52 protein-coding genes and 5 tRNA genes are annotated in these 54,845 nt (G+C 73.6%); 22 read left to right on the plus strand and 35 right to left on the minus strand.

All coding sequences use genetic code 11. From position 1 onward, the window contains the following. Positions 1–199: 199 nt before the first annotated feature. Positions 200–760, plus strand: coding sequence for a CGNR zinc finger domain-containing protein (locus ACH4F6_RS18560; protein WP_397961275.1), 561 nt, complete (start codon positions 200–202; stop codon positions 758–760). 131 nt (positions 761–891) lie between these two features. On the opposite strand, the gene ACH4F6_RS18565 is transcribed toward ACH4F6_RS18560, so the two are convergent. Then, positions 892–1,044, minus strand: coding sequence for a hypothetical protein (locus ACH4F6_RS18565; protein ID WP_004002639.1), 153 nt, complete (start codon positions 1,042–1,044; stop codon positions 892–894). 170 nt (positions 1,045–1,214) lie between these two features. Further along, on the minus strand, positions 1,215–1,658 hold the full coding sequence (locus tag ACH4F6_RS18570; RefSeq protein WP_397961276.1) for a hypothetical protein: 444 nt from the start codon (positions 1,656–1,658) through the stop codon (positions 1,215–1,217). A gap of 229 nt (positions 1,659–1,887) precedes the next feature. Here ACH4F6_RS18570 and ACH4F6_RS18575 point away from each other — a divergent pair, with 229 nt between their 5' ends. After that, positions 1,888–2,418 (plus strand): DsbA family protein, encoded by a 531-nt coding sequence (locus ACH4F6_RS18575; RefSeq protein WP_397961277.1) that lies wholly within the window; start codon positions 1,888–1,890, stop codon positions 2,416–2,418. Positions 2,419–2,425: 7 nt separating this feature from the next. Here ACH4F6_RS18575 and ACH4F6_RS18580 read toward each other — a convergent pair whose 3' ends face one another. From ACH4F6_RS18580 to ACH4F6_RS18590, 3 genes are all read right to left on the minus strand, one after another. Further along, positions 2,426–3,250 (minus strand): GNAT family N-acetyltransferase, encoded by an 825-nt coding sequence (locus ACH4F6_RS18580; RefSeq protein ID WP_397961278.1) that lies wholly within the window; start codon positions 3,248–3,250, stop codon positions 2,426–2,428. Positions 3,251–3,354: 104 nt separating this feature from the next. Continuing rightward, positions 3,355–4,176 carry an aminotransferase class IV gene (locus tag ACH4F6_RS18585; protein WP_397961280.1) on the minus strand — a complete coding sequence of 274 codons (822 nt, stop codon included), beginning with the start codon at positions 4,174–4,176 and terminating at the stop codon, positions 3,355–3,357. Next, positions 4,173–5,297 (minus strand): chorismate-binding protein, encoded by a 1,125-nt coding sequence (locus ACH4F6_RS18590; RefSeq protein WP_397961281.1) that lies wholly within the window; start codon positions 5,295–5,297, stop codon positions 4,173–4,175. The genes ACH4F6_RS18585 and ACH4F6_RS18590 overlap by 4 nt, the downstream gene beginning before the upstream one ends. A gap of 177 nt (positions 5,298–5,474) precedes the next feature. On the opposite strand from ACH4F6_RS18590, the gene ACH4F6_RS18595 reads away from it, so the two are divergent. The 5 genes from ACH4F6_RS18595 (at position 5,475) to ACH4F6_RS18615 (ending at position 5,930) form a co-directional block, all read left to right on the plus strand. Then, positions 5,475–5,547, plus strand: a tRNA-Gly gene (locus tag ACH4F6_RS18595). 38 nt (positions 5,548–5,585) lie between these two features. Next, positions 5,586–5,659, plus strand: a tRNA-Cys gene (locus tag ACH4F6_RS18600). Position 5,660: 1 nt separating this feature from the next. Then, positions 5,661–5,732, plus strand: a tRNA-Val gene (locus tag ACH4F6_RS18605). Between the two features lie 20 nt (positions 5,733–5,752). Next, positions 5,753–5,824: transfer RNA gene (locus ACH4F6_RS18610), tRNA-Val, on the plus strand. Between the two features lie 34 nt (positions 5,825–5,858). Beyond that, a tRNA-Val gene (locus ACH4F6_RS18615) sits at positions 5,859–5,930 on the plus strand. 72 nt (positions 5,931–6,002) lie between these two features. On the opposite strand, the gene ACH4F6_RS18620 is transcribed toward ACH4F6_RS18615, so the two are convergent. The 3 genes from ACH4F6_RS18620 to ACH4F6_RS18630 all read right to left on the minus strand — a co-directional run bounded on the left by ACH4F6_RS18620 (position 6,003) and on the right by ACH4F6_RS18630 (position 7,733). Further along, positions 6,003–6,287, minus strand: a complete 285-nt coding sequence (locus tag ACH4F6_RS18620; RefSeq protein WP_397961282.1) for a zf-TFIIB domain-containing protein — start codon at positions 6,285–6,287, stop codon at positions 6,003–6,005. Positions 6,288–6,368: 81 nt separating this feature from the next. Further along, positions 6,369–7,307, minus strand: coding sequence for a phosphotransferase enzyme family protein (locus ACH4F6_RS18625; protein WP_397961283.1), 939 nt, complete (start codon positions 7,305–7,307; stop codon positions 6,369–6,371). A gap of 228 nt (positions 7,308–7,535) precedes the next feature. Next, positions 7,536–7,733 (minus strand): hypothetical protein, encoded by a 198-nt coding sequence (locus ACH4F6_RS18630; protein WP_397961284.1) that lies wholly within the window; start codon positions 7,731–7,733, stop codon positions 7,536–7,538. Positions 7,734–8,412: 679 nt separating this feature from the next. On the opposite strand from ACH4F6_RS18630, the gene ACH4F6_RS18635 reads away from it, so the two are divergent. Further along, positions 8,413–9,816, plus strand: coding sequence for a protein kinase (locus ACH4F6_RS18635; protein WP_397961526.1), 1,404 nt, complete (start codon positions 8,413–8,415; stop codon positions 9,814–9,816). 13 nt (positions 9,817–9,829) lie between these two features. Here ACH4F6_RS18635 and ACH4F6_RS18640 read toward each other — a convergent pair whose 3' ends face one another. The 8 genes from ACH4F6_RS18640 to ACH4F6_RS18675 form a co-directional block, all read right to left on the minus strand. Beyond that, a complete protein-coding gene (locus ACH4F6_RS18640; protein ID WP_397961285.1) occupies positions 9,830–10,648 on the minus strand; it encodes a TrmH family RNA methyltransferase in 819 nt (272 codons plus the stop codon). 64 nt (positions 10,649–10,712) lie between these two features. Then, positions 10,713–11,945 (minus strand): uroporphyrinogen-III C-methyltransferase, encoded by a 1,233-nt coding sequence (gene cobA, locus ACH4F6_RS18645; RefSeq protein WP_397961286.1) that lies wholly within the window; start codon positions 11,943–11,945, stop codon positions 10,713–10,715. Positions 11,946–12,202: 257 nt separating this feature from the next. Then, positions 12,203–16,366, minus strand: a complete 4,164-nt coding sequence (cobT, locus tag ACH4F6_RS18650) for a nicotinate-nucleotide--dimethylbenzimidazole phosphoribosyltransferase (protein WP_397961287.1) — start codon at positions 16,364–16,366, stop codon at positions 12,203–12,205. A 365-nt stretch (positions 16,367–16,731) separates the two neighbouring features. Then, on the minus strand, positions 16,732–17,949 hold the full coding sequence (gene cbiE, locus ACH4F6_RS18655) for a precorrin-6y C5,15-methyltransferase (decarboxylating) subunit CbiE (RefSeq protein WP_397961288.1): 1,218 nt from the start codon (positions 17,947–17,949) through the stop codon (positions 16,732–16,734). 94 nt (positions 17,950–18,043) lie between these two features. Beyond that, complete coding sequence (locus ACH4F6_RS18660; protein ID WP_397961289.1) at positions 18,044–18,682, minus strand: GNAT family N-acetyltransferase; 639 nt, start codon at positions 18,680–18,682, stop codon at positions 18,044–18,046. Positions 18,683–18,853: 171 nt separating this feature from the next. Then, the gene (locus ACH4F6_RS18665; RefSeq protein ID WP_397961290.1) at positions 18,854–19,681 is read right to left on the minus strand and encodes a MetQ/NlpA family ABC transporter substrate-binding protein; all 828 of its coding nucleotides are present in this window, start codon (positions 19,679–19,681) and stop codon (positions 18,854–18,856) included. A 90-nt stretch (positions 19,682–19,771) separates the two neighbouring features. Next, on the minus strand, positions 19,772–20,509 hold the full coding sequence (locus tag ACH4F6_RS18670) for a methionine ABC transporter permease (protein ID WP_397961291.1): 738 nt from the start codon (positions 20,507–20,509) through the stop codon (positions 19,772–19,774). Next, on the minus strand, positions 20,506–21,549 hold the full coding sequence (locus ACH4F6_RS18675; RefSeq protein ID WP_397961292.1) for a methionine ABC transporter ATP-binding protein: 1,044 nt from the start codon (positions 21,547–21,549) through the stop codon (positions 20,506–20,508). The genes ACH4F6_RS18670 and ACH4F6_RS18675 overlap by 4 nt, the downstream gene beginning before the upstream one ends. 574 nt (positions 21,550–22,123) lie before the next feature. On the opposite strand from ACH4F6_RS18675, the gene ACH4F6_RS18680 reads away from it, so the two are divergent. Together ACH4F6_RS18680 and ACH4F6_RS18685 are read left to right on the plus strand one after the other, a co-directional pair. Continuing rightward, the gene (locus ACH4F6_RS18680; protein ID WP_397961293.1) at positions 22,124–22,483 is read left to right on the plus strand and encodes a hypothetical protein; all 360 of its coding nucleotides are present in this window, start codon (positions 22,124–22,126) and stop codon (positions 22,481–22,483) included. Between the two features lies 1 nt (position 22,484). After that, entirely contained in the window at positions 22,485–22,901 is a 417-nt protein-coding gene (locus tag ACH4F6_RS18685) for a hypothetical protein (RefSeq protein ID WP_397961294.1), read from the plus strand. A 29-nt stretch (positions 22,902–22,930) separates the two neighbouring features. Here ACH4F6_RS18685 and ACH4F6_RS18690 read toward each other — a convergent pair whose 3' ends face one another. From ACH4F6_RS18690 to ACH4F6_RS18700, 3 genes are all read right to left on the minus strand, one after another. Then, positions 22,931–23,428 (minus strand): GNAT family N-acetyltransferase, encoded by a 498-nt coding sequence (locus ACH4F6_RS18690; RefSeq protein ID WP_397961527.1) that lies wholly within the window; start codon positions 23,426–23,428, stop codon positions 22,931–22,933. A 45-nt stretch (positions 23,429–23,473) separates the two neighbouring features. Beyond that, positions 23,474–23,980, minus strand: coding sequence for an RNA polymerase sigma factor (locus tag ACH4F6_RS18695; protein ID WP_397961295.1), 507 nt, complete (start codon positions 23,978–23,980; stop codon positions 23,474–23,476). A 68-nt stretch (positions 23,981–24,048) separates the two neighbouring features. Beyond that, entirely contained in the window at positions 24,049–25,257 is a 1,209-nt protein-coding gene (locus tag ACH4F6_RS18700; RefSeq protein ID WP_397961296.1) for a glycerophosphodiester phosphodiesterase, read from the minus strand. 450 nt (positions 25,258–25,707) lie between these two features. Here ACH4F6_RS18700 and ACH4F6_RS18705 point away from each other — a divergent pair, with 450 nt between their 5' ends. Then, positions 25,708–26,379 carry a lysophospholipid acyltransferase family protein gene (locus ACH4F6_RS18705; RefSeq protein WP_397961528.1) on the plus strand — a complete coding sequence of 224 codons (672 nt, stop codon included), beginning with the start codon at positions 25,708–25,710 and terminating at the stop codon, positions 26,377–26,379. A 228-nt stretch (positions 26,380–26,607) separates the two neighbouring features. Here the strand turns inward: ACH4F6_RS18705 and ACH4F6_RS18710 are convergent, their stop codons facing one another. The 4 genes from ACH4F6_RS18710 to argH all read right to left on the minus strand — a co-directional run bounded on the left by ACH4F6_RS18710 (position 26,608) and on the right by argH (position 31,416). After that, positions 26,608–28,131 (minus strand): MFS transporter, encoded by a 1,524-nt coding sequence (locus tag ACH4F6_RS18710; protein WP_397961297.1) that lies wholly within the window; start codon positions 28,129–28,131, stop codon positions 26,608–26,610. Then, positions 28,128–28,679: a TetR/AcrR family transcriptional regulator gene (locus tag ACH4F6_RS18715; RefSeq protein ID WP_397961298.1), complete on the minus strand. Its 552-nt coding sequence runs from the start codon at positions 28,677–28,679 to the stop codon at positions 28,128–28,130. The genes ACH4F6_RS18710 and ACH4F6_RS18715 overlap by 4 nt, the downstream gene beginning before the upstream one ends. Positions 28,680–28,831: 152 nt before the next feature. Beyond that, complete coding sequence (locus tag ACH4F6_RS18720; RefSeq protein ID WP_397961299.1) at positions 28,832–29,803, minus strand: aldo/keto reductase; 972 nt, start codon at positions 29,801–29,803, stop codon at positions 28,832–28,834. A 179-nt stretch (positions 29,804–29,982) separates the two neighbouring features. Further along, complete coding sequence (gene argH / locus ACH4F6_RS18725; protein WP_397961300.1) at positions 29,983–31,416, minus strand: argininosuccinate lyase; 1,434 nt, start codon at positions 31,414–31,416, stop codon at positions 29,983–29,985. A gap of 255 nt (positions 31,417–31,671) precedes the next feature. Here argH and ACH4F6_RS18730 point away from each other — a divergent pair, with 255 nt between their 5' ends. The 5 genes from ACH4F6_RS18730 to ACH4F6_RS18750 all read left to right on the plus strand — a co-directional run bounded on the left by ACH4F6_RS18730 (position 31,672) and on the right by ACH4F6_RS18750 (position 36,862). Continuing rightward, positions 31,672–32,532 carry a hypothetical protein gene (locus ACH4F6_RS18730; protein ID WP_397961301.1) on the plus strand — a complete coding sequence of 287 codons (861 nt, stop codon included), beginning with the start codon at positions 31,672–31,674 and terminating at the stop codon, positions 32,530–32,532. Between the two features lie 145 nt (positions 32,533–32,677). Beyond that, positions 32,678–33,259 carry a pyridoxamine 5'-phosphate oxidase family protein gene (locus ACH4F6_RS18735; RefSeq protein WP_397961302.1) on the plus strand — a complete coding sequence of 194 codons (582 nt, stop codon included), beginning with the start codon at positions 32,678–32,680 and terminating at the stop codon, positions 33,257–33,259. Positions 33,260–33,494: 235 nt separating this feature from the next. Further along, complete coding sequence (locus ACH4F6_RS18740) at positions 33,495–34,877, plus strand: ferric reductase-like transmembrane domain-containing protein (protein WP_397961303.1); 1,383 nt, start codon at positions 33,495–33,497, stop codon at positions 34,875–34,877. Between the two features lie 58 nt (positions 34,878–34,935). After that, complete coding sequence (locus ACH4F6_RS18745) at positions 34,936–36,066, plus strand: FMN-binding protein (RefSeq protein ID WP_397961305.1); 1,131 nt, start codon at positions 34,936–34,938, stop codon at positions 36,064–36,066. A gap of 55 nt (positions 36,067–36,121) precedes the next feature. Beyond that, the gene (locus ACH4F6_RS18750; protein ID WP_397961529.1) at positions 36,122–36,862 is read left to right on the plus strand and encodes an FAD:protein FMN transferase; all 741 of its coding nucleotides are present in this window, start codon (positions 36,122–36,124) and stop codon (positions 36,860–36,862) included. Positions 36,863–37,061: 199 nt separating this feature from the next. On the opposite strand, the gene ACH4F6_RS18755 is transcribed toward ACH4F6_RS18750, so the two are convergent. The 5 genes from ACH4F6_RS18755 to argC are packed head-to-tail and all read right to left on the minus strand — an operon-like array spanning position 37,062 to position 41,892. Further along, the gene (locus ACH4F6_RS18755; protein WP_189936685.1) at positions 37,062–37,607 is read right to left on the minus strand and encodes an arginine repressor; all 546 of its coding nucleotides are present in this window, start codon (positions 37,605–37,607) and stop codon (positions 37,062–37,064) included. 7 nt (positions 37,608–37,614) lie between these two features. Continuing rightward, entirely contained in the window at positions 37,615–38,814 is a 1,200-nt protein-coding gene (locus tag ACH4F6_RS18760) for an acetylornithine transaminase (protein WP_397961306.1), read from the minus strand. Next, positions 38,811–39,719: an acetylglutamate kinase gene (argB, locus tag ACH4F6_RS18765; protein ID WP_397961307.1), complete on the minus strand. Its 909-nt coding sequence runs from the start codon at positions 39,717–39,719 to the stop codon at positions 38,811–38,813. Before argB ends, ACH4F6_RS18760 begins: the two co-directional genes overlap by 4 nt. Beyond that, on the minus strand, positions 39,716–40,867 hold the full coding sequence (gene argJ / locus ACH4F6_RS18770) for a bifunctional glutamate N-acetyltransferase/amino-acid acetyltransferase ArgJ (RefSeq protein WP_397961308.1): 1,152 nt from the start codon (positions 40,865–40,867) through the stop codon (positions 39,716–39,718). The genes argB and argJ overlap by 4 nt, the downstream gene beginning before the upstream one ends. After that, entirely contained in the window at positions 40,864–41,892 is a 1,029-nt protein-coding gene (gene argC, locus ACH4F6_RS18775; RefSeq protein WP_397961310.1) for an N-acetyl-gamma-glutamyl-phosphate reductase, read from the minus strand. Before argC ends, argJ begins: the two co-directional genes overlap by 4 nt. 252 nt (positions 41,893–42,144) lie before the next feature. On the opposite strand from argC, the gene ACH4F6_RS18780 reads away from it, so the two are divergent. Continuing rightward, positions 42,145–42,816, plus strand: a complete 672-nt coding sequence (locus ACH4F6_RS18780) for a hypothetical protein (RefSeq protein ID WP_397961311.1) — start codon at positions 42,145–42,147, stop codon at positions 42,814–42,816. Positions 42,817–42,927: 111 nt separating this feature from the next. On the opposite strand, the gene ACH4F6_RS18785 is transcribed toward ACH4F6_RS18780, so the two are convergent. Further along, positions 42,928–45,414, minus strand: a complete 2,487-nt coding sequence (locus tag ACH4F6_RS18785) for an alpha-L-arabinofuranosidase C-terminal domain-containing protein (RefSeq protein WP_397961313.1) — start codon at positions 45,412–45,414, stop codon at positions 42,928–42,930. A gap of 136 nt (positions 45,415–45,550) precedes the next feature. Here ACH4F6_RS18785 and ACH4F6_RS18790 point away from each other — a divergent pair, with 136 nt between their 5' ends. Then, positions 45,551–45,994, plus strand: a complete 444-nt coding sequence (locus tag ACH4F6_RS18790) for a DUF6314 family protein (protein ID WP_397961314.1) — start codon at positions 45,551–45,553, stop codon at positions 45,992–45,994. Here ACH4F6_RS18790 and ACH4F6_RS18795 read toward each other — a convergent pair. Genes ACH4F6_RS18795 through ACH4F6_RS18805 form a run of 3 tightly spaced genes read right to left on the minus strand, consistent with a single transcriptional unit; the run spans position 45,976 to position 48,575 of the window. Continuing rightward, positions 45,976–46,569: a histidine phosphatase family protein gene (locus tag ACH4F6_RS18795; protein WP_397961315.1), complete on the minus strand. Its 594-nt coding sequence runs from the start codon at positions 46,567–46,569 to the stop codon at positions 45,976–45,978. The genes ACH4F6_RS18790 and ACH4F6_RS18795 overlap by 19 nt on opposite strands. 31 nt (positions 46,570–46,600) lie before the next feature. Further along, positions 46,601–47,068, minus strand: coding sequence for a GNAT family N-acetyltransferase (locus tag ACH4F6_RS18800; protein WP_397961316.1), 468 nt, complete (start codon positions 47,066–47,068; stop codon positions 46,601–46,603). Between the two features lie 10 nt (positions 47,069–47,078). After that, positions 47,079–48,575 carry a PLP-dependent aminotransferase family protein gene (locus ACH4F6_RS18805; RefSeq protein WP_397961317.1) on the minus strand — a complete coding sequence of 499 codons (1,497 nt, stop codon included), beginning with the start codon at positions 48,573–48,575 and terminating at the stop codon, positions 47,079–47,081. Here ACH4F6_RS18805 and ACH4F6_RS18810 point away from each other — a divergent pair. Both ACH4F6_RS18810 and ACH4F6_RS18815 read left to right on the plus strand, forming a co-directional pair. After that, positions 48,574–49,515 (plus strand): DMT family transporter, encoded by a 942-nt coding sequence (locus tag ACH4F6_RS18810; RefSeq protein ID WP_397961318.1) that lies wholly within the window; start codon positions 48,574–48,576, stop codon positions 49,513–49,515. The genes ACH4F6_RS18805 and ACH4F6_RS18810 overlap by 2 nt on opposite strands. 92 nt (positions 49,516–49,607) lie before the next feature. Continuing rightward, positions 49,608–49,814 carry a DUF1918 domain-containing protein gene (locus ACH4F6_RS18815; RefSeq protein ID WP_397961319.1) on the plus strand — a complete coding sequence of 69 codons (207 nt, stop codon included), beginning with the start codon at positions 49,608–49,610 and terminating at the stop codon, positions 49,812–49,814. Between the two features lie 16 nt (positions 49,815–49,830). Here the strand turns inward: ACH4F6_RS18815 and ACH4F6_RS18820 are convergent, their stop codons facing one another. Beyond that, positions 49,831–51,066, minus strand: a complete 1,236-nt coding sequence (locus ACH4F6_RS18820) for a glycoside hydrolase family 10 protein (RefSeq protein ID WP_397961320.1) — start codon at positions 51,064–51,066, stop codon at positions 49,831–49,833. 188 nt (positions 51,067–51,254) lie between these two features. Between ACH4F6_RS18820 and ACH4F6_RS18825 the strand changes: the two genes are divergently transcribed. Beyond that, on the plus strand, positions 51,255–52,130 hold the full coding sequence (locus ACH4F6_RS18825) for a 3-hydroxybutyryl-CoA dehydrogenase (protein ID WP_397961321.1): 876 nt from the start codon (positions 51,255–51,257) through the stop codon (positions 52,128–52,130). Positions 52,131–52,312: 182 nt separating this feature from the next. Then, positions 52,313–52,570 carry a hypothetical protein gene (locus ACH4F6_RS18830; protein WP_397961322.1) on the plus strand — a complete coding sequence of 86 codons (258 nt, stop codon included), beginning with the start codon at positions 52,313–52,315 and terminating at the stop codon, positions 52,568–52,570. A 94-nt stretch (positions 52,571–52,664) separates the two neighbouring features. On the opposite strand, the gene ACH4F6_RS18835 is transcribed toward ACH4F6_RS18830, so the two are convergent. Further along, positions 52,665–53,192 carry an NUDIX hydrolase gene (locus tag ACH4F6_RS18835; RefSeq protein WP_397961323.1) on the minus strand — a complete coding sequence of 176 codons (528 nt, stop codon included), beginning with the start codon at positions 53,190–53,192 and terminating at the stop codon, positions 52,665–52,667. 99 nt (positions 53,193–53,291) lie between these two features. Further along, positions 53,292–54,632 (minus strand): transcriptional regulator, encoded by a 1,341-nt coding sequence (locus ACH4F6_RS18840; protein WP_397961324.1) that lies wholly within the window; start codon positions 54,630–54,632, stop codon positions 53,292–53,294. Positions 54,633–54,845: the final 213 nt, after the last annotated feature.

Genomic DNA, 54,845 nt, shown 5'->3' on the forward strand with positions numbered 1-54,845 from the left:
CCGGCGTGGCGGCGCCGGGCCCCCCCCCCCCCCGCGCGGCTGGGGGGCCCCCCCCCCCCCGGCCCCCCCCCCCCCCCGCCGCCGACGTGCGCCGTGCGCGATCGGGGCGTCGACCCACGGTGGCCCGACGGCCCGGTACGGCTACCATCGGCCAGCATCGGCGGGCGCTTGCCCGACCCCCCAGGCCAGGGAGCGAAACGTGCTGATCACCCACGACACCCGGTGTGCGCTCGATGCCGTGGTGGATCTGGTGAACACCGCCCCGGAGGACGACACCGCGCCGGACGGACTGGCGGATGTCGCAGCTCTCGCGGATTTCGTAGGAAGGCACGAAATCAGCGACGTCGGTGTGCTCTCCGAGTTCGATCTGTCCGCGGTGCGCAAGGTCCGCAAGCGCTTCGCGGGGATCTTCGCGGCGCCGGACGCCCGCACCGCCGCCGGACTGATCAACGAGCTGGTGGCCGCCGCCGGCACCACCCCGCGGCTCACCGATCACGACGGTTACGACTGGCACGTGCACTACTTCGCGCCCGGCGCCTCCATCGCCGACCACCTGGCCGCCGACTGCGGGATGGCGCTGGCCTTCTTCGTGGTGGCCGGGGAGCAGGAGCGGCTGCGGCGCTGCGAGGCCCCGGACTGCAGGCGCGCCTTCGTCGACCTCTCCCGCAACCGCTCCCGGCGGTACTGCGACAGCCGCACCTGCGGCAACCGCCTCCACGTGGCCGCGTACCGGGCGCGCCGCAAGGAGGCCACGGGCTGAGCCGGTGCCGGGGCGGATCACCCTTCGCCGTCCTTCCCCTCCCGGCCGGGCCCCGGAGCCCGCGCCCCGGTCGTGAGGCGGTCGATGCCGACGCGGTCCCGGCGGGTGGCGCCGGGTACCGCGGGTACGGGTCACAGCAGCAGCAGGTCGTGCAGCGCGGCCATGAGCAACAGACACCCGATCACCGCAAGGAAGATCATCAGCGGTGGCTGGGATAGGGCGAAGAGGCATCCGCGCGGCTCGTCCTGAGGCGGCGCGGCCTCGCTCTGTGTCGTGTCCAGCATCTCGCGGGCGATGATGACGCAGCCGGGACGCGCGACGCGATCACGACGCTCGGTTTGAGCGGGTGTACGCCGATTCCGCGAGGTCGGTTTCCAGCCGTGATCATTTGCGCGCGCCTGCGGCTCGACTGTGTCGTTTCAGCCGCTCGGCGACCGCTCTGTCCAGGGCGTTCTCATATGCCGTGCTTCTTGAGGATGGCCTCGATGTCGCTGAAGTCGTCCGAGGCGCTCGCCCGGGGTGCGGCGGCGGGCCGCGAGGCCGGGCGGGAGCCCTGGCCCAGGGAGGGCACCGAGGCGGCCGGGGCCGTGACACCGGCCTGTGCGGACCGCGCCGCCGCCTTCCGCTCCTTGCGGGTGCCGCCGCGGCGGCGCTCCACGGCCCGGGTGGTCGCGAAGAGGACCCAGGCCCCGCCGAGCACGCCGAAGCCCGCCCAGGCCATCGGGCTGAAGGCGGTGTCGGCGACCCACTCCACGATCCCGGTCATCACGAGGCCGAGCGGGACGAGCGCGTAGGCGGCGATGCGGGCGGCCGTCAGGAAACGCCTGCGGTAGGCCGTGACCGCGGCGACGCCCAGGCCGGCCGCGGCGACGGCGGAACACACGGTCTCGGCAATCATCCGGTCCTCCAGGCGCGGCGCACTCGGGCAGGGGCACGACTCCGCGCCACCGGCACGGCAGCGCTTCGTCCCCTCCATCGTGCACCTCCTCGGCGCTTGCGTGCCATGCTCCGAGCGGACATCAGGGACATCTCCGGGTCGGCTCCTCCGCAGGTGCCGTGCGCTCGCCCGCGGACGGTGAAGGCGGTCCGGATTGGGCCGGCCGGGCGGGGGCTGGGAGACTGGCGGCATGAGCGACTCCTCCCCCGCGTCCGTCCCCTCCCGTCCCGCCGTCGTCCTCGACGTCTGGTGCGAGTTGCAGTGCCCCGACTGCCGAAGCGCCCTCGACGACCTCCGCGCCCTGCGCGAGCGCTACGGCGACCGGCTGGAGCTGCGGCTGCGGCACTTCCCGCTGGAGAAGCACCGGCACGCCTTCGCCGCCGCGCAGGCCGCCGAGGAGGCCGCGGAGCAGGGCAAGGGCTGGCCGTACGTCGAGGCGGTGCTGGACCGGGTCGGGGAACTGGACCGCGGGGGCGAGCCCTTCCTGGTCGAGATCGCCGCCGAACTCGGTCTGGACGCCGAGGAGTTCGACACCGCGCTGATCGACGGCCGGCACATCCTGATCGTGGACGCCGACCAGGCCGAGGGCAAGGCGATCGGCGTCACCGGCACCCCGACCTATGTGATCGGCGGCGAGCGCCTCGACGGCGGCAAGAGCCAGGAGGGGCTGCGCGAGCGCGTCGAGGAGATCGCCGACCGACTGCTGGCCGAGCAGGGCTGAGGCCGGCTCAGAGCAGGTCCTTGTAGAGGGAGTAGCTCACCGGGACGTATCCCAGCGACTCGTAGAGCCGCTCGGCGGGGACGTTGTCCGCGAAGACGTTGAGGCCGATCACGCGCCTGCCGGCGGCGATCGCCTGGGCCTCGGCCAGGAGCATCAGGGAGCGGCCGTGCCCACGGCCGCGGAAGGCCTCGTCGGTCTCGACGTCGTACACGTAGGCCCGGTCCTCGCCGAGGCCGAGCCAGAGCGCGCCCACCCGGGTGCCCTCGTGCTCCAGGACGCTGATCAGCATGTCCTCCGTCTCGCGGCCGTGCGGCAGGAGGCGCTCGGTGTCGCGCTCCGCCTTGGCGCGGGCCTCGGCCACGGGGACGCCCCGGCTGGTCCAGTTCTCGGCGTACCCCTCCGCGCCGTGCCGCCGCCACGGCCCGTACTCCTCCTCGGTCAGGGGCCTGCCGCGGGTGCCGGGCGGCAGTCCGGGGGCCACGGTTCCGAGGGGTTTCTCCATGCCGCGGTTGCGGTGGAGGTAGCCGAGCGCCGTGGCGAGGCGCAGCGCGGCCCCGGCCTCGGCGGGCACCCGGATCTCGATGGTCCGGCAGCCCCACCCGCGGGCCACCTCCTCGGCGGCGAGCGCGGCCACCGCGCCCCGGCCGCGTCCGCGGTCCGCCTCCTCGATGCGCAGATCGTCGACGCGGGCGACGGCGGGACCGAAGTCGGGGTGGGTCGACAGGTGTATCGCGCCCACGGGGCGGCTGTTCACGCACACCTGGTAGCGGCGGGACAGCGCCCCGTCGGCGGCACGCTGAAGCGGCTCGATCGGCCGCAGGGTCGTGGTCATCACGGGTGTTCTACCCGCTCCCACGCTTCCGGTCAGCCGAATATGTCCGGCGCCGACGGGCGTCCGCGGCCGCGACGGCAGGTGTCCGCGGCCGCGGCGAACCCTCACGGGTCGAGGTCGTCGCCCGCCCGCTCGTCGAAGATCCGCATCGCCTTGGCGGTCACCGGCCCCGCGGCGCCCGGCAGTTCGCGGTCGTCGACCCGGTGCACGGCCTGGACGTCCCGCAGGGTGGAGGTGAGGAAGACCTCCTCGGCCCGCTCCAGCACGTCCAGGGGGAGATCGGTCTCCTTGGCCCCGGTCCACTCGACCGCCAGCGCCCGCGTGATGCCGGCGAGGCAGCCGGAGGCGAGCGGCGGGGTGTGGATCCGGCCGTCGAGGACGACGAAGACGTTCGATCCCGTGCCCTCGCAGAGCTGTCCGACCGTGTTGCCGAACAGCGCCTCGGAGGCTCCGTGTTCGTGGGCGCGGGCCAGGGCGACCACGTTCTCGGCGTACGAGGTGGTCTTCAGACCGGTGAGCGCGCCGCGCTCGTTGCGGGTCCAGGGGACCGTGATCACGGCGGTGGAGTCGGGGCGGCGGCCGGTCTCGCCGAGGGCCACGACGAGGGTCGGGCCGTGCTCGCCCCGGTCGGAGCCGAGCGGGCCCTGGCCGCCGGTGTAGGTGATCCGCAGCCGGCCGAGCGGCATCGGGTTGGCCTCGAGGACGGCGGCGCAGGCGCGGCGGACCTCGTCGAGGTCGGGGTCGGGCAGGCCGAGACCGCGCGCCGAACGGGTCAGCCGGTCGAGGTGGCGGGTGAGCGCGAACGGCCTGCCGTCCACCGCCTTCACGGTCTCGAAGATGCCGTCGCCCACGGTCAGCCCGTGGTCGAGGACGGAGACGCGGGCGGAGTCTATGTCCTGCAGCCCGCCGTCGAGCCAAAGCTTCACTGGTCACTACCTCGCAAGTCCGTACCGGGGGTGTCGCCTCGGCCGGGGGTCCGGAGGGCGTCTCCCGCACCGGCACCGCACGTCAGGGCGCTGCCCTCCATCTCGTACGCCCCCGACGCTACCGCGAGCAGCCGGGCCGCCTTCAGCTCGGTCTCCCGCCACTCCGCCTCGGGGTCCGATCCCCAGGTGATGCCGGCGCCGGTGCCGAAGCGCAGGACGCCCTCCGCGCGGTCGATCCAGAAGGTGCGGATGCCGACGGCCAGCTCGCCCGTGCCCCGGTCGGCGTCGACCCAGCCGATGCCGCCGCAGTACGGGCCCCGGGGAGCGGTCTCCAGGGCGTCGATGATCCTGAGGGCGCTGGACTTGGGGGCGCCGGTCACCGAGCCGGGCGGGAAGGCGGCGTCGAGCAGCTCCGGCCAGCCGGCGCCCTCGCGCAGCTCGCCGCGGACCGTCGACACGAGGTGGACGAGACCCGGATGCTTCTCCACCGCGCACAGGTCGGGGACGGTGACGCTGCCGGTGGCGCAGACCCGCCCGATGTCGTTGCGGACCAAGTCCACGATCATCACGTTCTCGGCGTAGTCCTTCTCCAGCAGGTCCGCCTCCGTCCGCCCCGTGCCCTTGATCGGCCCGGACTCGACGCTCCGCCCGTCGCGGCGCAGGAACAGCTCGGGCGAGGCGGTCGCGATCTCGACGCCGTGCCGGGGCAGGCGGATCGTGCCGGCGTACGGGGCCGGATTGCCGCGGGCGAGCAGCGAGGTCAGCGCGTCCACGTCGGCGTCGGCCGGCACCGGCGCGGACAGGACGCGGCAGAGGTTCGCCTGGTAGACCTCGCCCGCCGCGATGTGCTCGCGTATGCGCCGCACCCCGGCCGTGTACGCGGCGCGGTCGAGGGACGACGTCCAGTCACCGGTCGCGGGCCCGTGCCACTCCCCCGGCCCGGGCGCGGGCACCGGCTCGACGCGTACGTCCGCGAACCGGGCGCAGACCGGACGGCCCTCGAAGCCGGCGCAGACGGCCCAGAAACCGGTGGAGTCCAGGGCCGCGGGGTCGTCCGTGACGTCGAGGAGGCCGGTGGCGACGCGGTCGCCGAAGCGGGCGAGAGGAGGGAGGTCGAGCACGGTGTCGAGTCTAGGGCGGGTGTCCGGGGGGTGGCCCGGGGACGTCCTGGTGGGGGCCTGAGCAGGTCGTCGCCGGGACGCAGCGCAGCACGCTGCACAAACGCGTTTTTGTGCTGGCCCAGGAATCCGCTAGAGTTCAACACGTCGCCGGGACGCGCAAGCCGACCGAAACGACAGGCGGACGTAGCTCAGTTGGTAGAGCGCAACCTTGCCAAGGTTGAGGTCGCGAGTTCGAGCCTCGTCGTCCGCTCGAAGGACGTAGGGATCTTCCCGGTCCCCTACACTCCTGGTGGAGTGGCCGAGAGGCGAGGCAACGGCCTGCAAAGCCGTCTACACGGGTTCAAATCCCGTCTCCACCTCCAAGGACGATTAGCTCAGCGGGAGAGCGCTTCCCTGACACGGAAGAGGTCACTGGTTCAATCCCAGTATCGTCCACTGGATCTTCGGATCCTCCCGCGCGATTAGCTCAGCGGGAGAGCGCTTCCCTGACACGGAAGAGGTCACTGGTTCAATCCCAGTATCGCGCACGCAGCACCCGCGGCCCGAGGGCCGTGGTCCCGAGGACGATTAGCTCAGCGGGAGAGCGCTTCCCTGACACGGAAGAGGTCACTGGTTCAATCCCAGTATCGTCCACACACCGAAGCCCCCGGCCGCCTGCGCGGCCGGGGGCTTCTCCGTGGTCGGGCCCGGCGGGCCCGGCCGGGGTCAGCTGGAGAAGAGCATGTGGCCGAAGCTCTTGTGGCGCTGGTGACCGTAGTGCCCGCCGTGGCCGCCGTGCGGGGCGCCCCAGGCGGGAGCCTGCGGAGCCGCCGGATACGCCTGCGGGGCGGGCGGGGGCGGGGCCGGCTGGGACCACTGGGACTCCAGGCGGGTCAGCGCCTCGAGCTCGCCGTAGTCGAGGAAGATCCCCCGGCAGTTGCTGCACTGCTCGATCTGGACGCCGTTGCGGTTGTAGGTGTGCATCGGGGCGTGACACTTCGGACACTGCATGGTGCGGCTCAACTCCTCGCCTGTCGGTCCTGCTTCGCCTGTCGCCGGGACAGACTCTGTCCGGCTGCGGTCGGTTGCACCCTACTTCGCGGGGCTCGGCGTCAACTGCGGAGGTGTGCGCGCCATTCGGGCGCAGGCGTCGACCAGGCACCGCTCGACCTCGTCCAGGGGGCGGTCCTGCGCGAGCGCCTTGGTCAGGGCGCGGGCCGCGGTCTGGACGGTGAGGGCGCGGGCGGAAACGTCGAGGGCGGGCCAGGGGTCGCCGTCGGCGGGGACCGCCGGGCCGTGCGCGGCGCGGTAGGCGGCCAGGAAGCGGCTCCATTCCCCGGGCGGGAGGAGGCCGCAGGCGTACCAGGCGGCCGGGCGGGCCAGGTCCCAGGCCGGGACGCCGGTGCCGAGGTCGTCCACGTCGATCAGGCGCCAGGGGCCGTCGGGAGCGGGGTGACGGACGAGCTGGCCGAGATGGAGGTCGCCGTGGCAGAGGGTGGTGGCGTCCGGCATCGGCGCCTCGGCACGGGCCCAGGCGGGGAGGTCGCTCCAGGCCCGCAGGACGGGGGCGGCGGCGGGGTGGGGGCCGGCCTCACGCAGCCGGGTCACGGCACGGGCGGCCTTGGCCGGGCCGCGCATCGCCGGCAGCGGGGTGGGGGCGGGGGTCCGGTGGAGGCGGGCGAGGAGCGTGCCCGCGGCTTCCCAGGGGGCGGCGTCCGGGTCGTCGGGGTCCACCGGGGCGCCGTACGGCCAGAAGGTGACGGCACGGCCGTGGAGGGTGGCCGGTGACGGGGTGAGCGGGGGGAGGAGGAGGCCGGGGAGCCGGGCGGCGGTGGCCAGGCGGGGGGCGAGGTCGCCGGCGGTGGTGCCCGGGGCGTGGGCCTTGGCGACCGTGCCGGCGTGGCGTACGACGGTGGCGTCGGGGCGGTCGGCGAGGGTGGCCGCACCGCAGGGGCAGGGCGAGGGCGTACGGGCGTGCGCCTCGGCTGCGGCTCTCCCGGTGAGCTCGGCGAGCAGGGGGTGGGCGGTCACGGGGCTCCCTCGACGTCGGGTCTGCTTCCGCAGGGTACGCAGGGGCTCCGGGCGGAGTCGTGGTGGAGGCGGCAGGGCCACGGGGTGGAGCAGGCGGGGGGAAAGGTAATGCCGGCGCAGCTCCCCAGCTGCGCCGGCATTGTTGCCGTCCGCCGCACCCCCGTCCCCACGGGGTTTCATGGGTGGATGTCCCCGCCCGGACCGCTCTCCCGGGCCTGGGGTCGCCGCTCAGCGCCCCAGCATCACGCCCACGGACGACGCCTGTGTGGCCACTGTCTCCCAGCCGTCGAAGACGACGAGGAGCAGGACCGCCAGGGGGAGGGCCATGAGCGTCGCCACCAGGGGGTGGCGGCGGCCCTGACGGCGGGCGCGGAACGCGGTGCGTCCCTGCGTGCGGATCAGTGTCCGCGGTGCCGTGTGGGCCATGGTCCCTCTCCTGACCGTTCTCCGTCGTGGTCGGCAGCGGCGGGCGTCTGACCTCGGGGGACGAGTGCTGCACCCGCCGCTTGACCTCAAATCTAGGCGCGCGGCGGACGCCGCACGTCATGCCCTCGTACCGATTGGCGGGCCTCCCGGAGGATGAGCCGTGACCTGGGGAGTACTCCCCTGGGTGGAGACGGCGATCCGCGTCTCGGGGTCTTCCCGGAGGGGCCGCCCGGTACCGGGCCGCTTTTCCGGGTTGTCCCCGCGGGGGGCCGCCGCGCGAGCGGGGTGAGCACCCTGTTCCCGGTGGGGCGGGTCGTACCGGCGACCGCGTGCGGGGAGCCCCCTTCGCGTGACTTCACTCACGTCCGTCCCCCCTGGGCGTGCCGCCGTCGCCGCCCGGTGGCCCGCCCCGCCGACCACCGCCCCTCGGGCCCGAGTCGTGTCGCCGGCGTCGCCGGCCGTCCGCGTCCGGTCACCCTTCCCTCGACCAACGCGCCTGTCCCACCTGGGGGTTGAAGTGACGTGAGCGTCAAACCCCTTCCTGCCGCAGCCTCTCTGATCGCCTTTCACGTGTCCCGCCCGGCACGGACAATCGATCGGGCCGAGAGGGCGCGGCCTCTGCGCGCGAACGGCCGTGGAAACGTAAGCTGTGCCACGTCACACGGACCGGGCAGCGGGGATGAACATGGCGATGATGCGCCTGAGGCGCGAGGACCCGCGCGTCGTCGGCTCGTTCAAACTTCACCGACGGCTCGGCGCGGGCGGTATGGGCGTCGTCTATCTGGGTTCCGACAGGAAGGGGCAGCGGGTCGCGCTGAAGGTGATCCGGCCCGACCTGGCGGAGGACCAGGAGTTCCGGTCGCGCTTCGCGCGCGAGGTCTCGGCGGCGCGCCGGATCAGGGGCGGGTGCACCGCCCGGCTGGTCGCCGCGGACCTGGACGCCGACCGGCCCTGGTTCGCCACCCAGTACGTGCCCGGTCCCTCCCTGCACGACAAGGTCGCCGACGACGGACCCCTCGGGGCCGCGGAGCTCGCGGCGATCGGGGCGGCGCTGTCGGAGGGGCTCGTCGCGGTCCACGAGGCCGGGGTCGTGCACCGGGACCTCAAGCCGTCGAACATCCTGCTCTCGCCCAAAGGACCGCGGATCATCGACTTCGGTATCGCGTGGGCGACGGGGGCCTCGACGCTGACGCACGTCGGCACGGCGGTCGGCTCCCCCGGTTTCCTGGCGCCCGAACAGGTGCGCGGCGCGGCGGTCACGCCGGCCACCGACGTCTTCTCGCTCGGCGCGACGCTCGCGTACGCCTCGACGGCCGACTCGCCCTTCGGACACGGCAGTTCCGAGGTGATGCTGTACCGGGTGGTGCACGAGGAGCCCCAGCTGCACGGCGTACCGGACGCCCTGGCCCCGTTGATCCGGGCCTGTCTGGCCAAGAATCCCGAGGAGCGGCCCAGCACGCTCGACCTCTCGCTGCGGCTGAAGGAGATCGCGGCCCGTGAGGCCCAGGGGCTGACCGACGCCCGGCCGCCCGGACCGCGGGCCGCCGAGGCGGACCGGCCGACCGGACGGCTGGTCGATTCCAGCTATCCGCAGCGCACGCTGCGCCAGCCGGGCACGCCGGTGCCGCGGGGCGGGGCGCCCTCCTCCCGCGGGGCGGTGCCTCCCCGGGGTGCGACGCCGTCGCGCGGCGGGAGCGGGTCGCGCCCCGGCGGTGTGCCCTCCTCGTCGCGGTCCGGGGCCCGGCCCACTCCCGCCGGGCGGAACACGCCCGCCGCCCGCAACACCCGTTCCGGCAGCGGCAGCCGGCCGGCGCCCCGCAGCGGGGGCGGCCGTAGGGCGCCGAGGCCCACGGGGACCGGGCGGCGGCCCGCCAACCCCCGGCTGCTGAGGCAGCGGCTGTTCGTCTTCGTCGTCGTGACGCTGCTCGTGGCGCTCGGCATCGCCCTCGTCCAGGCCTGCCAGGGGCCGGCCCGGGGGCTCGGCGGCGAGGACCCCGGCGTGCGGCACCAGCAGCGGGCCCAGCCCCGGGTGCCGTCCCAGGTGCCGGTGCGGCCGGAGGACCGCGCGGACCCGGACCGGTAGCACCCCCGGTGGCCTACGACCGCGGGCGGCCCGTCGCCACGGCGTAGAAGGCGACCGCGGCCGCCGCTCCCACGTTGAGGGAGTCGACGCCGTGGGACATCGGGATGCGGACCCGCTCGTCGGCCGCGGCCAGGGCCCGGGCGGTCAGGCCGTCGCCCTCCGCGCCGAGCATCAGGGCCACCCGGTCCATCCGGTGCGGGGCGGCCTCGTCCAGGCTGCGGGCCGTCTCGTCCGGGGTGAGGGCCAGGAGCGTGAAGCCGGCCTCACGGACCGGTTCCAGGTCCTTGGGCCAGGTGTCCAGGCGGGCGTACGGCACGGAGAAGACCGCGCCCATGGAGACCTTCACACTGCGGCGGTAGAGGGGGTCGGCGCAGTCCGGGGAGAGCAGGACGGCGTCCATGCCGAGGGCCGCGGCGGAACGGAAGATCGCGCCGATGTTGGTGTGGTCGTTCACCGACTCCATGATCACCACCCGGCGGGCCGTGCGCAGCAGCCCGGCCGCCGTCGGCAGCGGTTTGCGCTGCATGGAGGCGAGGGCGCCGCGGTGGACGTGGTACCCCGTGACGCGTTCGGCGAGCTCCGGGCTGACGGCGTACACCGGGGCCGGGAGCTCGTCGATGACGTCCCGCATGGCGTCGACCCACTTGGCGGAGAGCAGCATGGAGCGCATCTCGTAGCCGGCCTCCCTGGCCCGTCTGATGACCTTCTCGCCCTCGGCGATGAACAGGCCCTCGGCGGGCTCGCGCCTGCGGCGCAGCTCCACGTCGGTCAGGCCGGTGTAGTCGCGCAGGCGCGGGTCGGCGGGGTCCTCGACGGTGATGAGATCGGCCACTGGGTGGTACTGCCTTGTCATGGGTGGGGGGCCAACGGCTCTCTGCGGGTCCTGCTGCCCCGGGTCACGCCGGCGTCGGCGGGCCCACGGTGACGACCTCGCCGATGACGACGACGGCCGGGGGCTTCACGTCCTCGGCGCGGACCGTCTCCGCGACGGTCGCCAGGGTGGCGTCGACACGGCGCTGGGCGGCCGTCGTGCCCTCCTGGACGAGGGCGACGGGGGTGTCGGCCGGCTTGCCGTGGGCCACCAGGGTCTGCGCGATCCTCCCGATCTTGTCGACGCCCATCAGGACCACCAGCGTGCCGGTGAGCTTCGCCAGGGACGGCCAGTCGACCAGGGAACGCTCGTCGTCGGGCGCCACGTGCCCGCTGACCACGGTGAACTCGTGGGCGACCCCGCGGTGGGTGACCGGGATGCCGGCCGCGCCGGGGACCGAGATCGAGCTGGAGATGCCCGGGACGACCGTGCAGGGGATGCCCGCCTCGGCGAGCGCCTGGAGTTCCTCCATGCCGCGGCCGAAGACGTACGGGTCGCCGCCCTTGAGGCGCACCACGGACTTGCCCTGCTTGGCGTGCTCGATCAGCGCGTTGTTGATCGCCTCCTGGGCCATGTAGCGGCCGTAGGGGATCTTCGCCGCGTCGATGACCTCGACGTGCGGCGGCAGTTCGGCGAGGAGGTCCCGGGGGCCCAGGCGGTCGGCGATGACGACGTCCGCCTCGGCGAGCAGGCGGCGGCCGCGGACCGTGATCAGGTCCGGGTCGCCGGGACCGCCGCCGACCAGGGCGACGCCCGGGGTGCGGGTGCGGTGGTGCGGCGCCACCAGGGTGCCGTCGCGCAGGCCTTCGACGACCGCGTCGCGGATGGCGGCGGTGTGGCGGGGGTCGCGGCCCCTGGCGTCGGTGGTGAGGACGGCGACCGTGACGCCCTCGCTGGTGCCGGTGGCCGGGGTCCAGGCGGTCGCCCGGTCGGCGTCGTCGGAGCGGACGCACCAGACGCGGTGACGCTCCGCTTCGGCCGAGGCGCGGGTGTTGGCCTCCTGGTCGCTGGTGGCGATCAGGGCGTACCAGGCGTCCGCGAGGTCGCCTTCGGCGTAGGGGCGCCGGTGCCAGGTGATCTCGCCCGCGTCCGCCATGGCTTCGACGGAGGGGGTCGCCTCGGGGGAGACGAGGTGGAGGTCGGCGCCCGCCGCTATCAGTGCGGGCAGGCGGCGCTGTGCGACCTGGCCGCCGCCGAGGACGACGACCCTGCGGCCGGCGAGGCGGAGGCCTACGGGGTAGGCGGGGTGTTCGGCCATGAGGGTGCGGCTCCCTGGGTGCGCGCGGTGCGGTTGTCCCGACGTGCGGATTTTAAAGGGCGGGTCGGATCGGCGGTTTCTCTGTCCGGTGGCTGGGCGTCGGGTGCCGGGTACGGGGCCGCGGGCGGTCGTGGCCGCCCGTCGCGCCCGGGGCGTCCCCGGGTTCCCCGGGCGGTGGCGGTCACCAGGTGGCGGCCGGCCGTCGCGCCCGGGCCGAGGGGGCGCCCGGAACCCGCGTCCCGGGTGCCCCCTCGCGCCTACTTCTCCGTCACCCCTGCCGAATCGAAGGTCGCCACCTCGTGCATCGCGCGGGCCGTGCTCTGGACCAACGGGAGGGCCAGGAGCGCGCCCGTGCCCTCGCCGAGGCGCAGGTCCAGGTCGACCAGGGGGCGCAGGCCGAGCTTGTTCAGGGCAGCGACGTGGCCCGGCTCGGCGCTGCGGTGGCCCGCGATGCAGGCCGCGAGGACCTCGGGGGCGATGGCGCGGGCGACCAGGGCGGCCGCGCCGGCGCTGACGCCGTCGAGGATCACGGGCGTGCGCAGCGAGGCGCCGCCCAGCAGGAGACCGACCATGGCGGCGTGCTCGAAGCCGCCGATCGCGGCGAGGACGCCGATGGGGTCGGCCGGGTCCGGCCGGTGGAGTTCGAGGGCACGGCGCACGACCTCGGTCTTGCGGGCGAGCGTCTCGTCGTTGATGCCGGTGCCGCGGCCGGTGACCTCGGCGGGGTCGGCGCCCGTGAACACGGAGATGAGGGCGGCGGACGCCGTCGTGTTCGCGATGCCCATCTCGCCGGTGAGCAGCGCCTTGTTGCCGGCCGCCACCAGGTCGCGGGCCGTCTCGATGCCCACCTCGATGGCGTGCTTGGCCTCCTCGCGGGTCATCGCGGGGCCGGTGGTCATGTCCGACGTGCCCGCGCGGATCTTGCGCGGCAGCAGTCCGGGGGTGGCCGGGAGGTCGGCGGCGACGCCGACGTCCACCACGCAGACCTCGGCGCCCACCTGGGCCGCGAAGGCGTTGCAGACCGCTCCCCCGCCCAGGAAGTTGGCGACCATCTGGGCCGTGACCTCCTGCGGCCAGGGGGTGACGCCCTGCGCGTGCACCCCGTGGTCGCCGGCGAAGATCGCGACGGCGGCGGGCTCCGGGATCGGCGGCGGGCACTGGCGGGACAGGCCGGACAGCTGGGCGGAGATGATCTCCAGCATGCCGAGCGCCCCGGCCGGCTTCGTCATGCGCTTCTGGCGCTCCCAGGCCTCGCCGAGCGCCTTGGCGTCCAGCGGGCGGACACTGGCGACCGTCTCGGCGAGCAGGTCGTGCGGGTCCTCGCCGGGCAGCGCGCGACGGCCGTACGTCTCCTCGTGGACGACCCACGACAGCGGGCGGCGCTTGGCCCAGCCGGCCTGCATCAGCTCGGGCTCGTCCGGGAACTCGTCGACGTAGCCCACGCACAGGTAGGCGATGACCTCGAGGTGCTCGGGCAGGCCGAGGGCGCGGACCATCTCGCGCTCGTCGAAGAAGCTGACCCAGCCGACGCCGAGGCCCTCGGCGCGGGCGGCGAGCCAGAGGTTCTCGACGGCGAGCGCGGCGGAGTACGGCGCCATCTGCGGCTGGGTGTGGCGGCCCAGGGTGTGGCGCCCGCCGCGCGTCGGGTCGGCGGTGACCACGATGTTCACCGGGGTGTCGAGGATGGCCTCGATCTTCAGTTCCTTGAACTGCTTCGCCCGGCCCTTGGGCAGCGACTTGGCGTACGCGTCGCGCTGGCGCATCGCCAGTTCGTGCATCGCGCGCCGGGTGTCGGCGGAGCGGATGACGACGAAGTCCCAGGGCTGCGAGTGGCCGACGGAGGGCGCGGTGTGCGCGGCCTCCAGGACGCGCAGCAGCACCTCGTGCGGGATCGGGTCGCTGCGGAAGCCGTTGCGGATGTCACGGCGCTCGCGCATCACCTTCAGGACGGCCTCGCGCTCGGCGTCGTCGTACGCGGGCGCGGCGGGGCCGGTGGACTGCCGTGCTTCTTCCACCGGGACCGTGCTCTCTTCCTGGCTGTCGTCCGGGCGCTCCGCCGGGTCCTCTTCCTGGTCGGCGGCCCTGGTGTCCAGGTCCTCCGGGCTCTGCGCGACGTTCGGGTCGGAGCCGGGCTCCGCCCGCGGGGCGGCCGCGACGGGGGCCTCCGCTTCGCGGGGGGCGGGGACGGTGGCCGCGCGGACCTCGGCCGCCGGCGCGGCGGGGGTCACGGTCCGCGCCGCGGACTCCTGCGGCTGGTCCGGGAGCACCACCGGGTGCGGGGGGGTCGGGGCGAGGTGCGGGGCGGTGGGCACCGTGCCGTCCACGGCCACGAACCGGCCCAGCGAGGCGTCCGGCTGATGCGGCGCGGGCGCGGCGTCGGCGGGGGGCGCGGTGGCGGGGGCGGGGGCGGGCTCCGCGAGCGCCTCCGCCTCGACGGGCACCGACGAGTCCGCGATGTGAGATGCCGGGTCCACGAGATGGGCGGGCACCGGGGCCGCGTGCGCGGGCTCCGCCTGCTGGTCCGCCGCGGAGGGGGACTCCGGTGCGGGGTGGCCCTGCGGGGCGGCCCCGGCGGCGGGTTCCGCCACGGGCTGCTCCTGCGGCGCCTGCTCGGCCTCGGCCTGCTGGGGTGCCGGCTCGACGGGGGCGGTCTCGGCGGGGGTGGCCTCGGCGGAAGCGGTGGAGGTGTCCACGAGGGGGGCCGCCTCGGGTGCGGTGGCCACGGCGGAGTCGTCGGGCGCCTCGACGGCGGCCACCTGGGTCGCCGCAGGGGTGTCCGGGACGGGGACGGGGGCCGCTTCCGGGGCCACCGGGGCGGAGACGGCGGCCGCTTCGGGGGCGGGGGCGCCCGACTCGGGAGCGGGGGCCGCCTGTTCGGCGGCGGAGGCGACCGGCTCCTGCGCGGGAGCGGTCCGCTCCGGGGCGGACTCGGCCTGCTCCGGGGCCTGGGCGGTCGCGGGCGCCGTCGGCTCCGCGGCCCGGGCGGGGTCGGACGCGGCGGGGACCTCGGGGGCCTGAGCCGCTTCGACGACAGGGGCGACCGGAGCCTGCGGGACGGCCTCGGGCGCGGGCTGCTCGGGCGCGGGCGCCTGCGGAGCCCGCGCCGCGTCGGCAGCCGGGGCCTCCGGGGCGGTTCCGGGTGCGTCGGCGACGGCCGCCTCGGCTGCGGGCGCCGCTTCCTGCGCGGTCACCTCGGTGACGGGCATCTCGGTGTCGGGGGCCTCGGTGACGGGCGTCTCGGTGGCGGGGGCCTCTGCGGTGAGGGCCTCGGTGACGGGGGCGGACACGGGCGCCGGGGCGGCCTCGGTCGCGGATGCCGCCGGAGCCTCGGCCGTGCCGGAGACCTGAGCGGCCCCGGAAGCGTGCGTGCCGGGAAGAGCGACCGGCTCCACCGGGGCGGCCTCCACCGGTGCGGCCTCCGCCGGGACCGGCTGCGGTGCCGGAACGTCCGCGGGAGCGGCGGCGACCGCCTCGTCCGCGGGCTCGCCCCCGGGGACCGGCGCGGCTTCCGGCGCCTGGGCCACGGGCGCCTGCTGGTCCGCGGTCGGCGCGGCGGCGGGCTCCGCCGCCTGGCCGGGGGCCGGCGCGGGGACGGGGCCGGGTTCCGTCACGGGCACGTGCGGCGCCGCCTGCGCCGTCACGGGCGCGGCCTCACCGGCGCCGCCCGTCACGGGAGCCGTGCCCGCGCCGCCGGACTCGGCGCCCTGACCGGCGTACACGGCCTGCGCGGCGTCGGCCGCGTGCGCGGGGGCGTGCTCCTCCTGCGGGACGCCCGTGGCGGCGACGGCCTCCGTGGCCACGCGAGCCACGACCGCCTGGGCGACGCCCGCCGGCTCGGCCTGCGGCGGGGTCCCCGGAACAACCGTTTCCGCAGGAGCCGCCCCTGGAGCGACCTGCGCCGGGGCCGCGACCTGGGCGCCCCAGGGAGCCGCGCCCTGCGGGGGCGTCTCGCGCACGGGCGGGACGTCGAGGTACTCGGGACCCGAGGCGGGCGCGGCGGCATGGCGCACCGGTGCTCCGGCGGGGCCGCGGTCGGCGAGGGAGCGGACCGGGCTGGCGGAGGCGTCCGGGATGGGCGGGCCCAGGTGCAGCGGGCGGCGGGGGGTGATCGGCGGGATCGGGGTCGTCGGCGCCGTCGGCCCGGGCAGGCGGACGCCGCTGAGGTCGACCGAGCCGCTGTCGCGGCCGGCCGTCTCGTGCGGGCCCGGTTCGTGCACGGCCTCGACCACCGGCTCGGGCGCGGGCGGCGCCACCTCGTTGCCCCAGGCGCTCTGGGCGCCCGGCAGCAGCAACAGGTCTTCGTCCTCGGCGGTGGTCTCGGAGAGGTAGGTGTACGCGCCGGGCGCGGAGACGCCCGGCTGCTCCACCATGCCTGCGTTCTCCGGCAGCCCCTCGCCCGGGACCTGGCCGGTGTCGGTCATGCGTACCCCTCGCCCATCGGTTAGTGCTCCTACGACCAGCTCACCGGAACGGCGCACCGACCGCCCCGTAGTGAAGAACGAGCGTCCGCGCCCAGCGGCACGAACGACCCGCCCGGAAAAGACGACAAAGCCATTCAGTGGCATTGTCGCGGCCGCCGCCGCGTCGCGACAGGCTGATCCGCGACGCTCCGCTGTGGACTGCGCCACGTTGCGCGCCCTCCGGTCACGCCCTACCACACGCCTTCCAAAACGGATGCGTTTTCCGGACATTGACCGACGAAGTGCCGGGCGACCGGATGCGGTACGACGATCGGCCAGCCTACCGCGAGCGGTACGACAACAGGATCACCGGGAGGCGAACCGGGTCACGCCGGACGGTCCGGCAGGATCCCGCTGAGCAGGAACGCGACGCTCCGTTCCGTCTCCGTCCAGGCCCGTGTGTCGAGTTGGACGGACTGGAGCAGGGCGCACTCGACGCGGTAGCCGTGCTCGGTCAGGTCGCGGCCGACGAGTTCGGCGGCGTCACGGGTCATGGCGTGGGTGACGATGCGCTGGGGGCGCCGGTCGGCGACCGCGGAGACGACGGCCGCTCCCCCGCCGCCGATCCGGACGACGTCGGGTTCGGGCAGGTTCTCCAGCACGTGCGGGGCGCTGCCGCGGACGATCTGGAGCTGGACGCCGTGGCGGCGCGCGGCGGCGTCGGTGCGGGCGCACGCCTGGAGGTCGTGGTCGACGGCGAGGACGGCGGCCCCCGCGCGCGCGGCGTCGGTCGCGAAGGCGCCGCTGCCGCAGCCGATGTCCCAGACGAGGTCGCCGACGCGCGGGCCGAGCCGGGCGAGCTGGGCCGTCCGGAGCAGTTCGGACTCGCCCTCGCCGAGGTCGGCGCCGTACACATCGGCGGGCAGGGCCCAGCCGCGCGGGCCGGCGCCGGGGTCGCGGCCGGCGATCCAGCCGCCGTCCGCCGTGGCCGCGGGACCGGCCGGTCCGCCGATGACGATGACGACGTTGGGGTCGCGCCAGGTGTGGTCGGCGGCCTTGTCGGAGGTGACGACGGCGACCCGCTCGCGGTCGGTGCCGAGTTCCTCGCAGACGACGAAGGTGCGGTGGACGCCCTCCAGGAGCAGGCCGAGTTCGGCAGGGCCGGCGCCGGGCGAGGTGAGGACGGCGACCTTGGTGTGGGCGCGGCACACGTTCACCGCGCGGCGCAGGGTGCGCCGGTGTGCGACCACCACCTCGGCGTCGTCCCACGGCATGCCGGCGCGGGCGAAGGCGGCGGCGACGGAGGAGACGGCCGGGACGACCTCGACCTCGAGGCCGAACTCGGGGGCGCGCAGGGTGCGGACGACGCCGAAGAAGCCGGGGTCCCCGTCGGCGAGCACCACCGCGCTGCCGCGGTGGGCGGCGATGCGGCGGGCGGCGAGGGCCACGCTGCCGAGCCGGACGCGTTCGGCGGCGGGCGGCACTTCGGGCAGCGCCAGGTGGTGGGCGGCGCCGGCCACCAGGGTGGCGGCACCCAGGGCGGAGCGGGCCGCGGCGGTCAGCGGCGAGCCGTCCCAGCCGATCACCGTGACGCGGTCGGCCATCGTCGTCAGTCTCCCGGGGTTCGCACAGGCAGCGGGCTTGGTGAGGGTACCTGGTCCACCGGGGCCGGGCCGCTGTGGCGCGGTGTCCGGAGGATCAGTTCCAGTCGGTGTACGACGTGAAGCCACCGCTCTCCGCGAGCTGTTCCCCGGCGCCCTCCAGGTCCTCCGGGAGCAGGCTCCAGACGATGAAGTCGGTGCGCACCTCGGTCCAGGTGCCGTCCTCGGCGCGGGCGCGGGCTATGCACGCGTTGCGCAGGACGCCCTCGCTGATACAGCCGATCTTCTGCGCGACCTGCTGCGAGGCGGTGTTGTCGGCGGCCGTGCGCAGCTCGATGCGCTCGAACTTCTGGTCGGTGAACAGCCATTGGGCGGTGGCCAGCGCGGCCTCGGAGGCGTAGCCCTCGCCGCGGGCCCAGGGGGCGACGATGTACGACAGCTCGGTGGAGCGGACGTGCCAGTTCGTCCTGCCGAGCTGGATGACGCCGACGAGCCGCTGGGTGAGGAACTCGGTGACGGCCAGGTCGAGGCCGCGGCCCGCCGCCCGCCGGGCGGGGGCGCGCCCGCCGATCCAGGTGCGGGCGCCGTCCTCGGTGAAGGGCTGGGGGACGTCGGTCCAGGCGGTGACCTGTTCGTCGTTCATCATCTCGGTCAGGGCGGGCACGTCGTCCTCGTCGAGGGGACGCAGCACCAACCGCTCCGTGCTGATGGAGATGGTGGGGAAGGTGCTCGTCATGCGCCGCTCCGTAACCTTCGAAACCGTCGGGATCCGACCTGGCTGACCGTCAGGCCTGCTGAACTGCCCAGCATGCAGCATGAAAGCACTGCGACGCACCACGGGGTCCACTCCGTGTGAGGGAGCGGACCCCGTGCGTGCGCGGACGGGCCGGCCGGTCGGTCACACGCCTCAGAAGGAGGCGATGACGGAGCCGGCGTACTTGTCCTCGATGAACTTCTTGACCTCGGGGGAGGTGAGGAGCTTCGCGAGCTTCTTCACGCGCGGGTCGTCCTCGTTGCCCTCCTTCACGGCGAGGAAGTTGCCGTACGGGCTGTTCTCGGCGGACTCCAGGACGAGGGCGTCCTCGGCGGGCTTGAGGTCGGCCTCGATGGCGTAGTTGCCGTTGACGACGGCCGCGTCCACGTCGTTCAGGGAGCGCGGGGTCTGGGCCGCCTCCAGCTCCTTGAACTTGAGGTTCTTGGGGTTCTTGGTGATGTCGGCGGGGGTGGCCGCGCTGCCGGCGCCGTCCTTGAGGGTGATGAGCCCGTTGGCGGCGAGCAGCTTCAGGGCGCGGGCCTCGTTGACGGTGTCGTTGGGGACGGCGACGGTCGCCCCGCTCTTGAGGTCGCCGACCTTCTCGACCTTGCTGGAGTAGAGGCCGAGCGGCTCCAGGTGGACCGTGACGACGGGCACGATGTGGGTGCCGTTCTTCTTGTTGAAGTCGTCGAGGTACGGCTGGTTCTGGAAGTAGTTGGCGCCCACGGAGCCGTCCTCCGTCGCCGTGTTCGGCGTGACGTAGTCGGTGAACTCCTTGACCTCGAGGTCGAGGCCCGCCTTCTCGGCCAGGTTGTCCTTCACGTAGGTGAGGATCTCGGCGTGCGGGACGGGGCTCGCGGCGACGACCAGGGGGCCGCTGGTGTCGGAGGCGGAGTCCTTGTCGGAGCCGCAGGCGGTGAGCCCGAGGGTGAGGGCTCCGGCGGCGAGGACGGCGGTGGTGATCTTGGCGGTGTTACGCACGAAAAGTGCCTTTCCTGATGGGTGGTGCGACCCCGTGTCGGGTGGACGGGGAGTTCCTTCGGGGGTGGGCCCGGGGCGCGGGCGCCGGGCTCAGGCGACCTTGCCGATGTCCGCGGCCGCGGGCTCCTTGGCCTTCAGCAGCCGCAGCCGGGGCGCGGGGCCGGAGCGGCCGCCGCGGCGGTGCAGGGAGCGGGCCGCGAAGTCGCCGGCGAACTGGATCAGCGAGATGACGACGGCGAGGATCGCGACGGTGATCCACATCAGCTCGGTCTCGAAGCGCTGGTAGCCGTAGCGGATGGCGATGTCGCCCAGGCCGCCGGCGCCGACGGTGCCGGCCATCGCGGAGTAGCCGATGAGGGCGACGATCGTGGTGGTGGTGCTGGAGATCAGCGACGGCAGCGACTCGGGGACGAGGACCTTGCGCACGATCGTCCAGGTGTTGCCGCCCATCGCCTGCACGGCCTCGACGAGCCCGCCGTCCACCTCGCGGACGGCCGTCTCGACGAGGCGCGCGAAGAACGGGATGGCGCCGATGGCGAGCGGCACGATCGCGGCCTCGCGGCCGATGGTCGTCCCGGTGAGGGAGCGGGTGAAGCCCATCAGCGCGACCATCAGGATGATGAACGGCATGGAGCGGGCGATGTTCACGACCTGCCCGATCACCTTGGCGGCGACCACGTTCTGCAGCAGGCCGCCCCGGTCGGTGAGGACGAGCAGGATGCCGAGCGGAAGGCCGCCGGCGACGGCGATGAGCGTGGACCAGCCCACCATGTAGAGGGTGTCCCAACACGCCTGCTCGAGCAGGGGCTGCATCTGGGACCAGGTCACTTGGCACCGTCCTTCACCAGCAGGGGCTCCTGTGCGGGGGCGCCCGGTAGGTCGATCTGGAGGCCCTGCTCGCGCAGGAAGCCGATCGGCACGACGTTCTCCTCGTAGCGGCCGGGCAGTTCGATGCGCATCCGGCCGACCTGGAGGCCGCCGACGGTGTCGATCGCGGCGCCGAGGATGGAGATGTCGATGTTGTAGGTGCGCGAGAGCTGGGAGATGACCGGCTGGGTCGCGGCCTCGCCGTGGAAGGTGACGTCGACGACCGTGCGGTCGTCGCCGGAGGTCTCGCCGCCGACCGGGAAGAGGGCGGAGGCCAGCTCCGAGCCGGGGGTCGCGAGCAGTTCGCTGACGGTGCCGGACTCGACGACGCGGCCGTTCTCCATGAGCGCGGCGGAGTCGCAGATCGACTTCACGACGTCCATCTCGTGGGTGATGAGCAGGACGGTGAGGCCCAGCTGCCGGTTCAGGTCGCGCAGCAGCTGGAGGATGGAGCGGGTGGTCTCCGGGTCGAGGGCGCTGGTGGCCTCGTCGGAGAGCAGCACCTTGGGGTCCCCGGCCAGGGCGCGGGCGATGCCGACGCGCTGCTTCTGGCCGCCGGAGAGCTGGGCGGGGTAGGACTTGGCCTTGTCGGCGAGGCCGACCAGCTCGAGGAGTTCCAGCGCCTTGCGGGAACGTTCCTTCCCGGACTTCCCGAGGATCTCCAGCGGCAGCTCGACGTTGTCCTGCACGGTCCGCGAGGACAGCAGGTTGAAGTGCTGGAAGACCATCCCGATGCGGCTGCGCGCCCGGCGGAGCTCCCGGCCCGCGCGCGGGCCGCGGCCGGCGAGGGCGGTGAGGTCCTGTCCGGCGACGGTGACCGTGCCGGAGGTGGGGCGCTCGAGCAGGTTGATGCAGCGGATCAGCGAGGACTTGCCGGCGCCGGACTGGCCGATGACGCCGTAGACCTCGCCTTCGCGGACGTGGAGATCGACGCCGTCCAGGGCGGTGACCTCACGGCCGCGGGCGCGGTAGACCTTGGTCAGGCCCGATGTGGTGATCACTGGGATTCCGTCACTGTCGAGTGCGCGGGCGTGGGTGTGCCCGGGCACGGAGGCGAATCGGTCAGGGACGCGACACGGTTCTCGCGGTGGCGATGGAACCGGGGGAGAACATGTGCGCGGGGCGCGGCTCGGGTCGCGTACGGCTCACGGCGTGCGCGCGTGCCACGGCGTCTCGCTTCGGGGCGCGAGCTCGGGGGTGGTGCGGGGGCCCTCTAGAAAGCGCACATTCGACACGTACAACGAGCACCGGGCGTCATGGTCGCCTCGGTCGCAAGGGTGCGGCTGCTCGTCGTGGTCATGCGATCAGTAAAGCAGACGTACGGTCCTGACCACGTCACCGCGTCCGCATTCTGGACAGTCGTGGACGGTATGCGGTCGTGTCCACAGGCCGCCTCCCCCACCGGTGACCAGTGCGGACAGGGCGGACGGGGGCTTCGGCGCCCGGGCGGCGCCGGGGCGGCGCCGGGGCGGGGGCCGGTGGGCTGTGGCCAACGCCACGGTCCTCGCGTGCGTCCGTTCCCGGCGGCGCGAGCCCGGGCGCAGGGGGGTGATTACGGCGTAATAAGGTCACTGCATGCTTGATGCCCTGACGCTGGTGACCGGTGTCGCCGCACTGCTGCTCGCCGCGTGGTGCGGCTGGGCGGCCCACCGTGACCAGCCGACGAAGGACTGGCATTTCATCGGGATGGCCGTGGTCTCGGTGCTGGCCCTGGTGCAGCTGGTGGTCGGCTTCGTGCAGCTGGCGCGGGGCGAGGAGCCGGCGCAGGGCACGACGATCTTCGTGGCGTATCTGCTGGGGGCGTTCGCGTGCGTGCCGGCGGCGGGGTTCATGTCGCTGGCCGAGCGGACCCGCTGGGGTTCGGTGACGGTCGCGGCCGGCGGTGTGGTGCTCGCCGTCCTCGAGGTGCGCCTCTACGACATCTGGGGAGGCTGAGGTGACGGCCGTTCAGGACAAGCCGGCACGACTGATCGGCGGGCCGGGCCTGGTGCTGGTGTGGTTCTACGGCGTGATGGTGGTCGGCGCCGTGTCGCGGTCGGCGTACCAGATCGCCACGGAGTTCGACCGGGCGCCGCTGGCCTACACGCTGTCGGCCGTGGCGGGGCTGGTGTACGGGTTCATCACCTATTCGCTGGTGCGGGGCGGGGAGAGGGCCCGCCGGGCGGCACAGGTGTGCTGCGCCGCCGAACTCGCGGGTGTGCTGATCGTCGGTACCTGGACGCTGATCGAGCCGTCCGCCTTCCCGGACGCGACCGTGTGGTCGAAGTACGGGATGGGGTACGTGTTCATCCCCGTGCTGCTGCCGCTGTCCGCCATGTACTGGCTGCGGCGGTCCCGCACGGCCAAGCCGTAGCCGCGACGACCAGGACGTGGCCGCGGCGGTCAGGCCGTGGCCGCGTACTCTCCGGCCGCCTTCTCCAGGACGATCATCGGTACGCCGTCCGCGCCCTCGGCGGTGCCCACCGTCTCGTAGCCCACGCGGCGGTACAGGCGGAGGTTGCCCTCGCTGCGGTGGCCCGTGTGGAGGCGGAACCTCTTGGCGCCGCGCTCCTCGGCCAGGGCCGCCTCGGCCGCGCGCAGCAGTCGCGCGCCGATGCCGTGGCCCTGGAGGCGGGGGTGGACGCAGAGCTTGCCGATGGCGGCGGCGCCGTCCTCGGTGATGGTGCCGCGGACCGAGCCGACGACCTCCTCGCCCAGCCGGGCCACGAAGACGCAGTCGGCGGCCAGTTCCTGCCGGACCGAGTCGAGGGACTGGACGAGGGGGGCGATGCGGTAGTTGCCGTACAGCGCGGCTTCGCTCTGGAAGCACAGGTACTGCAGCCTGAAGATCTGCTCCGCGTCCTGCTCGGTCGCCACCGAGATGGTCACGCTCATGCCCATGTGCGCACGCCTCCCGCTCACCTGATCGCCTGGGGTCCTTCACTCCTATCCCCGCGCTTCGCGGGTCGCAACCTCCTGTGCGAGCAGACGCCGCAGACATCCCAGACATCGGGAACGTTCCGGCCCGAGACTGCCCTGTGAGATACCCAACTCCCCCGCGATCTCGTGGTACGTGAGGTCCCGCGGTGACAGCAGGGCCCGCAGGAGCCGGGGGCACCGGCCGGGGAGGCGGTGCACCGCGTCACGCAGGGCGCGGTGGCGGGCCGCCGTGAGGGCGAGGTGCTCGGGGCCGCGCTCGCCGTCGTCAGCGGGATCGCCCGCGTACGGCCGTTCCCGGCGGGCCGTACGGCGGGCGCGGCGGGACTCGGCGCGGACGGCGCGGCGCAGCCAGCCCTGCGGGTCGGGGGGCGGGCCGTCGGCGGCGAGGCGTTCCAGGAGGCGCAGCCACACCGCCTGTTCGAGGTCGGCGGGTTCGGTGCCGGTGGCGTGCGCCTCGGCGGAGGCCTCCGCGGCGAGCTGGGGGCGCAGGACGGCCAGCAGGTCGTGCTCCATGTACGGCACGACGCGGCCGCCGGGCCGCGGGTTGCCCGGCCGGCCGGTGTGTCACCCTGACGGGTCGCTCAGCCGTTGACGTGGTCCTCCCGGGCCAGCAGGCCGGTGTCGGGCTGGTCGGTGAAGATGCCGTCGATGCCGGTCGCGAAGTACGCCCGGTAGGCGCCGAAGACGTCTCCGTAGGCGTCCGCGCCGGTGCCCCTGCGGAGGTTCGCGGGCAGGAAGGGGTTCTCGTTGCGCAGGGTGTACGGGTGCAGGATCAGGCCGACCGCGTGGGCGTCCCTCACCAGGGTGGTCGGGGTGGTGAGGTTGCCGGCCGCGTCCTTCGGCACGACCAGGTCGAGGGTGGGGCCGATGCCCTGGGCGTAGCCGGCGATCTCGCGCAGCCCCTTGCGGGTGACGAGGTCGGCGACGGTGCGCGGGTCGCCCGTCTCGACGAAGTCCCAGGGGCGGGTGGTGGCGCCGGAGAGGAGGACGACGAGGGGGTTGTCGACCAGCTTGTTCAGGCGTTCGACGCTGGTCGGCTCGAAGGACTGGAGGATGACCGGCGCGTTCTTGCCGTCCTTGCCGTGCCGGCGCAGCAGCTTGGCGACCCGCTCCTCCAGGCCCAGTCCCAGCTTGCGGAAGTAGGTGGGGTGCTTGAGCTCGGGGTAGATCCACACCTGCTCGCCGCGCGCGCGGGTCTGCTCGTCCTGCCACTTCAGGACTTCCTCGAAGGTGGGGATCTCCCAGCGTCCGTCGTAGAGGGTGTTGTGCGGGCGGTTGGCCGGGATGCGCTCGGTGGCGCGCAGGGTCTTCAGCTCGGCGAGCGTGAAGTCCTCGGTGAACCAGCCGGTGGTCGGGACGCCGTCGAGGACCTTGGTGGTCCTGCGGCCGGCGAACTCGGGGTGGCTCGCCACGTCCGTGGTGCCGCCGATCTCCGGCTCGTGCCGGCAGACGAGGTGGCCGTCCTTGGTGGGGACGAGGTCGCCGGCCTCGACGATGTCGGCGCCCAGGTCGAGGGCGAGCTGGTAGGAGCCGAGGGTGTGCTCGGGCCGGTAGCCGCTGGCACCCCGGTGACCGATGATCGTCGGCACGGGCAGGCTCTTGAGCCCCCTGCCGCCGCGGGCCGCGGCGGACCGCGTCCCGGCCGCCCTCGCGGTGCCGGTCAGACCGAGCGTCGTGCCGGCGGCGCCGAGTGCCGCGGCCGCCCCGAGGAACGCCCGCCGTCCGGTTCCGCCCGCCCGGTCCTCCGGCTCCCGCGCGTCCTGCGTCCTGTGCGACTCCTGCGTCCCCATGAGGGCCTCCTGCCGTGGGCTCGTCCCGTGCGCGCCGATCGTAGGGGCGCGCACATGGCCGGAGGGAGACCTCGATCCGAACACGAGGACGACAGCGAATGGCGTACCCGAGACGCAGATTGACGGCTCCTCGGTTTCGGGCGGCGAGGCGGGGTAGCCGGTCGGTGTCGGACGCCGGTCGCCTGCGGGTCGGAACGGTGACGGCGGCGGCCGACACCGGCAGCAGTGCGGCGATCCCCCCGTGGCTCCGCCCCCCGGTGCGCCGGCCGCGGTGTCCTCGCACCTCGTTCCGGCCGGGTGACGGACCGGCGACGGTGCACCCGTTCGGGTAAACGTACGTCAACAGTGCGTAAGGCCTGGGTGAACCCGGTGTGCGGTACCCGGGGGGCCACGAGTATCGTCCTCACCTGCACAGACTCATACCGCTATCCCTTGACATCGGAGGGCTCGTTGTCCCGCTTCGCGCTCATCAAGGCAGTGCTCGGACCGGTCATGCGCCTGATGTTCCGTCCCCGGGTCGAAGGCGTGGAGCACATCCCGGGCGATGGTCCGGTCATCCTGGCCGGAAACCACCTCACCTTCATCGACTCGATGATCCTGCCGCTCGTGTGCGACCGGCAGGTCTGCTTCATCGGCAAGGACGAGTACGTCACCGGCAAGGGCTTCAAGGGCCGGCTGATGGCCTGGTTCTTCACCGGCGTCGGCATGATCCCGGTCGACCGCGACGGCGGCAAGGGCGGGGTCGCCGCCCTGATGACCGGGCGGCGGATCCTGGAGGAGGGCAGGGTCTTCGGGATCTACCCGGAGGGGACCCGCTCGCCCGACGGGCGGTTGTACCGGGGTCGTACGGGTATCGCCCGGCTCACCCTGATGACCGGCGCGCCGGTCGTGCCGTTCGCGATGATCGGCACGGACAAGATCCAGCCGGGCGGGTCGGGGATGCCCCGGCCGAGCCGGGTCACCGTGCGGTTCGGCGAGGCGATGGAGTTCTCCCGGTACGAGGGGATGGACCGGGACCGGTACGTGCTGCGGGCGGTGACCGACTCGGTGATGACCGAGGTCATGCGGCTGTCGGGGCAGGAGTACGTGGACATGTACGCCACGAAGGCGAAGGCGGCGTAGCGCCTCCGGCGGTCGGGCGGTCCTCGGGTGCGGGTCCGTGGGGGCTGGTCGCGCCGTTCCCCTCGCCCCTCGAGGCCGGCTGTGCGACCGCCCGCTGCGGTGTGCTGTGCCGCACGGCGGACGCCCCATCGCCGCCCGGGCGCGGGAAGCACGGCGGGTGCGGGTCGTTCGTGGTCGCTCGCGCCGTTCCCCGCGCTCCTTGAGGCCGGCTGTCCGGCCGCCCGCTCCTCAGGGCCGGTTATCCAGGCGTTCGTTGCGGAGCATGAACCAGGCGGTGAGTGCCGTTGCGAGGAGGACCGCGGCGCCCGCGCCGGCGGCGAGCGTCAGGCCCTCGGTGAAGGACTCCCTCGCCGAGGCGAGCAGTTCGTGGGCGGTCGTCGGGGGCAGGTGTCCCGCCGCCTCGACCGCGCCGCCGAGCGACTCGTGCACCTCGGCCGGGGCGCCGGCCGGGACGGCGAAACCCCGGTAGACGCCGGTCACGATCGAGCCCAGCACCGCGATGCCGAGGGCGGCGCCCAGTTCGTACGCGGTCTCCGACACCGCCGAGGCCGCGCCCGCCTGCTCCTTGGGCACGGAGGACAGGATCACGTCGGCCGTGACCGTGAAGGAGAAGCCGGCTCCCACGCCGACGAGCAGCAGGGCCGCTCCCAGGAGCGGATAACCGGTGGTCTCGTCGATCACCGTCAGGGCGGCGAGCGCGAGGCCGATGGCCGTGAGGCCGCCGGAGACGACCGCCCGGACGCTGAAGCGGCGGGCGGCCCGGCCGGCGACCAGACCGGCCGCCACGGCGCCGAGCGCCGCGGGGAGCTCCGCCAGCCCCGCCTCGAACGGCCGCCTGCCCTGCACGAGTTGCAGGTACTGCGACAGGAAGAAGACCAGGCCGGACATGCCGAGGACGGTCAGCAGGTCGGCCAGCACCGCGCCGCTGAAGCCGCGGTTGCGGAACAGGCGCATGTCCAGCAGCGGTGCCGGGAGCCGCAGCTGACGGCGTACGAAGCCGTACAGCGCGGCCGCGCCCAGCACGCCCGCGGTGAACGTGGACCGGGTGAAGCCGTGCGCGGCGGCCTCCTTGACGGCGTAGACCACGCCGATCATGCCGACCAGCGACAGGAGGACACCCGCCAGGTCCCAGGGGCCCGGGGCGGGGTCGCGGGACTCGGGGAGGGTCCTGACGCCGACGAGGACGAGGACCACCATCACGGGCAGGTTGATCAGGAAGACCGAACCCCACCAGAAGTGCTCGAGGAGGAAGCCGCCGACGAGGGGGCCGACCGCCGTGCCGGCGGAGGCCGTCGCGCCCCAGATGCCCACCGCGAGGCTGCGCTCGCGCGGGTCGTGGAAGAGGTTGCGGATCAGGGCGAGCGTGGCCGGCATCAGGGTCGCGCCGGCGACACCGAGCAGCGCCCGGGCCGCGATCATCATCTCCGGCGTCGTCGCGTAGGCGTTCAGGACGGATATCAGCCCGAACGCGGTGGCGCCGCCGAGCAGGATGCGCTTGCGCCCGATGCGGTCGCCGAGGCTGCCCATCGACACGAGCAGGCCGGCGATGACGAAGGAGTAGACATCGCCGATCCACAGCAGCTGGGTGCCGGAGGGCCCGAGGTCCTCGCTGATGTACGGGGTCGCGAGGCCGAGGACGGTCGCGTCGACGGCCACCAGCAGCACGGCGAGCACGAGGACGGACAGCGCGAGCCAGCGGCCCGGGCGCTTCACCGCCCCGGGCGTGGTCACCGGCTGCAGGGTGCTGGTCATGATTCCTCTCTCCGCAGTGCGCCGCCGAGCAACAGCTCGACGATCATGTACGTGAAGTCGTTGCGGGCGACCCGGCCTTCCGCGACCGCCCAGGCGCCGGAGGCCAGCAGGCCGTAGAGCGCCTCGGTCAGCCAGGCCGGGGTGAGGTCGATGCGGAACTCTCCGCTCGACTGGCCGCGCCGGAACAGGGCCGCGATGCGGTCGTCGATCCGGGCCCAGCCCGCGTTCTGCTCCTCGCCCTCGAACAGCTGGTTCTCTGTGTAGAGGAAGGCGAGCAGCCCGGCGGCCGGTTCGATCTCGCGCACCAGGCGGTGTACGGCTTCGCGTGCCGGGCCGTCGTCCAGGCGGGCCGCGTCCAGGGCCGCGTCGCACTCCTCGATGCCGAGCGCCTCGAGGGCGCGGACGAGCGCGTCGCGGCCGGCGAAGTGGCGGTGCAGCGTGGCCCGGCTGATCCCGGCGGCCTTGGCCACCTCGTCCATGGTCGCGGTGGACTTGCGGGTCAGCAGGGCTGCGGCACTGCGCAGTACGTGGTCACGATCGACGGCCATGAGACAAGGGTAGACCATGTGAGACATTGATGTCTCATCATGGGCGTGCGTGATTCACATGTCGGGGCTTTCCCGCGTGCGGCCGGGTCCATGGGCCGCGACGTGACGCGGCGTGTCCGGGCCGGGGGGCCGCCGCCCGGACGCGCCCGGCCTCAGTGCCAGGGCAGCCGGCCGCGCCGCTCCCAGTAGGCGCTCGGCTCCTCGGCCAGCCCGGCGAGCCCGGACAGCTGGTCCTCGTCGAGGTCGACGACGGCCGCGTGCAGGTTGGAGGCGAGCTGGGCGGCGGTCGCCGCGCCGGAGAGGACGACCCCGGCCCACGGCTGCCGGAGGATCCACGCGAGGGCCACGGCGTCACAGCCGAGGCCGGTCTGCCGGGCCACCGCCTTCAGGGCGTCCGGCGCGTGCGGCTCGGTGAGGCGGCCGTTGGCCATGCCCTCCTTGACGATCACCGTCAGTCCGGCCTCGTGCGCCTCGGCGAGGGCGGGTCCGGCCGAGGTCTCCAGGACGTTGTACGTCGACTGGACGGTGCGGAAGAGGGGGGTGCCGTCGACCGTGACGGCGAGGGCGGCGCGGATGGCGTCCGCCTGGGCGGGACCGCTGGTGGAGAAGCCGACGGTGAGGCCCTGGGCCGCGGCTCGGGCCAGCTCCGCGTGGAGTTCCTTGTCGGTGAGGGCGGGGCTGTCGGGCGTCACCGAGTGGATCTGGTAGAGGTCGAGCCGGTCGCCGAGCAGTTCGGCCGTCTCGGCGCGCTGGCGCTCGTACGTCCCGAGGCCGTGGTCCTTGACCTCGTGCCGCTCGGCGTCGGTGGTCCAGCCGGCGGTGTAGGTGTAGCCCCACTTGCTGCCCACGACGACGTCGTCGACGTCGGGGCGCGCCCTCAGCCAGTCGGCGAGGAACTCCTCGGACCGGCCGTAGGAGCGCGCGACGTCGATGTAGCGGACGCCCTGGGCGTAGGCGGCGTCGAGGAGTTCGTGGGTGCGGGCGCGCAGCGCCTCGACGCCGCGGTCGTCCCCGAGGTCGCGGTCCCGGCCGAGGTTGATGTAGCCGGGACGGCCCACGGCGGCGAGGCCCAGGCCGATGTGACAGGTGGGCGTCGTGGCGGTCGCGAGACGGGCGAAGGGCATCGCGGGCTCCGTTGGGTCGGCTCCGGTTCGGCTCGCGACCAACGTAACCCGCGACGACGCCGCGCTCGCCCGCCGGGGCCGCGGGCGCACCCGGGTGGTGCCGCCCTCGGCGGGGGCGGGGCGGGGCGGTGCGTCGCGCCGGCCCGCCCGGCTCCCCTCCCCCGCTCCGGGACGCCCGGTCAGCCCCGCTGCTTGGCGGTCGCCCACTCGTGCTGGGCCGCCACGTCCGCCTTGACCTCCGCCAGCTGGACCGCCACCGCGCTCGGGGCCGTGCCGCCGCGGCCGTCGCGGGAGGCCAGGGCGCCCGGCACGTTGAGGACCGAGCGGACCTCGGGGGTCAGATGGGCGGAGATCTTGGCGAACTGCTCGTCCGTCAGCTCGTCCAGCTCCTTGCCCTCGGCCTCGGCGGCCTTCACGCACTCGCCGGCGACCTCGTGCGCCACCCGGAAGGGCACGCCCTGCTTGACCAGCCACTCGGCGATGTCGGTGGCGAGGGAGAAGCCGGCCGGGGCCAGTTCCTCCATGCGCTCGCGGTGGACGGTGAGGGTGGCGACCATGCCGGTGAAGGCGGGGAGCAGGACCTCCAGCTGGTCGCAGGAGTCGAAGACCGGCTCCTTGTCCTCCTGGAGGTCGCGGTTGTAGGCGAGGGGCAGCGCCTTGAGGGTGGCCAGCAGCCCGGTCAGGTTGCCGATCAGGCGGCCGCTCTTGCCGCGGGCCAGCTCCGCGATGTCGGGGTTCTTCTTCTGCGGCATGATCGACGAGCCCGTGGAGAACGCGTCGTGCAGGGTCACGAAGGAGAACTCCTTCGTGTTCCAGATGATGATCTCCTCGGCGATCCGGGAGAGGTTCACGCCGATCATCGCCGTGATGAAGGCGAACTCGGCGACGAAGTCGCGCGACGCCGTGCCGTCGATGGAGTTGCCTACGCTGCCGTGCTCGAAGCCCAGGTCCTTCGCCACCGCCTCGGGGTCGAGGCCGAGGGAGGAACCCGCGAGCGCTCCCGAGCCGTACGGCGAGACGGCCGTGCGGTCGTCCCACTGGCGCAGCCGCTCGGCGTCCCGGGACAGGGACTGCACGTGGGCGAGCACGTGGTGGGCGAAGAGGACGGGCTGGGCGTGCTGGAGGTGGGTGCGGCCGGGCATCGCCACGTCCGGGTGGGCCTCCGCCAGGCCGATCAGCGCGTCCTGGAGGCCGGCGATCAGGCCGCCGATGATCCGGGCGTGGTCCCGCAGGTACATGCGGAAGAGGGTGGCGACCTGGTCGTTCCTCGACCGGCCCGCGCGCAGCTTGCCGCCGAGGTCGGGGCCGAGGCGCTCCAGCAGGCCGCGCTCCAGGGCGGTGTGGACGTCCTCGTCGGCGATGGTGCCGGTGAAGGAGCCGTCCGCCACGTCCGCCTCGAGCCGGTCCAGGCCGGCGAGCATGTCCGTCAGCTCGCCGTCCGTGAGCAGGCCCGCCTTGTGCAGCACGCGCGCGTGGGCGCGCGAACCGGCGATGTCGTACGGCGCGAGCCGCCAGTCGAAGTGGACGGACGCGGACAGCTTCGCCAGGGCCTCGGCGGGACCGTCGGCGAAACGGCCGCCCCAGAGCCGGACGTCACCGCTGTTGCTGCTCACTCGGGTCGCTCCTTGAGGGGGTGCGGGTACTCCACGCTGATTGCATGAGTATGCAGTGGGCTGCATGATTCGTCAATTCGATCCGTGGGGCGCCCCCCACTGTCGGGCCCCTCGACACCGGCCCGCCCGCGCCGGGCCGCGATCCCGGGAACTTTTTGAAGGGGCTTTGAACGACAGCAACCGCTTACCCGTACTCACGCCTGAACGCCGGCGCCACGTTCGTCAACCCACTCCTGACCCAAGTGAGGCATCCGCATGTCCAGGGCTCTTCCGAAGTACAACAAGCGTCGCGTGGTGCTCATCGGCGGCGCCGCCGCTCTGGCGCTGACCGGCGCCGTGGTCGTGAACTCCGCCCTCGCCGGGGAGACCTCCCAGAACAACGGCGCCGACGCCAGGACCCTCGCAGCGTCCCCCGGCACGATCAGCTGCCCGGACGTGGCCTCCCGGCTCCCCGCGATCCCCGCCTCCGCCCGGGCCGAGGTCGACCGCAACCTCGCCCTCCTCGACACCCAGATCGCCGAGGCCGACAAGCGTCTCGTCGAAACGGTCGGCCAGGGCGGCCCCAACTTCGTCCAGAACGCCATCCTCGGCCCGCTGAAGGACAAGCGCGTCGCCACCGTCAACCGCATCGCCACCGCCATCGGCCGCACCGCCGCCAAGCCGCAGGGCCTGGACGCGCTGGCGCCCTGCGCGCTCGACGCGGGAGGCGCCGCCGGCGGCGGCGCGGCGACCCCGGGCGCCACCGCGACCGCGACCCAGCCGGCCGGGAACGCCGGGAACAACGGCAACGCGGGGAACAACGGCAACGCGGGCAACACCGGCGCCGGCACGATCAGCTGCCCGGACGTGGCCTCCCGGCTCCCCGCGATCCCCGCCTCCGCCCGGGCCGAGGTCGACCGCAACCTCGCCCTGCTCGGCACCCAGATCGCCGAGGCCGACAAGCGCCTCGTCGAAACGGTCGGCCAGGGCGGCCCCAACTTCGTCCAGAACGCCATCCTCGGCCCGCTGGCGGACAAGCGGAAGTCGACCATCGACCGGATCGCGATCTCCATCGGCCGCACCGCCGCCAAGCCCCAGGGCCTGGACGCGCTGGCCGCCTGCACGCTGAACAAGTGACGTGACGGGCTCGGCGGCCGCCCCGGCACAGCACCGGCCGGGGCGGCCGCCGCGCGGTGTCCGCCCTCCTGGCGCGCACGCCTCCGTGTCCCACGCCCCGTCAATCCTTAGACACGCGAAATACTTTCCCGAATAATCGTCGGACATGGGAAAGACCTACGAGCGCATAGACGGCAGGCTCCGTACGTTCATCGAGGAGCAGCCCCTCTTCTTCACCGCGACCGCGCCCCTGTCCGCCGACGGCACGGTCAACCTCTCCCCCAAGGGTCTGAAGGGATCGTTCGCCGTCCTCGACGAACGCACCGTGGCCTACCTCGACTTCGCCGGCTCCAACGCGGAGACCGTCGCGCACCTGCGCGAGAACGGCCGGATCACCCTGATGTGGTGCGCCTTCCAGGGCCCGCCGAACATCGTGCGGGTGCACGGCCGCGGGGAGCCGGTCTTCCGCGGCGACCCGCGTTTCGGCGAGCTCCTCGCCCGCTTCCCGGACATCGACCCGGCCTCGCACGGCCTGCGCGCGATCATCGTCGTGCACGCCGAACTCGTGCGGGACACCTGCGGTTACGCGGTGCCCTTCATGACGTACGACGAGGACCGCGACCTGCACGGGAAGCGGTTCGCGCGCGAGGACGACGAGTCGCTCAGCGCGTACTTCGCGAAGAAGGAGCACGTGGCCACGAGCATCGACGGACTCCCGGGCCTCCCCCTGCCGCTGCGCCCGATGTGACCCGGACGGGCCGTCCACGCGAGGTGCGCGATCCGGCCCCGGCGCGACGGCACCGGTGACGTCCCCGCCGGGCCGGGCGAGACGTGCTCCGTGAGCGGTGGGCCGGCGGGGCGATCCCCCGGCCCACCCGCACGTTCACCCCGCCCGGTCCGCGCGAGGGACTCGGCGGGACGCTGAACACTCGGCGGGGCCGGCACGTATCTGTGGGCCAAGGGTCCGTACCCACGGAGGAACCGTGACCACGACGATCGCCGGCGGCCGTGCCGCCCGCCGCCAGACGATGCGCCGCATCCGTCCGCGCCGCTCCCCGGCCGTCCCGCTGCTGCTCGCCGTCTGGGCGGGCGCGGCGGGCGTGCTGTGGCTGTGGTGGGCCAACACGCCGTCCATCAGGGACAACAACGGCAGGATCCTCCAGGCGGGCCGGATCACCGGTCTGCTCGCCGGATACCTGATGGCCCTGGTGGTCCTCCAGATGGCGCGGGTGCCGGCGCTGGAGCGGCGGGTCGGCTCCGACCGGGTCGCCCGCTGGCACGCGATGAGCGGCCGGTACACGCTCTGCCTGACCTTCGCGCACGTGTTCCTCATCATGTGGGGGTACGCGCTCCAGGCCGGCAAGTCGCTCGGCGACATCGTCCAGCAGACGACCGACTCCATCAACCAGCTGCCCGACATGGGCAAGGCCGCCGTCGGCACCGGTCTGCTGCTGGTCATCGGCCTGGTCTCGATCGGTCCGGTCCGCCGCCGGATGCCGTACGACACCTGGTACCACGTCCACCTGATGACGTACGCGGCGGTGTACCTGACGTTCTGGCACCAGATCACCACCGGCAACGAGTTCGCCGTCGAGCCCACCGCCAAGACCTTCTGGTACGCGTTGTACGGCTCGGTCACCGCGCTCGTGCTCTGGTACCGCGTCATCACCCCGATCCGGCTGAACCTGCGCCACCGCCTGTACGTCGAGGCGGTCATCGAGGAGACGCCCGGCATCGTGTCGGTGCTGATCGGCGGACGCCGACTGCACCGGATGGGCGCGGAGGCCGGGCAGTTCTTCCGCTGGCGGTTCCTGGCGCCGGGCCTGCGCTTCAGCTCGCACCCGTATTCCCTGTCGGCCAACCCCCGCCCCGAACTGCTGCGCATCACGGTCAAGGCGATCGGCGACCACAGCGAGGCGCTGCGCGAGCTGCGGCCCGGCACGAAGGTGTGGGCCGAGGGCCCGTACGGCGCGATGACCGCGTCCCGGCGCAGCCGCGGCAAGGTGCTGCTGGTGGCCGGCGGTGTGGGCATCACGCCGATGCGGACGCTGTTCGAGACGCTGCCGGGCGCCCCCGGTGACATCACGCTCCTCTACCGGGCCAACAGCACCCAGGACCTGGCCCTGTGGGACGAGCTGGCGAAGATCGCCGACGAGCGCGGGGCGCGGCTGATGTACGCGGTCAACAGCCCCGACGGGGAGCGCCCCGACATCTCGGCGGAGTCCCTCCAGCGGAAGATCCCCGACATCGACGAGCACGACGTCTTCATGTGCGGGCCGAACGGGTTCGCCCAGGGCGTGTACGAGGCGCTGCGCGACGCCGGGGTGCCGGCCCGCCGCATCCACCACGAGTCGTTCGAGATGTGAGCGACGGGCCGGCACGGCAGCCCCCAGGCCACCAACGAGTTCAGGAGTTCGGGAACAGATGAGGAAGAGCCACCCCCTTCGGCGCGTCATGCTCGCCACCGCCGCGACCGTGTCCGGGATCGTGCTGCTGCTGACGCTGAAGCCGGGATCGGACGACGACCCCCAGGCGGCGGGCGCGGCCCAGCAGGGCGCCGCCCAGGCCGGGGCGGCCGCCGCCGCGTCGGGCGCCTTCACCGGTGACGCGGCGGACACCCAGTACGGGGCCGTACAGGTCCGGATCACCGTGGCCAACGGCAAGATCACCCAGGCCGAGGCCGTCCAGCGGCCCAAGGGCGGCCAGAGCGACCAGATCAACGCGGGCGCCGTCCCCAAGCTCAACGCGGCCGTCGTGGCCGCGCAGAGCGCGAGCATCGACGCGGTGTCGGGGGCCACCTACACCAGCGAGGGCTACAAGAAGTCGGTCCAGTCCGCCATCGACAAGGCGAACGCGGGCGCGGGCTCCGCGCAGGGGTCCGGGCAGGCCGCCCCGGTGACGGGTGTGTTCACCGGTGACGCGGCGGACACCGAGTACGGGGCGGTCCAGGTCCGGATCACCGTCAAGGACAACCGGATCACCAAGGCGGAGACGGTCCAGCAGCCCAAGGGCGGCCAGAGCGACCAGATCACCGGCAAGGCCGTGCCCCGGCTGAACCAGGCCGTCGTGACGCTCCAGAGCCCGGACATCGACACGGTGTCGGGGGCCACCTACACCAGCGAGGGCTACAAGAAGTCCCTCCAGTCCGCCATCGACAAGGCGAACGCGGGCGCGGGCTCCGCGCAGGGGTCGGGGGGCCAGGCCTCGCAGCCCGCGGAGCCGGGCGGCGAGGACGCCGGTGCGCAGGACCCGGGTTCGCAGGGCTCCGGCAGCGCCCGGGCGTCCGGCACCTTCACCGGCGACGTGGTGAAGACGGACTACGGCCCGGTGCAGGTCCGGATCACGGTCGCGGGCGGGAAGATCACCAAGGCGGAGGCGCTCCAGAAGCCGTCCGGCGGGCAGAGCGACTCGATCAACGGCAACGCGATCCCCCGGCTGAACCAGGCGGCCGTGACGGCGGGCAGCGCGGACATCGACGCGGTGTCCGGGGCGACGTACACCAGCGGCGGGTACAAGAAGTCGCTGCAGTCGGCGCTGGACCAGGCCGGTGGCTGACGCCGTGGCCGAGTCGGCACAGGCTCCCGCCGCGGTGCGGCACGCGGAGGAGGTCATGGGGACGGTCTTCTCCTTCGACGTCCGCGGCGGGGAACCCGGGGCGGTGCGGGAGGCGCTGCGGGAGGCGGTCGCCTCACTGCACCGGGTCGACGCGGTGTTCAGCACCTACCGCGAGGACAGCCAGATCTCCCGGCTGGCGCGCGGGGAGCTGAGCGTCGAGGAGTGCGATCCCGAGGTGGCCGAGGTGCTGGAGCTGGGCGCCGAGGCGGAGCGGGTGAGCGACGGCTGGTTCAGCACGCGCTACCGGGGCGGCCGGCTCGACCCGACCGGGATCGTGAAGGGCTGGGCCGCCGAGCGGGCGGCCCGGCTGATCGCCGCGGTGGGCGTGAGCGGGGTGAGCGTCAACGGCGGCGGCGACGTGCAGCTGCTGGGCGTGCCCGGGCCGGACCGGCCGTGGCGGGTCGGGGTGTCGGATCCCCTGCGGCCGGGCGGACTGGCCGCGGTGGTCTCCGCGGCCGGGGCCGACGAGCTGGCCGTGGCCACCTCCGGGACGGTCGAGCGGGGGGCGCACATCGTCGACCCGCGCACGGGACGCTCCGCGGTGACGGACCTCGTCGCCGTGACGGTCGTCGCGCCCAGCCTGACCTGGGCGGACTGCTGGGCGACGGCCGCGTTCGCGAGGGGGTCGCGGGAGGCGCTGGTCTGGCTGGAGTCCCTGCCGGGGGTGGAGGCCCTGCTGATCACGGCGGGGGACGAGGTGCGGTGCACCGCCGGATTGGCCGCACGGCTCGGGTGAGCGGCGGCCGGGCGGAGGCGGAGCGTGCGGCCCGGTGCTCACGGGGCGCCGGGGCGCGCCCGCCCGCGCCGCCCCAGCGGCACGACGGCCCGCGGTCCGGCGGACCTCGAGGGGCGCGGCCGATCGACGGGCGGCTCCGCCGCACGGGCGCGGCCGGCCCTCACGCGCCCACGGGCGCGCACCCCGCCGGCCGCCCCTCTCAGTGGCCGTTCTGAGCCAGCCGCAGCAGATGGTCCGCCAGGGCCTGGCCCCCCGTGGGCTCCCGGCTGATCAGCAGCAGCGTGTCGTCGCCGGCGATCGTCCCGAGGATGTCGTGCAGCTCGGCCTGGTCGATGGCCGAGGCGAGGAACTGGGCCGCGCCCGGCGGGGTGCGCAGCACCACGAGGTTGGCGGAGGCCTCCGCGGAGATCAGCAGCTCCTGCGACAGCCGCCGCATCCGCTCCTCCTTCGCCGACTCCCCCAGCGGAGCGCGGGGCGTGCGGAAACCGCCCTCGCTCGGCACCGCGTAGATCAGGTCGCCGTCGGTGTTGCGGATCTTCACCGCGTTCAGCTCGTCCAGGTCCCGGGAGAGCGTCGCCTGGGTGACGCTCAGCCCGTCGTCGGCGAGCAGTTTCGCCAACTGGCTCTGGGAGCGGACGGGTTGCCGGTTGAGGATGTCCACGATCCGGCGGTGGCGGGCGGTGCGGGTCTGCGGCACGGCGGGCCCGTTCGCCCCCGGCTGCTCATGGTCCTGCGCCTGGCTCATCGTCGTCTCATTCCCCGGATCGTCCGTCCCCGTCGCCCACTGCGTCGAGGAGGCCGGGCAGCGCCCCGAGGAAGGCGTCCACCTCGTCGTCGCCGAGATTCAGCGGCGGCATGAGCCGGACGACGTCGGGGGCGGGCGCGTTCACCAGGAGACCGGCCTCCTGAGCCGCCTGCTGCACCCGGTGCGCGAGCGGCTCGGTGAGCACGATACCCAGCAGGAGGCCCGCACCCCGTACACGGCCGATCAACGAGTGGCCCAGACCCTCGATTCCGTCCCGCAGCTTCTCGCCCTGCCGCTTGACGTTCTCCAGCAGCCCCTCGTTCTCGATGGTCTCCAGGACGGCGAGTCCGGCGGCGCAGGCGACGGGGTTGCCCCCGAAGGTCGTCCCGTGGTGGCCGGGCCGGAGCAGTTCCGCCGCCCGTCCGAAGGCGACCGTCGCGCCGAGCGGCAGCCCGCCGCCGAGCCCCTTGGCCAGCGTCACGACGTCCGGCAGGACACCCTCGTGGGCCTGGTACTCGAACCAGTGCCCGGTACGGCCGATCCCGGTCTGCACCTCGTCCAGCACGAGCAGCGAGCCGGTGGCGGCGGTGATCGCCCGGGCCGCCTTGAGGTAGCCGGCGGGCGGGACGACGACGCCGTTCTCGCCCTGGATCGGCTCGATGACGACGAGGGCCGTCTCCTCGGTGACCGCGGCGGCCAGCGCCTGCGCGTCGCCGTACGGGACGTGGGTGACGTCGCCGGGCAGCGGCAGGAAGGGGTCCCGCTTGCCGGGCTGGCCGGTGAGGGCGAGGGCGCCCATGGTGCGGCCGTGGAAGCCGCCCGTGGTGGCGACCATGTGGGTCCGCCCGGTGAGCCGGCCGATCTTGAAGGCGCCCTCGTTGGCCTCGGCGCCGGAGTTGCAGAAGTAGACCTTGCCGTCGCGGCCGAAGTGCCTCAGCAGCCGTTCGGCGAGGGCGACGGGCGGTTCGGCGACGAAGAGGTTCGAGACGTGGCCCAGCGACGCGATCTGCGTGCTGACGGCCTCCACGACCGCCGGGTGCGCGTGGCCGAGCGCGTTGACCGCGATGCCGCCGACGAAGTCGAGGTACCGCTTGCCGTCGGCGTCCCACACCTCGGTGCCCTCGCCGCGCACGAGGGGGAGCCTCGGGGTGCCGTAGTTGTTCATGAGCGCGCCCTGCCACCGCTCGGTCAGTTCCTGGTTGCTCATGACGGCTCCCCCTCTTTCTCGTCGGGCACGACCATCGTGCCGATGCCCTCGTCGGTGAAGATCTCCAGCAGGATCGAGTGCTGGACCCGCCCGTCGATCACGCGGGCGGTGGTGACGCCGTTGCGCACGGCGTGCAGGCAGCCCTCCATCTTGGGGACCATGCCGGAGGACAGCTCCGGCAGCAGTTTCTCCAGCTGGGACGCGGTGAGGCGGCTGATCACCTCGTCGGACTCGGGCCAGTTCTCGTAGAGGCCCTCGACGTCGGTGAGGACCATGAGCGTTTCGGCGCCCAGTGCCGCAGCGAGTGCCGCAGCAGCCGTATCAGCATTGACGTTGTAGACATGTCCGTCGTCCTGGGAGCGGGCGATCGAGGAGACGACCGGGATGCGGCCGTCGGCGAGCAGGGCCTCGATCGCGCCCGTGTCGATCGAGGTGATCTCGCCGACCCGCCCGATGTCGACCGGTTCGCCGTCGATCTCGGGCCGGTGCTTGGTGGCGGTGATGGTGTGCGCGTCCTCGCCGGTCAGGCCGACGGCGAGCGGCCCGTGCTGGTTGAGCAGGCCGACCAGTTCGCGCTGCACCTGCCCGGCGAGCACCATCCGTACGACGTCCATGGCGTCCTCGGTGGTGACGCGCAGGCCCGCCTTGAACTCGCTGACGATGCCGTGCCGGTCGAGGGCGGCGCTGATCTGCGGTCCGCCGCCGTGCACCACGACGGGCTTGAGGCCGGCGTGGTGCAGGAACACGACGTCCTGCGCGAAGGCGGCCTTCAGCTCCTCGTCGATCATGGCGTTGCCGCCGAACTTGATGACGACCGTTCTGCCGTTGTGGCGGACCAGCCAGGGCAGCGCCTCGATGAGGATCTGGGCCTTGGGGAGCGCGGTGTGCTTACGCGTGGTGCTCATGACGAGTAGGCGCTGTTCTCGTGGACGTAGTCGGCGGTGAGGTCGTTGGTCCAGATGGTGGCGGTCTCGGAGCCGGCCGCGAGGTCGGCGACGATGTGCACCTCGCGGTAGCGCATGTCGACCTTCTCCCGGTCCTCGCCGACGCCGCCGTTCTTGCACACCCAGACGCCGTTGATGGCGACGTTGAGCCGGTCCGGCTCGAAGGCGGCCCGCGTGGTGCCGATCGCGGAGAGCACCCGGCCCCAGTTGGGGTCCTCGCCGTGGAGGGCGCACTTGAGGAGGTTGTTGCGGGCGATGGACCGGCCCACCTCGACGGCGTCGTCCTCGGTCGCGGCGCCCACCACCTCGACCTTGATGTCCTTGCTGGCGCCCTCGGCGTCGCGGATGAGCTGCCGGCCGAGGTCGTCGCAGACGGTCCGCACCGCGGCCGCGAACTCCTCGTGGTCCGGGGCGATCCCGGAGGCGCCGGAGGCCAGCAGCAGCACGGTGTCGTTGGTGGACATGCAGCCGTCGGAGTCGACGCGGTCGAAGGTGACCCTGGTCGCGGCGCGCAGGGCCCCGTCCAGCGTCGCGCTGTCGAGGTCGGCGTCGGTGGTGAGGACGACCAGCATGGTGGCGAGGCCCGGGGCGAGCATGCCGGCGCCCTTGGCCATGCCGCCGACGGTCCAGCCGTCCTTGGTCACGACGGACGTCTTGTGCACGGTGTCGGTGGTCTTGATGGCGATGGCCGCCTTCTCGCCGCCGTGCTCGGACAGGGCCTCGGCGGCCCGCTCGACGCCCGGGAGCAGCTTGTCCATCGGGAGCAGGACGCCGATGAGGCCGGTGGAGCACACCGCCACCTCGCCGGCGCCGATCCCGAGCACGTCCGCGGCCTTCTCGGCGGTGGCGTGCGTGTCCTGGAAGCCCTTCGGGCCCGTGCAGGCGTTGGCGCCGCCGGAGTTGAGGACGACGGCGGACAGCTCGCCGCTCTTGAGCACCTGCTCGGACCACAGGACCGGCGCGGCCTTGACGCGGTTGGAGGTGAAGACGCCCGCGGCGGCGCGGCGCGGCCCGGTGTTGACCACGAGGGCCAGGTCCGGGTTGCCGTTCTCCTTGATCCCGGCGGCGATGCCCGCCGCCGTGAATCCCTTGGCTGCCGTGACGCTCACGGTGCGACTCCGATCGTGGAAAGTCCCGTGGACTCGTCGAGTCCGAGGGCGATGTTCATGCTCTGGACGGCGCCGCCCGCGGTGCCCTTGGTCAGGTTGTCGAGGGCGCTGATCGCGATGATCCGGCCCGCGGCCCCGTCGTACGCGACCTGGATCTGGACGGCGTTGGAGCCGTACACGGACGCCGTGGCCGGCCACCGGCCCTCGGGCAGCAGGTGCACGAACGGCTCGTCGGCGAGGGCCTTCTCGTACGCGGCGCGGACGGATCCGGCGTCGGTGCCGGGCTTCGCCCTGGCGCTGCAGGTGGCGAGGATCCCGCGGGGCATCGGCGCGAGGGTCGGCGTGAAGGAGACGGAGACCGGCTCCCCCGCCGCCGCGCTGAGGTTCTGGATCATCTCGGGCGTGTGCCGGTGGCCGCCGCCGACGCCGTACGGCGACATGGAGCCCATCACCTCGGAGCCCAGCAGGTGCGGCTTGGCCGCCTTGCCCGCGCCGGAGGTGCCGGAGGCGGCGACGATCACGGCCTCGGGCTCGGCCAGCCCCGCCGCGTAGGCCGGGAAGAGGGCGAGGGAGACGGCCGTGGGGTAGCAACCGGGGACCGCGATGCGCTTGGACCCCTCCAGCGCGGTGCGGCCGCCCGGCAGTTCGGGGAGGCCGTAGGGCCAGGTCCCGGCGTGCGCGGAACCGTAGAACCGCTCCCAGTCCGCCGCGTTCCTCAGCCGGAAGTCGGCGCCCATGTCGACGACGAGGACGTCCGGACCGAGCTGCTCGGCGACGGCGGCGGACTGCCCGTGCGGGAGGGCGAGGAAGACGACGTCGTGCCCGGCGAGCACCTCGGCGGTGGTCTCCTCCAGCACCCGGCCGGCCAGCGGCAGCAGGTGCGGCTGGAGCGCGCCCAGTGTCTGGCCGGCGTTGGAATTGCCGGTCAGGGCGCCGATCTCGACCTCGGGGTGCGCGAGGAGCAGGCGCAGCACCTCGCCGCCCGCATACCCGCTCGCTCCGGCCACTGCCGCACGTACCGCCATGGACTCCTCCTCCTGGATGGCATGACTATACGTTTCGATGCACGTTTATGCAATCCATGCGGGGACCGGCGCTCCGGAACGATCCGTGCCCGTGCCCCGGCCCGCGTAACCTCCGGGCCATGGGCGACGTGTTCCGGGCCGGCGCCGACGGGACGCGTCGGTCCGACGGCGGCACCGAGGTGTTCGGAGGTGCCCGCGCTTGCGATCGGGCCGCGTGCTCCGCCACCGCGACGGCCCGGCATGATGACCGGCATGACACCGATCACCGGCCTGGACCTGACCGGCTTCACCGAGCGCGAACCGGGTGTGTGGACGGACGCGGCGGGGCTCGTCCTGTCGGTCCACTTCTTCCCCCTGGTGCCGGATCTGCCGGCTCCCCTGCACGAGACCGAGCGCCTGCGGGCCGGGCTCGCCCGGGGGACGGCCGGGGCCGGCGGCGGTCTGATCGAGGCCGTGCCCGGCGCCGTGGACGGCGTCCCGGCGGTCCGGCAACTGGTGAAGATGCCGCTGTCGAGCCGGCCCGGGCAGGCGTTCATCGGCAGCTGGACGGTGCCGAGGGCCGGTTGCAGCACGGTGCTGAAGGTGCAGGCCGCCGAGGGCGCCACGACGGGCGTGCGGGAGGCCATGGTCATGGCCCAGGTGGGGCCGGCCGACTACTTCCGGCCCCACCCGTACGCGGGCGGCGGGCCGTCGGGCGGGCTGCCGTACCACGTCGGCGACCACGAGCAGTGGGACGCGCGGTTCCCCGGCCACCCGCTCACCCTGGTCCGCGCGGCCCTGCACCGGATCACGCCCACGGTCACGCTCGACGAGCGCTTCAAGGCGCTGCCGCCGTTCGGCGCTCCCGCCCCGCAGGCGCCTCCGCCGGCCGGGCGGACGCCTCCGCCCGGCCGGCGGGGCCGGTTCCGGCGCGAGGGCGCCTGACGGACGTCGTGGGGGCGATCCGGCGGCGCCGCGGGCCGTTCGCCGGCCGAGGCGGTGGACGCCCCCGGTGGGGGCGTCCACCCGGCGGCGCCGGTGCGGTCGCCGCGGGGCCTACCTCTGCTTGATCCGCAGGAAGGTGACCGAGTTCGCCGGGAAGGTGTACGTGAACTCGTCGGCGACTCCGGTGAAGGTGGAGGTCACCGGGGCGACCGGTGTCTCCGTCTCGGTGTTGACCGCCTCCGGCGCGGCGGTCAGCGTGGTCACCCGGGCCTTGGAGGCGACCTCGGCCCCGCCGAGGTCGATCGCGGTGCGGGCGTCGGCGGACTGGGCGTTGACGACCTTGACGATCAGGTCGCCGGTCCTCTGGTCCTCGGTGACGACCTGGCGGAACGGCTCGGCGGGCCTGTCGTCGGTGAAGCCGCCCCACTCCTGGCCGTCGAGGTAGAGGGTGACCTGGCGGCCCCGCACCTCGATGTCGATGTCGTAGGCGCGGCCCGTCTCGATCGTCCCGGCCCGGGAGATCAGCGTGGACTTGCCGCCGTCGACGGCCTGCTCGACGGCGGAGCTGGTGTTGTTCCAGCCGCCCAGGTTCCACCAGTAGTAGTTGCCGGTGTCCTTCACGCCGAAGGCGACGAGGAAGCCCTCCTTGCCGGACTTCTTGGTGGCCTTCACGTGCAGGTCGTAGTCGTGCCAGCCGGTGTCGCCGGCCGAGACCATGGTGTTCTCGGCGGCCGCGTCGGTCTGCACGTACTGCCCGTCCTGGAGGCTCCAGCTGCCGCCCCCGGTGTGCGTCCACTGCGTGGCGTCACCGGAGAAGTCGTCGCTGAGCAGCGTGTTGCCGTCGGCGTCGGTCACCTTCACGTCGTCGTACGCCGCCGTCGTCGCCCAGGTCGACAGGCCGACGGCGCCGGTGATGGGGCCGCTGAGGGACGGGGTGGAGGTGGCCGTGGAGGGGACGACGCGGTCGCCGACGTTGGTCATGAACAGCTTCTGGACCTCGTAGTTGGCCGAGTTCCAGGAGGCGTGGTTGTTGAACCACACCAGGTCCGGCCGCCACTGCACGTAGTCCTCGTTGGCGAACAGCGGGGCGTAGGAGGCGAGTTTCACGACGTCCGCGTTGCGCTCCAGGCCGGTCATGAAGGCCGCCTCGGCGAGGCCGTTCTTGAAGGCGTTGCCCTGGGAGGCGTACTCGCCGAGGAAGACCTTGGGGCCGTTGCGGTCGTAGGAGTCGTAGCGGTCGTTGTTCTGCAGGAACCACTGCGGGCTGTTGTAGTAGTGCTCGTCGACCATGGCGACGTTCGCGTCGCGGTTGAGCTTCCAGGCGGTGTCGAAGGTCGCCCCGGCGTCGTCCGGGCCGGAGTTGGAGACGACGGTGACGTCCGGGTACTTCGCCTCGACGGCGGCGCGGAACTGCTGGAAGCGCTCGAAGAACTCGACGGGCAGGTTCTCCTCGTTGCCGACCTCGATGTGGGTGAGGCGGAAGGGCTTGGGGTGGCCCATCTGCGCGCGCTTCCTGCCCCAGGTGGAGGTCACCGGGCCGTTGGCGAACTCGATCAGGTCCAGGGTGTCCTGGACGTGCCGCTGGAGCAGCGCGTCGTCGACGACGGCCTTGTTCTGGCCGCAGCCGGTGACCAGGGCCGGGACGACGGGCAGCGGCATCGCGCCGATGTCCTCGGCGAAGCGGAAGTACTCGTAGTAGCCCAGCCCGTAGCTCTGGTTGTAGCCCCAGAAGTTGGCGTTGGTGGCGCGCTGTTCGACCGGGCCGATGGTGTCCTTCCACTGGTAGGAGCGGGCGCGCTGCCAGCCGGAGGCCTCGCTGTAGTCCTGCATGGACCCGGTGTTGACCAGGCAACCGCCGGGGAAGCGGACGAAGCCCGGGCGCAGGGCCTCGATCTTCTCGGCGAGGTCCTTGCGCAGGCCGTTGGCCTGGTGCCTGTAGGTGTCGCGCGGGAAGAGCGACACCATGTCGAGGGCGGCCGCCGCCGAGGAGGCGACGGTCAGCCGGCCGGCGCTGCTGGTGCGGGTGGCGGTGAAGGACGCCTTGTACTGGGCCCAGCCGCCGGCGCGGACGGCCACCCGGCGGGCGGTGGCCAGGGCGCCGTCGGCGTCCTGGAGCGAGACCGTCAGGGCCGTGCCGCTCGCGGCGCGGGCCCACACGGAGAAGTCGTACTTCTCGCCCCGCTCGACCCGGATGCCGGTGTTGTAGCCGGCGTTCGTGACGGAGGAGGCGGCCGCCAGGGAGAGGTAGGCGCGGTTGCGTTCGTCGAGGCGGCCGGCGTCGTCCACGACCTGCGCGGTGCCGTCGACCATCCAGGAGGTGAGGGGCGTGTAGGACCGGTTGTCGGCGGTGGAGTACTCGAAGGACCGGTTCTGCACGAGCTCGGCGTACAGACCGCCGTCGGCGGCCCGGTTGATGTCCTCGAAGAACACTCCGTACATCGTGTCGTCGATCGCGGCGCCCCTGGCCGCGGGGTCGACGGTGATGGCGTAGTCGGTGACGTCGGCGGTGCCGGCGGCTCGGGCGGGGGCGGGCAGGACGGCCGAGGCCACCAGCAGGGCGGTGGCGCCGAGACCGAGTCTCCAGCGTGTGCGTGACATGGATGCTCCGCGGCTCTCTCTGACAGAAACGTTCGAGATATCGGACCTTGATCAGCACTTCGAACGGCAAGATAGGGAGGAGGGTCGAGGGCGTCAATGGGTCGCGCGACGGCGGAAGTTTCGGGAGGGAACGCCGATGGACGAGTTCTGGCCGGTCTCCGACGTGCTGGCCTACCTGGCCGGGAGCTGGCGCGTCGAGCGGTCCGTGCGTGATCTCGCGGACGGCGGCACGGGCGTGTTCACCGGGACGACCGATTTCCGGCCACTCGGGGACGGCGGCCTGCTGCACCACGAGACGGGCACCTTCACCTGGCGGGGCGTCCCGCGCCCCGCCGAGCGCACCCTGCGCTTCCTGCCCGGCCCGGCCCCCGGCACGGCGGACGTCCGGTTCGCCGACGGCCGCCCCTTCCACGACCTGGACCTCACGACCGGCCGGCACACGGCCGACCACCCCTGCTCCGCCGACCTCTACCGGGGCGAGTTCACCGTCCGGGACGCGGACCGCTGGCGCACGGTGTGGCGGGTCGGCGGTCCCGCCAAGGACCTGCTGCTGACGACCGACTACGCGCGCGTGCGCTGAGCCGGGGCCCCCTCGAACCGCAGGTTCCAGCGGCCGCCCCGGCCGGTGACCGTCGTCGTCGACAGGGGCCGCACGTCGAGGTTCCAGTACGTCGACGGCGGCGCCTTGAGCGCGTACACCAGGGCGGCGCGGATCACGCTCGGCTCGGCCACGGCGACGATGCTGCAGCCGTCCTCCGGCGGCCGGGTGTCGAGCCAGCCGCCGACCCGGGCGATGAACGCCAGCAGCGACTCACCGCCGTGCGGAGTGGCCCGCGGGTCGGCCAGCCAGGCGTCCACCGCCTCCGGCTCCCGGGCCATCGCCTCGCCGAGGGTGAGTCCGCGCCAGCGGCCCATGTCGCAGTCGCGCAGGGCGAGCTGGACGAGCGGGGCGTATCCGAGCGCGTCCCCGGTGGCACGGCTGCGCGGGGTCGGCGAGCAGTAGCGCAGCTCGGCCGCCGCGAGGGGCAGCAGGTCACCGGCCACGCGCAGGACCTCGTCCCAGCCGGCCTGGTCCAGCGACCGGTCGTCATCGAAGCGCTCCGCGAGCAACGGGGAGCTGCGCGCGGCGGCGACGAACGTGACCCGGAGTGCCATGCGGTGATGGTGGTGCGCGCAAGTACGCAGGTCAAGAGGTGTCGTCCGACAATCTTTCGAACTTTTCGAAAAGCAGCGCCATCCATTGGTCGGGCTTCTCCAGCGCCTCGAAGCCGACCTTCCCGTACACGTCGTGCGCGTCGTGGGTGGCGAGCAGGACGCGGCGCAGCCCGTGCGGGCGGAGGTGGTCGCGGACGGCCGCGGCGAGCGAGGTTCCGATCCCCTTGCCGCGCACCGCCGGGTCCACGTACACGTCGCACAGCCAGGCGAAGGTCGCCAGGTCCGTCACGACCCGCGCGTAGGCGACCTGGTCGCCGGACGCCGTGTCGTACACCCCGAAGTTGAGCGATCCGGCGATCGCCCGCTCCTGCTTCTCCCGCGCCCGCCCGAGGGCCCAGTACGCGTCCGTGGACAGCCAGCGGTGCACCCGCTCGACGTCGATCCGGGCGGGGTCGGCGGAGATCTCGTAGCCCTCGGCGAGGGACGGGGCGTCGGTCATGGGGGGACCCTCACAGATCGCGCGTCCCCTGTCGAACGGATTCGGCCCGCACCTCCTCCCACGCCCCCCGCAGCCGGCGCACCCCCTCGCCGATCTCCTCCGTCCCGGCGACCGCCGCGAAGCTCAGCCGGACGTGCCCGGCCGGGGGTTCGGCGCTGAAGTACGGGCGGCCGGGGGTGAGGGCGACGCCCGCGCGCAGGGCCGCCGCCGTGAACGCCGCCTCTCCCCCGAAGCCGAGGGCCGGGGAGGCGCCCCCGGTCCCGTCGGGCAGGCGCAGCCAGAGGTGGTAGCCGCCGGACGGGACGTGCGGCAGGGACAGGTCGGGGAGGTGCAGGGCCAGGGCGGAGGTCATCGCGTCCCGTCTGGCCTTCAGCTCGGTCGCGATCGTTCGCAGGTGGCGCGGCCAGGCGGGCGAGCCGACGAGTTCGAGGGCGGCCTCCTGGAGCGGCCGGGGCACGAAGAAGGTGTCGACGACCTGGATGGCGCGCAGCCGCTGCAGGACGGGCCCGCGGGCGGCCAGGGCGCTGACCCGGAAGCTGGGCGAGGTCGCCTTGGTGAGGGAGCCGACGTGGACGACGACGCCGTCGGGGTCGTCGGCGGCGAGCGGGCGCGGCAGCGGTCCCGCGTCCTCGTGCACGAGCCGTCGCACGAAGTCGTCCTCGACGACGAAGGCGCCCGCCTCGCGGGCGATGCGCAGCACCTCGCCGCGCCGGTCGGGGGCGAGGACGGCGCCGGTCGGGTTCTGGAACAGCGGCTGGCAGACGAAGACCCGGGCGCCGGTCGCCCGGAAGGCGTCCGCGAGCAGTCCGGGCCGCACGCCGTCCGGGTCGACGGGCACGGGCACCGGGCGCAGCCCGGCCGACCGGGCGATCGCCAGCATGCCGGGGTACGTCGGGGACTCGACGAGCACCGGCGCGCCGGGCGGGGCCAGGGCGCGCAGCGCGGTGGTGAGCGCCGTCTGGCCGCCGGCGCTGACCAGCACCTCGGCGGCGGTGACGGCGCCGCCGACGGAGCGCGCGAACCACTCGCGCAGCTCCGGCAGGCCCTCGACGGGCGGCCTCCCCCACGCTCCGGGGCGCCGTCCGGCCCGGGCCAGCGCCGCGGACATCGCCCGCTCCGGCTGCAGGGAGGGATGCAGGTAGCCGCCGTTGAACTCGATCACGCCGGGCGGCGGAGCGGCCAGCGAGACGGTGACGCCGGAGGCGTCCACCGAGCGCGGCACGAGGTCGGCGGCGCCGTCCGCGCTCAGCGCGACCTCCTGCCAGGAGGTGTCACCGGCCGGAGCGGACGGCGTACGGGGCCGGGCGCGGAAGGCCCCGGCGCCGGGGCGGGTGACGACCAGCCCCTCCGCGGCCAGCTGGGCCAGGGCGCGCGAGACGGTCACCGGGCTCACCCGGAAGCGTTCGACGAGGGCCCGGCTCGACGGGAGCTTTCCACCGGGAGAGTAGCGGTCCAGCTCCCTTCGGAGACGTTCCGCCAGTTCCGTGACACTGCTACGCTCGTGCATGAAGACAGAGAGTAGCGCTATCCCCTCGGCGTCGATAGCAGTCACCACCCCGTCGGCGGTTCCGGCGGCTCCTCGGCCGCGGCGCGGGCTCGGCGGCACCGTCCAGGCCGCTCTGGGGGTCGTCGCCTTCTCCCTCACCTTTCCCGCCACCGCCTGGGGCCTGGAGGGCTTCGGGCCCTGGACGCTGGTCGCCGTGCGCAGCGTGCTGGCGGCGCTGATCGCGGGCGGCTGTCTGCTGGCCCTGCGGGTGCCGCCGCCGGCCCGCCGCCACTGGCCGGGGCTCGCCGTCGTGGCCGCCGGTGTCGTGGTCGGCTTCCCCCTGCTCACCACGCTCGCCCTCCGGACGTCCACCACGGCGCACGCGGCCGTCGTCGTCGGCCTGCTGCCGCTGACCACCGCGCTCTTCTCCGCCCTGCGCGTCGGCTCCCGCCCCTCGCGCACCTTCTGGTCGGCCGCGCTGGCGGGGGCGGGCGCGGTGGTCGCGTTCACCGTGCAGCAGAGCGGCGGGGCCCTGAGCGGCGCCGACCTGTATCTGTTCGGGGCGCTGGTGGTGTGCGCGGCCGGCTACACCGAGGGCGGCCGGCTGGCCCGGGTGATGCCCGGCTGGCAGGTCATCGGCTGGGCGCTGGTGCTGTGCCTGCCGCTCGCCGTGCCGGCCGCCGCGCTGGCCCTCGCCCACGAGCCGGTCCGGCTGACCGCGCACAGCGTGGCCGGTGTGCTGTGGGTCGCGGCGGGCTCGCAGTTCCTCGGTCTCGTCGTGTGGTACCGGGGCATGGCGGCCATCGGCATCCCCAAGGCCAGCCAGTTGCAGTTGGCCCAGCCCCTGCTCACACTGGTGTGGTCGGTGCTGCTGCTGGGCGAGCACCTGACAGTGGCCGCCCCGCTGACGGCCGCGGCGGTGCTCGTCTGCATCGCCGTCACCCAGCGGGCGCGTGGCTGAGCGGGCCTCGCGGCCCCTTCCCGCCACCGCCCGGCGTCGTAGACTCAAGGCCACGGACCGCTGCTCCCGCTCCTGGTGAGGAGGCCCCCAAGATGCGTGCAACCGTGGGCGACCAGCTTGTCCAGCACGGCAGGGTGGTCGGGCAACACGACAAGGTCGGCGAGATCGTCGAAATACTGGGCCACGAGGGCAACCCCCCGTACCGCGTCCGCTTCCAGGACGGGCACGAGGGTCTGTGCGCGCCGGGCCCGGACACCGAGATCCGGCACAGGGAGACCGGCCGGCCCCTCGGCCGGTAGGACCCTCCCTCTCGAATCAGCGCGGGGGCTCCGCCGGCTGCCGGTAGTGGTCGGCGGCCACCCGCGCCATCGCGCCGATCCGGTCGGCCGCCACGTCCCCGGCGGCGAAGTGGACGTGTCCGCGCACCTCCGGGTGCTGCCGGGCCAGGGTGAGGTGCCGGGACAGCTCGGCCGGGTCCTGCCAGGCCGCGGGCTGTGCGGGATCGCCCGCCCGGTACAGCGCCTCCCCGATGTAGAGCCTGGTCCTGCTGCCGCGCGCCACCTCGGCCCACCAGGGCACGAGCCGGGCGTAGTCGGCGGCGGAGAAACCGATGTGCCAGTAGAGCTGCGGTACCACATAGTCGAGCCAGCCCTCGCGCACCCACGTGCGGGTGTCCGCGTGGACGGCGTCGTAGGACTGCAGTGCCCGGGTGTCCGAGCCGCGCGGGTCGGTGGCGGCGTTGCGCCAGACGCCGAAGGGGCTGATGCCGAACTGCGTGGTGGGCCGGGCCGCCTTGACGCGGGCCGCCGTCTCGGCCACCAGCTTGTCGATGTTGTCGCGCCGCCAGGCGGCCCGGTCGGGGAAGCCCCCGCCGTGGCGGTCGTAGGCGGCGGTGTCGTCGAAGGTCTGGCCGGCCACCGGGTACGGGTAGAAGTAGTCGTCGAAGTGCACCGCGTCGAGCGGGTACTTCCCGACCGCGTCGAGGATCGCGTCCTGCACGAACGCGCGGACCTCCGGCAGGCCGGGGTCGTAGTAGAGCTTCCCGCCGTACGGCACCACCCAGTCGGGGTGCCGGCGTGCCGGGTGGGAGGCGACGAGCCTCGTGGGGTCGGCGTGGGTGGCGATCCGGTACGGGTTGAACCAGGCGTGCAGCTCGAGACCGCGGGCGTGGGCCTCCTCGACGGCCGTCCCCAGCGGGTCCCAGCCCGGCGCCTTGCCCTGGGTGCCGGTGAGCACCTGCGACCAGGGCTCGTACGCGGAGGGCCACAGCGCGTCGGCCGTGGGCCGCACCTGGAACACCACGGTGTTGAGACGGTGGCGGACGGCCAGGTCCAGCCAGCCGAGCAGCTCCGAGCGCTGCCGGTCGGCGGGCAGGCCGGGGCGGGACGGCCAGTCGCGGTTGGCGACGGTGGCCAGCCACATGCCCCGCATCTCGCTCTCGGCCCGGTGGCCCCCGTGGACCGGGGCGCGTCCCTGAGCGGCCGCCGCCCCGGTCGTCGTGACGGCCGACAGCGCGGCCAGGGCGAACGCCCGCCGGGTCAGTCGTCCCATCGCACACACCCCCCTGCACGCAGCGGATCCGCTCGGTCACGGATCGTCTCCGCGCCCAGGATGCACCCACCCAGACGATCGATCATCGATACTTGCTAGTAACGTGCACGATCGGAGCAGGCGGACCGGGACCCGGCAGACCTGTCAGAGCCAAACAGCCTCAACGTGAGCGCAGTGAAGGGGACGATGTGACGGACATCCCAGCGGGAGACATCGCACGCGTCGGAGTGGTCGGCTGCGGTCAGATGGGGGCGGGCATCGCCGAGGTCTGCGCCCGCGCCGGTCTCGACGTCAAGGTCGCCGAGACCACCGGCGAAGCCCTGGAGATCGGCCGTACCCGGCTGTTCAACTCCCTGGCCAAGGCCGCCGAGCGCGGCAAGATCACCGAGGAGGAGCGGGACGCCACGCAGGCGCGCCTGAGCTTCACCACGGACCTCGGCGAGTTCGCCGACCGCGACCTGGTCATCGAGGCCGTCGTGGAGAACGAGCAGGTCAAGACCGAGATCTTCCAGGTGCTGGACCAGGTCGTGACGCGCCCGGACGCCATCCTGGCCTCCAACACCTCCTCCATCCCGCTGGTGAAGCTGGCGGTCGCCACCTCGCGGCCCGACCAGGTCGTCGGCATCCACTTCTTCAACCCGGCCCCGGTGCAGAAGCTCGTCGAGCTGATCCCCGCGCTGACCACCTCCGAGGGCACGCTCGGCCGGGCCCAGCTGTTCGCCGAGAAGCTGCTGGGCAAGCACGCCATCCGCGCCCAGGACCGCTCCGGTTTCGTGGTCAACGCGCTGCTGATCCCCTACCTCCTCTCCGCGATCCGGATGTTCGAGACGGGCATCGCCAGCCGCGAGGACATCGACAACGGCATGGAGCTGGGCTGCGCCCACCCGATGGGCCCGCTGAAGCTGTCCGACCTGATCGGCCTGGACACGGTCGCGTCGGTCGCGCAGAGCATGTACGAGGAGTACAAGGAGCCGCTGTACGCCGCTCCCCCGCTGCTCCAGCGCATGGTCGACGCGGGCCGGCTGGGCCGCAAGACCGGATCGGGCTTCTACACCTACGGCTGATCGCCGCGGCCGCCCCGGACGGGCCCGGCACTCCGTCGAGTGCCGGGCCCGCGGCGTTCGCACACCGTGTGCGCACCGGGCCCGCATATGCCGCGCGCACACTCTCCCCTCCGGCCCGCCGGGCGGCTTCACTCACCCTGTGCAGGCAAGGGATGTGAACCCCTACGGAAAGGAGCGGACTCGTGACCGCCGATCCCGAGCATCCCGTCGTCCATGGAGAACTCGCGGAGTTACGCCGTCGGCTCGACGTGGCGTACGCCCGCGTCGAGGGAGGTCTCGCGCTGCTCACGCACCGCACCGAGGAGACCGCCAAGGAGCTCGACGAACTGGGCTCCCGGATCGTCACCCTGGAGCACGCCCGCTGGCCGCTGCCGTCGATCGCGGCGATCACGGCCGTCGGCGCCCTCGTCGTGACGGTCTGGCAGGCCTTCGGACACTGAGACCCGCGCCGCGCGTGCGGTGACGACGGCCGTGGCCCGCCCGCGGCGCGCGCGGCGCCCCGCGCCCGCAGGGCTCGCGGGGCGCCGCCGGGCCTCACAGCCTGAGGTGGTGCAGGAGCAGTAACGCGGCCGCCATGTTGGCGGCCGGCACCTCCCCGCGGGCGACCATGTCGGGGACGAGCTTGAGCGGGACCCATTCGCGGCGCTCCGACTCGAAGTCGTCCACGGGGTGCCCGACGTACTCCCCCTCCTGCGACCAGTAGATGTGGTGGACGGCGTCGGTGAGCCCGTTGGACGGCTCCACGCTCAGCAGGTGGCGCAGGTGTCCCGGCCGCCAGCCGGTCTCCTCCTCCAGTTCCCGGGCGGCGGCGCGGACGACGTCCTCGCCGTCCTCGACGACGCCCGCGGCCAGTTCCCACCCCCAGCTGTCGGTGATGAAGCGGTGACGCCACAGCAGAAGGACCTCGTTGGCCTCGTTCACCACGGTGGCCACGGCGACGGGCCGCAGCCGTATGAGGAAGTGGTCGAGGTGCCGGCCGTCCGGCAGCGCGACATCCGCGAGGTTGACGCTGAACCAGCGGTTTTCATACACAGTTCGTTCGTTCTGTTTCGTCCACTGCACGGTTCTGCCACCTTCCGTTGAGTAAGTGGCAATATCGCAGCAGGAACGGTGGTGTGCCGGTGCTCGGGTCCGGGTCTGCGGCGGTGTCCGCACCCGTGTCTACAGCGGTACGCGCAGGGCCCCGTCGATGAGTTCGGCCGCCTCGGCCGTGCCCGCGCAGCCGCTGCGCACCAGGTGCTCGCGTACCGCCCTGAGTCTGTCGCGCAGGCGCTGGGACTCCATTCCCCGGGCCTGCTCGGCCATCCGCACGGCCGTCACCACCGCCTTGTCCGCGTTGCCCCGGCGCAGTTCGATGGTGCTCAGCATGGCGAGCCGGTGCACCCGGCCCCGGTCGTGGGCGGGGGTGCCGACGGCGGCCGCGGCGTGCTCGGCCGCCGCCGACAGGTCGCCGAGGCTCAACAGCGCCTCCGCGACCTGGACGTTGACCAGACCCGGCTGGACATAGCCGGTCTCGTCGGGCTCGTGTCCGCGCCGGATGCTCTCGGCGGCCGTCTCGGCACGCCGGATGCACGACAGGGCGCCGGTGCCGTCGCCGAGGTGGGCGTACGCCTTCGCCTGCATCGCGTACAGGTCGGAGGCGAGGGCGGGGGTGATGTGCCGGCCCGCGGTGCGCAGCGCGGCCTCCGCGAAGGCGACGGCCTGCCGGTACTCCCGCATGAACAGCGCCTGGTTGACGAGCAGCGCGATCACGTAGGCGCCGAGCCCCCGGTCGCCGCTGGCCTTGGCCGACCGCAGCGCCTGGTGGAAGTAGCGCTGGGCGAGGCCGTGCGCGTCGGAGTCGTACGCGCAGATGCCGGCGATCGCCACCAACCCGCCCGTGGCCCGGTGCAGTTGACGGCCCATCGCGTCGGTGTAGCCGCCGCGCAGCAGCGGGGCCGCCTCGGCGTTGAGGAAACCGACGATGCGGCTGCGGGTCGCCACCCCGCCGGTCTTGCGGTACATCTGCTCGTAATGGGCGCGGGCCGCGCGCAGCATCTCGATGTCGGCGGGGGTGACCCGGTGCCGGCCGCCACGGGAGACGTCGACGTCCTCGGGCGGGTTCTCCCACTCCCACACCGGCATCACCGCGGGCGTGCCGGTGACGGCGGGGGCGTCCAGGACGTGCGGGCGCTGTTGTTCGTCGGAGCGCCACAGGGCGGTGGCCCGCTCCACGAAGCCGGACAGCGAGGTGCCGTGGGGGGCGGAGGGCTCGCCCGGGACGCCGAGGCCGATGTCGTCGAGGGTGACGGACCGTTGCAGCCGTGCGGCGAGCACCTCGCAGATCAGGTCGGGGACCTGGCCGCGCGGCCGCTGGCCCTTCAGCCAGCGGGCGACGGCCGTGTGCTCGTACCGCAGCGCGAGTCCGCGGGCGCGTCCCGCCTGGTTGACGTGGGCGGCGAGCCCGGCGTGGGAGACGCCCGCCTCGTCCAGGATCGCGTCGAGCAGTGTGTTGGGCTGCATGCGGTGCCCCCCGGTGGCTCGGTGCCGACGGCGCCACTCACGGTAGCGGGTCCCGGTTCACACGGGGTGTGAACCGAGTGCGCGCGTCCGTGCTGTGCGCGCGCTGTCGCGGAGCGTTTCCGGCCGGTTGACTGAAGCGCCTCGCAAGAGGACCGCCGGGCCGTCGGCTCCCCCTCGAAAAGCGACGGCCCGGCGTCTCGCGGGCGCGGGCGG

The organism is Streptomyces sp. NPDC017936, assembly GCF_044328485.1.
Lineage (GTDB): Bacteria > Actinomycetota > Actinomycetes > Streptomycetales > Streptomycetaceae > Streptomyces.

Excerpts from the sequence above, each read along its gene's own strand:
- ACH4F6_RS18565 (WP_004002639.1), bottom strand. The coding sequence starts at position 1,044 with ATGCTGGACACGACACAGAGCGAGGCCGCGCCGCCTCAGGACGAGCCG.
- ACH4F6_RS18570 (WP_397961276.1), bottom strand. The coding sequence starts at position 1,658 with ATGATTGCCGAGACCGTGTGTTCCGCCGTCGCCGCGGCCGGCCTGGGC.
- ACH4F6_RS18575 (WP_397961277.1), top strand. The coding sequence starts at position 1,888 with ATGAGCGACTCCTCCCCCGCGTCCGTCCCCTCCCGTCCCGCCGTCGTC.
- ACH4F6_RS18580 (WP_397961278.1), bottom strand. The coding sequence starts at position 3,250 with ATGACCACGACCCTGCGGCCGATCGAGCCGCTTCAGCGTGCCGCCGAC.
- ACH4F6_RS18620 (WP_397961282.1), bottom strand. The coding sequence starts at position 6,287 with ATGCAGTGTCCGAAGTGTCACGCCCCGATGCACACCTACAACCGCAAC.
- ACH4F6_RS18630 (WP_397961284.1), bottom strand. The coding sequence starts at position 7,733 with ATGGCCCACACGGCACCGCGGACACTGATCCGCACGCAGGGACGCACC.
- ACH4F6_RS18635 (WP_397961526.1), top strand. The coding sequence starts at position 8,413 with ATGAACATGGCGATGATGCGCCTGAGGCGCGAGGACCCGCGCGTCGTC.
- cobA (WP_397961286.1), bottom strand. The coding sequence starts at position 11,945 with ATGGCCGAACACCCCGCCTACCCCGTAGGCCTCCGCCTCGCCGGCCGC.
- cobT (WP_397961287.1), bottom strand. The coding sequence starts at position 16,366 with ATGACCGACACCGGCCAGGTCCCGGGCGAGGGGCTGCCGGAGAACGCA.
- cbiE (WP_397961288.1), bottom strand. The coding sequence starts at position 17,949 with ATGGCCGACCGCGTCACGGTGATCGGCTGGGACGGCTCGCCGCTGACC.
- ACH4F6_RS18660 (WP_397961289.1), bottom strand. The coding sequence starts at position 18,682 with ATGACGAGCACCTTCCCCACCATCTCCATCAGCACGGAGCGGTTGGTG.
- ACH4F6_RS18680 (WP_397961293.1), top strand. The coding sequence starts at position 22,124 with ATGCTTGATGCCCTGACGCTGGTGACCGGTGTCGCCGCACTGCTGCTC.
- ACH4F6_RS18690 (WP_397961527.1), bottom strand. The coding sequence starts at position 23,428 with ATGGGCATGAGCGTGACCATCTCGGTGGCGACCGAGCAGGACGCGGAG.
- ACH4F6_RS18695 (WP_397961295.1), bottom strand. The coding sequence starts at position 23,980 with ATGGAGCACGACCTGCTGGCCGTCCTGCGCCCCCAGCTCGCCGCGGAG.
- ACH4F6_RS18700 (WP_397961296.1), bottom strand. The coding sequence starts at position 25,257 with ATGGGGACGCAGGAGTCGCACAGGACGCAGGACGCGCGGGAGCCGGAG.
- ACH4F6_RS18710 (WP_397961297.1), bottom strand. The coding sequence starts at position 28,131 with ATGACCAGCACCCTGCAGCCGGTGACCACGCCCGGGGCGGTGAAGCGC.
- ACH4F6_RS18715 (WP_397961298.1), bottom strand. The coding sequence starts at position 28,679 with ATGGCCGTCGATCGTGACCACGTACTGCGCAGTGCCGCAGCCCTGCTG.
- ACH4F6_RS18720 (WP_397961299.1), bottom strand. The coding sequence starts at position 29,803 with ATGCCCTTCGCCCGTCTCGCGACCGCCACGACGCCCACCTGTCACATC.
- ACH4F6_RS18730 (WP_397961301.1), top strand. The coding sequence starts at position 31,672 with ATGTCCAGGGCTCTTCCGAAGTACAACAAGCGTCGCGTGGTGCTCATC.
- ACH4F6_RS18735 (WP_397961302.1), top strand. The coding sequence starts at position 32,678 with ATGGGAAAGACCTACGAGCGCATAGACGGCAGGCTCCGTACGTTCATC.
- ACH4F6_RS18745 (WP_397961305.1), top strand. The coding sequence starts at position 34,936 with ATGAGGAAGAGCCACCCCCTTCGGCGCGTCATGCTCGCCACCGCCGCG.
- ACH4F6_RS18750 (WP_397961529.1), top strand. The coding sequence starts at position 36,122 with ATGGGGACGGTCTTCTCCTTCGACGTCCGCGGCGGGGAACCCGGGGCG.
- ACH4F6_RS18755 (WP_189936685.1), bottom strand. The coding sequence starts at position 37,607 with ATGAGCCAGGCGCAGGACCATGAGCAGCCGGGGGCGAACGGGCCCGCC.
- ACH4F6_RS18760 (WP_397961306.1), bottom strand. The coding sequence starts at position 38,814 with ATGAGCAACCAGGAACTGACCGAGCGGTGGCAGGGCGCGCTCATGAAC.
- argB (WP_397961307.1), bottom strand. The coding sequence starts at position 39,719 with ATGAGCACCACGCGTAAGCACACCGCGCTCCCCAAGGCCCAGATCCTC.
- argC (WP_397961310.1), bottom strand. The coding sequence starts at position 41,892 with ATGGCGGTACGTGCGGCAGTGGCCGGAGCGAGCGGGTATGCGGGCGGC.
- ACH4F6_RS18780 (WP_397961311.1), top strand. The coding sequence starts at position 42,145 with ATGACACCGATCACCGGCCTGGACCTGACCGGCTTCACCGAGCGCGAA.
- ACH4F6_RS18785 (WP_397961313.1), bottom strand. The coding sequence starts at position 45,414 with ATGTCACGCACACGCTGGAGACTCGGTCTCGGCGCCACCGCCCTGCTG.
- ACH4F6_RS18790 (WP_397961314.1), top strand. The coding sequence starts at position 45,551 with ATGGACGAGTTCTGGCCGGTCTCCGACGTGCTGGCCTACCTGGCCGGG.
- ACH4F6_RS18795 (WP_397961315.1), bottom strand. The coding sequence starts at position 46,569 with ATGGCACTCCGGGTCACGTTCGTCGCCGCCGCGCGCAGCTCCCCGTTG.
- ACH4F6_RS18800 (WP_397961316.1), bottom strand. The coding sequence starts at position 47,068 with ATGACCGACGCCCCGTCCCTCGCCGAGGGCTACGAGATCTCCGCCGAC.
- ACH4F6_RS18810 (WP_397961318.1), top strand. The coding sequence starts at position 48,574 with ATGAAGACAGAGAGTAGCGCTATCCCCTCGGCGTCGATAGCAGTCACC.
- ACH4F6_RS18805 (WP_397961317.1), bottom strand. The coding sequence starts at position 48,575 with ATGCACGAGCGTAGCAGTGTCACGGAACTGGCGGAACGTCTCCGAAGG.
- ACH4F6_RS18815 (WP_397961319.1), top strand. The coding sequence starts at position 49,608 with ATGCGTGCAACCGTGGGCGACCAGCTTGTCCAGCACGGCAGGGTGGTC.
- ACH4F6_RS18820 (WP_397961320.1), bottom strand. The coding sequence starts at position 51,066 with ATGGGACGACTGACCCGGCGGGCGTTCGCCCTGGCCGCGCTGTCGGCC.
- ACH4F6_RS18840 (WP_397961324.1), bottom strand. The coding sequence starts at position 54,632 with ATGCAGCCCAACACACTGCTCGACGCGATCCTGGACGAGGCGGGCGTC.